The sequence below is a fragment of the Rhodococcus sp. BL-253-APC-6A1W genome, assembly GCF_012843405.1.
Classification (GTDB): Bacteria; Actinomycetota; Actinomycetes; order Mycobacteriales; family Mycobacteriaceae; genus Rhodococcus.
Genome location: NZ_JABAFB010000003.1, coordinates 57,158 through 113,041, shown reverse-complemented (window position 1 = coordinate 113,041; position 55,884 = coordinate 57,158). Strand labels below are relative to the sequence as shown.

The 55,884-nt window shown below is 67.6% G+C and carries 61 protein-coding genes and 1 pseudogene (2 of these 62 only partly in view); 43 read left to right on the top strand and 19 right to left on the bottom strand.

Translation table 11 applies throughout. The features are described from left to right. Positions 1 to 558 carry the 3' portion of a biotin synthase BioB gene (gene bioB, locus HF877_RS05175; RefSeq protein ID WP_169620108.1) on the top strand. It extends 456 nt beyond the left edge of the window, so 558 of the gene's 1,014 nt are visible here — the last part of the coding sequence; the start codon falls outside the window, past its left edge; its stop codon occupies positions 556 to 558. A 1-nt stretch (position 559) separates the two neighbouring features. Beyond that, the gene (locus HF877_RS05170; protein WP_206036753.1) at positions 560 to 760 is read left to right on the top strand and encodes a hypothetical protein; all 201 of its coding nucleotides are present in this window, start codon (positions 560 to 562) and stop codon (positions 758 to 760) included. An 11-nt stretch (positions 761 to 771) separates the two neighbouring features. On the opposite strand, the gene HF877_RS05165 is transcribed toward HF877_RS05170, so the two are convergent. Then, complete coding sequence (locus HF877_RS05165; RefSeq protein WP_296550256.1) at positions 772 to 1,353, bottom strand: sugar O-acetyltransferase; 582 nt, start codon at positions 1,351 to 1,353, stop codon at positions 772 to 774. A 166-nt stretch (positions 1,354 to 1,519) separates the two neighbouring features. Here HF877_RS05165 and HF877_RS05160 point away from each other — a divergent pair, with 166 nt between their 5' ends. From HF877_RS05160 to HF877_RS05150, 3 genes and pseudogenes are all read left to right on the top strand, one after another. Further along, entirely contained in the window at positions 1,520 to 2,137 is a 618-nt protein-coding gene (locus HF877_RS05160; RefSeq protein ID WP_169620106.1) for a hypothetical protein, read from the top strand. Between the two features lie 116 nt (positions 2,138 to 2,253). Beyond that, on the top strand, positions 2,254 to 3,027 hold the full coding sequence (locus tag HF877_RS05155) for a hypothetical protein (protein ID WP_169620105.1): 774 nt from the start codon (positions 2,254 to 2,256) through the stop codon (positions 3,025 to 3,027). Between the two features lie 186 nt (positions 3,028 to 3,213). After that, positions 3,214 to 3,492: pseudogene (locus HF877_RS05150) on the top strand (SOS response-associated peptidase family protein); the annotation flags it as partial. Between the two features lie 272 nt (positions 3,493 to 3,764). On the opposite strand, the gene HF877_RS05145 reads toward HF877_RS05150, so the two are convergent. Then, positions 3,765 to 4,619 carry a hypothetical protein gene (locus tag HF877_RS05145; RefSeq protein WP_206036638.1) on the bottom strand — a complete coding sequence of 285 codons (855 nt, stop codon included), beginning with the start codon at positions 4,617 to 4,619 and terminating at the stop codon, positions 3,765 to 3,767. A 32-nt stretch (positions 4,620 to 4,651) separates the two neighbouring features. Continuing rightward, positions 4,652 to 5,467, bottom strand: coding sequence for a MerR family transcriptional regulator (locus HF877_RS05140; protein ID WP_206036637.1), 816 nt, complete (start codon positions 5,465 to 5,467; stop codon positions 4,652 to 4,654). Positions 5,468 to 5,705: 238 nt separating this feature from the next. Here HF877_RS05140 and HF877_RS05135 point away from each other — a divergent pair, with 238 nt between their 5' ends. After that, positions 5,706 to 7,073: an acetamidase/formamidase family protein gene (locus HF877_RS05135; RefSeq protein ID WP_169620104.1), complete on the top strand. Its 1,368-nt coding sequence runs from the start codon at positions 5,706 to 5,708 to the stop codon at positions 7,071 to 7,073. Between the two features lie 59 nt (positions 7,074 to 7,132). Here HF877_RS05135 and HF877_RS05130 read toward each other — a convergent pair whose 3' ends face one another. Next, positions 7,133 to 7,900 carry an SDR family oxidoreductase gene (locus HF877_RS05130; RefSeq protein ID WP_169620103.1) on the bottom strand — a complete coding sequence of 256 codons (768 nt, stop codon included), beginning with the start codon at positions 7,898 to 7,900 and terminating at the stop codon, positions 7,133 to 7,135. Between the two features lie 111 nt (positions 7,901 to 8,011). On the opposite strand from HF877_RS05130, the gene HF877_RS05125 reads away from it, so the two are divergent. Continuing rightward, positions 8,012 to 8,176, top strand: a complete 165-nt coding sequence (locus HF877_RS05125; RefSeq protein WP_169620102.1) for a hypothetical protein — start codon at positions 8,012 to 8,014, stop codon at positions 8,174 to 8,176. Positions 8,177 to 8,460: 284 nt separating this feature from the next. Here HF877_RS05125 and HF877_RS05120 read toward each other — a convergent pair whose 3' ends face one another. After that, positions 8,461 to 9,294 (bottom strand): helix-turn-helix transcriptional regulator, encoded by an 834-nt coding sequence (locus HF877_RS05120; RefSeq protein WP_169620101.1) that lies wholly within the window; start codon positions 9,292 to 9,294, stop codon positions 8,461 to 8,463. A gap of 100 nt (positions 9,295 to 9,394) precedes the next feature. Here HF877_RS05120 and HF877_RS05115 point away from each other — a divergent pair, with 100 nt between their 5' ends. After that, positions 9,395 to 10,156 (top strand): SDR family oxidoreductase, encoded by a 762-nt coding sequence (locus HF877_RS05115; protein WP_169620100.1) that lies wholly within the window; start codon positions 9,395 to 9,397, stop codon positions 10,154 to 10,156. A gap of 188 nt (positions 10,157 to 10,344) precedes the next feature. Here HF877_RS05115 and HF877_RS05110 read toward each other — a convergent pair whose 3' ends face one another. Continuing rightward, positions 10,345 to 10,908 carry an XRE family transcriptional regulator gene (locus tag HF877_RS05110; RefSeq protein WP_169620099.1) on the bottom strand — a complete coding sequence of 188 codons (564 nt, stop codon included), beginning with the start codon at positions 10,906 to 10,908 and terminating at the stop codon, positions 10,345 to 10,347. Between the two features lie 80 nt (positions 10,909 to 10,988). On the opposite strand from HF877_RS05110, the gene HF877_RS05105 reads away from it, so the two are divergent. After that, a complete protein-coding gene (locus HF877_RS05105) occupies positions 10,989 to 12,560 on the top strand; it encodes a bifunctional NAD(P)/FAD-dependent oxidoreductase/class I SAM-dependent methyltransferase (protein WP_169620098.1) in 1,572 nt (523 codons plus the stop codon). Positions 12,561 to 12,679: 119 nt separating this feature from the next. Further along, entirely contained in the window at positions 12,680 to 13,438 is a 759-nt protein-coding gene (locus HF877_RS05100) for a MerR family transcriptional regulator (protein ID WP_169620097.1), read from the top strand. A 109-nt stretch (positions 13,439 to 13,547) separates the two neighbouring features. Here the strand turns inward: HF877_RS05100 and HF877_RS05095 are convergent, their stop codons facing one another. Then, the gene (locus HF877_RS05095; RefSeq protein WP_169620096.1) at positions 13,548 to 13,931 is read right to left on the bottom strand and encodes a MerR family transcriptional regulator; all 384 of its coding nucleotides are present in this window, start codon (positions 13,929 to 13,931) and stop codon (positions 13,548 to 13,550) included. Positions 13,932 to 13,989: 58 nt separating this feature from the next. Between HF877_RS05095 and HF877_RS05090 the strand changes: the two genes are divergently transcribed. Beyond that, positions 13,990 to 15,396, top strand: a complete 1,407-nt coding sequence (locus HF877_RS05090; RefSeq protein WP_169620095.1) for an MFS transporter — start codon at positions 13,990 to 13,992, stop codon at positions 15,394 to 15,396. Here HF877_RS05090 and HF877_RS05085 read toward each other — a convergent pair. Both HF877_RS05085 and HF877_RS05080 read right to left on the bottom strand, forming a co-directional pair. Further along, positions 15,307 to 16,254: an aldo/keto reductase gene (locus HF877_RS05085; protein WP_169620094.1), complete on the bottom strand. Its 948-nt coding sequence runs from the start codon at positions 16,252 to 16,254 to the stop codon at positions 15,307 to 15,309. The genes HF877_RS05090 and HF877_RS05085 overlap by 90 nt on opposite strands. A gap of 76 nt (positions 16,255 to 16,330) precedes the next feature. Next, on the bottom strand, positions 16,331 to 17,041 hold the full coding sequence (locus HF877_RS05080) for an NUDIX hydrolase (RefSeq protein ID WP_169620093.1): 711 nt from the start codon (positions 17,039 to 17,041) through the stop codon (positions 16,331 to 16,333). Positions 17,042 to 17,125: 84 nt separating this feature from the next. Here HF877_RS05080 and nadA point away from each other — a divergent pair, with 84 nt between their 5' ends. From nadA to nadC, 3 genes are read left to right on the top strand one after another with little or no spacing between them, the layout of a single operon-like run. Beyond that, on the top strand, positions 17,126 to 18,157 hold the full coding sequence (nadA, locus tag HF877_RS05075) for a quinolinate synthase NadA (RefSeq protein ID WP_169620092.1): 1,032 nt from the start codon (positions 17,126 to 17,128) through the stop codon (positions 18,155 to 18,157). Continuing rightward, a complete protein-coding gene (locus HF877_RS05070) occupies positions 18,154 to 19,725 on the top strand; it encodes an L-aspartate oxidase (RefSeq protein ID WP_169620091.1) in 1,572 nt (523 codons plus the stop codon). The genes nadA and HF877_RS05070 overlap by 4 nt, the downstream gene beginning before the upstream one ends. Before the next feature lies 1 nt (position 19,726). Continuing rightward, on the top strand, positions 19,727 to 20,593 hold the full coding sequence (gene nadC / locus HF877_RS05065; protein WP_169620090.1) for a carboxylating nicotinate-nucleotide diphosphorylase: 867 nt from the start codon (positions 19,727 to 19,729) through the stop codon (positions 20,591 to 20,593). 3 nt (positions 20,594 to 20,596) lie between these two features. Here nadC and HF877_RS05060 read toward each other — a convergent pair whose 3' ends face one another. Further along, entirely contained in the window at positions 20,597 to 21,757 is a 1,161-nt protein-coding gene (locus HF877_RS05060) for a lycopene cyclase family protein (protein WP_169620089.1), read from the bottom strand. 247 nt (positions 21,758 to 22,004) lie between these two features. On the opposite strand from HF877_RS05060, the gene HF877_RS05055 reads away from it, so the two are divergent. Together HF877_RS05055 and HF877_RS05050 are read left to right on the top strand one after the other, a co-directional pair. Further along, entirely contained in the window at positions 22,005 to 23,423 is a 1,419-nt protein-coding gene (locus HF877_RS05055) for a wax ester/triacylglycerol synthase family O-acyltransferase (RefSeq protein ID WP_206036636.1), read from the top strand. 52 nt (positions 23,424 to 23,475) lie between these two features. Then, on the top strand, positions 23,476 to 23,772 hold the full coding sequence (locus tag HF877_RS05050) for a DUF2470 domain-containing protein (protein ID WP_296549755.1): 297 nt from the start codon (positions 23,476 to 23,478) through the stop codon (positions 23,770 to 23,772). Positions 23,773 to 23,776: 4 nt separating this feature from the next. Here HF877_RS05050 and HF877_RS05045 read toward each other — a convergent pair whose 3' ends face one another. Then, positions 23,777 to 25,012 (bottom strand): family 1 glycosylhydrolase, encoded by a 1,236-nt coding sequence (locus HF877_RS05045; protein ID WP_240952028.1) that lies wholly within the window; start codon positions 25,010 to 25,012, stop codon positions 23,777 to 23,779. A 181-nt stretch (positions 25,013 to 25,193) separates the two neighbouring features. On the opposite strand from HF877_RS05045, the gene hisD reads away from it, so the two are divergent. The 7 genes from hisD to HF877_RS05010 are packed head-to-tail and all read left to right on the top strand — an operon-like array spanning position 25,194 to position 30,564. Further along, positions 25,194 to 26,516: a histidinol dehydrogenase gene (hisD, locus tag HF877_RS05040; protein ID WP_169620087.1), complete on the top strand. Its 1,323-nt coding sequence runs from the start codon at positions 25,194 to 25,196 to the stop codon at positions 26,514 to 26,516. Next, on the top strand, positions 26,513 to 27,646 hold the full coding sequence (locus tag HF877_RS05035; RefSeq protein ID WP_169620086.1) for a histidinol-phosphate transaminase: 1,134 nt from the start codon (positions 26,513 to 26,515) through the stop codon (positions 27,644 to 27,646). The genes hisD and HF877_RS05035 overlap by 4 nt, the downstream gene beginning before the upstream one ends. After that, complete coding sequence (hisB, locus tag HF877_RS05030) at positions 27,643 to 28,275, top strand: imidazoleglycerol-phosphate dehydratase HisB (RefSeq protein WP_169620085.1); 633 nt, start codon at positions 27,643 to 27,645, stop codon at positions 28,273 to 28,275. Before HF877_RS05035 ends, hisB begins: the two co-directional genes overlap by 4 nt. A 4-nt stretch (positions 28,276 to 28,279) precedes the next feature. Then, positions 28,280 to 28,435 (top strand): hypothetical protein, encoded by a 156-nt coding sequence (locus HF877_RS05025; protein WP_169620084.1) that lies wholly within the window; start codon positions 28,280 to 28,282, stop codon positions 28,433 to 28,435. 1 nt (position 28,436) lies between these two features. Continuing rightward, a complete protein-coding gene (locus HF877_RS05020; protein WP_346765064.1) occupies positions 28,437 to 29,633 on the top strand; it encodes an MFS transporter in 1,197 nt (398 codons plus the stop codon). 53 nt (positions 29,634 to 29,686) lie between these two features. After that, entirely contained in the window at positions 29,687 to 30,322 is a 636-nt protein-coding gene (hisH, locus tag HF877_RS05015) for an imidazole glycerol phosphate synthase subunit HisH (RefSeq protein ID WP_169620083.1), read from the top strand. Further along, positions 30,319 to 30,564, top strand: a complete 246-nt coding sequence (locus HF877_RS05010) for a hypothetical protein (protein ID WP_169620082.1) — start codon at positions 30,319 to 30,321, stop codon at positions 30,562 to 30,564. The genes hisH and HF877_RS05010 overlap by 4 nt, the downstream gene beginning before the upstream one ends. Positions 30,565 to 30,569: 5 nt before the next feature. Here HF877_RS05010 and HF877_RS05005 read toward each other — a convergent pair whose 3' ends face one another. Further along, positions 30,570 to 32,147, bottom strand: coding sequence for an ABC transporter substrate-binding protein (locus tag HF877_RS05005; protein WP_169620081.1), 1,578 nt, complete (start codon positions 32,145 to 32,147; stop codon positions 30,570 to 30,572). A 444-nt stretch (positions 32,148 to 32,591) separates the two neighbouring features. Here HF877_RS05005 and HF877_RS05000 point away from each other — a divergent pair, with 444 nt between their 5' ends. The 7 genes from HF877_RS05000 (at position 32,592) to hisI (ending at position 37,779) form a co-directional block, all read left to right on the top strand. Continuing rightward, positions 32,592 to 33,203, top strand: a complete 612-nt coding sequence (locus HF877_RS05000; RefSeq protein WP_296549746.1) for a TetR/AcrR family transcriptional regulator — start codon at positions 32,592 to 32,594, stop codon at positions 33,201 to 33,203. Further along, a complete protein-coding gene (locus HF877_RS04995) occupies positions 33,200 to 34,090 on the top strand; it encodes an alpha/beta hydrolase (protein ID WP_169620079.1) in 891 nt (296 codons plus the stop codon). Before HF877_RS05000 ends, HF877_RS04995 begins: the two co-directional genes overlap by 4 nt. Positions 34,091 to 34,277: 187 nt before the next feature. Continuing rightward, a complete protein-coding gene (locus HF877_RS04990) occupies positions 34,278 to 35,021 on the top strand; it encodes an SDR family oxidoreductase (protein WP_169620078.1) in 744 nt (247 codons plus the stop codon). A 68-nt stretch (positions 35,022 to 35,089) separates the two neighbouring features. Then, positions 35,090 to 35,824: a bifunctional 1-(5-phosphoribosyl)-5-((5-phosphoribosylamino)methylideneamino)imidazole-4-carboxamide isomerase/phosphoribosylanthranilate isomerase PriA gene (gene priA, locus HF877_RS04985; RefSeq protein WP_169620077.1), complete on the top strand. Its 735-nt coding sequence runs from the start codon at positions 35,090 to 35,092 to the stop codon at positions 35,822 to 35,824. 4 nt (positions 35,825 to 35,828) lie between these two features. Then, positions 35,829 to 36,653, top strand: coding sequence for an inositol monophosphatase (locus tag HF877_RS04980; protein WP_169620076.1), 825 nt, complete (start codon positions 35,829 to 35,831; stop codon positions 36,651 to 36,653). Then, the gene (gene hisF, locus HF877_RS04975) at positions 36,650 to 37,423 is read left to right on the top strand and encodes an imidazole glycerol phosphate synthase subunit HisF (protein WP_169620075.1); all 774 of its coding nucleotides are present in this window, start codon (positions 36,650 to 36,652) and stop codon (positions 37,421 to 37,423) included. The genes HF877_RS04980 and hisF overlap by 4 nt, the downstream gene beginning before the upstream one ends. After that, positions 37,420 to 37,779 carry a phosphoribosyl-AMP cyclohydrolase gene (gene hisI / locus HF877_RS04970; protein ID WP_169620074.1) on the top strand — a complete coding sequence of 120 codons (360 nt, stop codon included), beginning with the start codon at positions 37,420 to 37,422 and terminating at the stop codon, positions 37,777 to 37,779. Before hisF ends, hisI begins: the two co-directional genes overlap by 4 nt. A 52-nt stretch (positions 37,780 to 37,831) precedes the next feature. Here the strand turns inward: hisI and HF877_RS04965 are convergent, their stop codons facing one another. The 6 genes from HF877_RS04965 to HF877_RS21490 form a co-directional block, all read right to left on the bottom strand. Next, entirely contained in the window at positions 37,832 to 39,010 is a 1,179-nt protein-coding gene (locus HF877_RS04965; protein WP_169620073.1) for a putative sulfate exporter family transporter, read from the bottom strand. Next, complete coding sequence (locus HF877_RS21495; RefSeq protein WP_277350445.1) at positions 39,007 to 39,141, bottom strand: hypothetical protein; 135 nt, start codon at positions 39,139 to 39,141, stop codon at positions 39,007 to 39,009. The genes HF877_RS04965 and HF877_RS21495 overlap by 4 nt, the downstream gene beginning before the upstream one ends. A 134-nt stretch (positions 39,142 to 39,275) precedes the next feature. Further along, positions 39,276 to 39,713 (bottom strand): PaaI family thioesterase, encoded by a 438-nt coding sequence (locus HF877_RS04960; RefSeq protein ID WP_169620072.1) that lies wholly within the window; start codon positions 39,711 to 39,713, stop codon positions 39,276 to 39,278. Positions 39,714 to 39,804: 91 nt separating this feature from the next. After that, positions 39,805 to 41,355 (bottom strand): UDP-N-acetylmuramoyl-L-alanyl-D-glutamate--2,6-diaminopimelate ligase, encoded by a 1,551-nt coding sequence (locus tag HF877_RS04955; protein WP_169620071.1) that lies wholly within the window; start codon positions 41,353 to 41,355, stop codon positions 39,805 to 39,807. Between the two features lie 154 nt (positions 41,356 to 41,509). Continuing rightward, complete coding sequence (locus HF877_RS04950) at positions 41,510 to 41,833, bottom strand: WhiB family transcriptional regulator (protein ID WP_169620070.1); 324 nt, start codon at positions 41,831 to 41,833, stop codon at positions 41,510 to 41,512. 393 nt (positions 41,834 to 42,226) lie between these two features. Next, positions 42,227 to 42,538, bottom strand: a complete 312-nt coding sequence (locus HF877_RS21490) for a 4-oxalocrotonate tautomerase family protein (protein ID WP_169620069.1) — start codon at positions 42,536 to 42,538, stop codon at positions 42,227 to 42,229. A gap of 33 nt (positions 42,539 to 42,571) precedes the next feature. Here HF877_RS21490 and HF877_RS04940 point away from each other — a divergent pair, with 33 nt between their 5' ends. Both HF877_RS04940 and HF877_RS04935 read left to right on the top strand, forming a co-directional pair. Continuing rightward, positions 42,572 to 43,708, top strand: a complete 1,137-nt coding sequence (locus HF877_RS04940) for an acyl-CoA dehydrogenase family protein (protein ID WP_169620068.1) — start codon at positions 42,572 to 42,574, stop codon at positions 43,706 to 43,708. Continuing rightward, on the top strand, positions 43,705 to 44,988 hold the full coding sequence (locus HF877_RS04935; RefSeq protein ID WP_169620067.1) for an acyl-CoA dehydrogenase family protein: 1,284 nt from the start codon (positions 43,705 to 43,707) through the stop codon (positions 44,986 to 44,988). The genes HF877_RS04940 and HF877_RS04935 overlap by 4 nt, the downstream gene beginning before the upstream one ends. Before the next feature lie 6 nt (positions 44,989 to 44,994). Here the strand turns inward: HF877_RS04935 and HF877_RS04930 are convergent, their stop codons facing one another. Then, the gene (locus HF877_RS04930; protein ID WP_169620066.1) at positions 44,995 to 45,477 is read right to left on the bottom strand and encodes a MarR family transcriptional regulator; all 483 of its coding nucleotides are present in this window, start codon (positions 45,475 to 45,477) and stop codon (positions 44,995 to 44,997) included. Between the two features lie 142 nt (positions 45,478 to 45,619). On the opposite strand from HF877_RS04930, the gene HF877_RS04925 reads away from it, so the two are divergent. From HF877_RS04925 to pyk, 11 genes are all read left to right on the top strand, one after another. Further along, positions 45,620 to 46,387, top strand: coding sequence for a class III extradiol ring-cleavage dioxygenase (locus HF877_RS04925; protein ID WP_169620371.1), 768 nt, complete (start codon positions 45,620 to 45,622; stop codon positions 46,385 to 46,387). Between the two features lie 88 nt (positions 46,388 to 46,475). Continuing rightward, on the top strand, positions 46,476 to 48,059 hold the full coding sequence (locus tag HF877_RS04920; protein WP_169620065.1) for an anthranilate synthase component I: 1,584 nt from the start codon (positions 46,476 to 46,478) through the stop codon (positions 48,057 to 48,059). A 47-nt stretch (positions 48,060 to 48,106) separates the two neighbouring features. Beyond that, positions 48,107 to 48,757, top strand: a complete 651-nt coding sequence (locus tag HF877_RS04915) for a TIGR02234 family membrane protein (RefSeq protein ID WP_346765078.1) — start codon at positions 48,107 to 48,109, stop codon at positions 48,755 to 48,757. Between the two features lie 90 nt (positions 48,758 to 48,847). Beyond that, positions 48,848 to 49,657 (top strand): indole-3-glycerol phosphate synthase TrpC, encoded by an 810-nt coding sequence (gene trpC, locus HF877_RS04910; RefSeq protein ID WP_169620063.1) that lies wholly within the window; start codon positions 48,848 to 48,850, stop codon positions 49,655 to 49,657. A gap of 111 nt (positions 49,658 to 49,768) precedes the next feature. After that, positions 49,769 to 51,022: a tryptophan synthase subunit beta gene (gene trpB, locus HF877_RS04905; RefSeq protein ID WP_169620370.1), complete on the top strand. Its 1,254-nt coding sequence runs from the start codon at positions 49,769 to 49,771 to the stop codon at positions 51,020 to 51,022. Continuing rightward, positions 51,019 to 51,822, top strand: coding sequence for a tryptophan synthase subunit alpha (gene trpA / locus HF877_RS04900; RefSeq protein ID WP_169620062.1), 804 nt, complete (start codon positions 51,019 to 51,021; stop codon positions 51,820 to 51,822). The genes trpB and trpA overlap by 4 nt, the downstream gene beginning before the upstream one ends. Next, the gene (gene lgt, locus HF877_RS04895; protein ID WP_169620061.1) at positions 51,819 to 52,856 is read left to right on the top strand and encodes a prolipoprotein diacylglyceryl transferase; all 1,038 of its coding nucleotides are present in this window, start codon (positions 51,819 to 51,821) and stop codon (positions 52,854 to 52,856) included. The genes trpA and lgt overlap by 4 nt, the downstream gene beginning before the upstream one ends. Beyond that, positions 52,853 to 53,659: a TM2 domain-containing protein gene (locus HF877_RS04890; RefSeq protein WP_346765063.1), complete on the top strand. Its 807-nt coding sequence runs from the start codon at positions 52,853 to 52,855 to the stop codon at positions 53,657 to 53,659. The genes lgt and HF877_RS04890 overlap by 4 nt, the downstream gene beginning before the upstream one ends. Before the next feature lie 100 nt (positions 53,660 to 53,759). Then, positions 53,760 to 54,464, top strand: coding sequence for a phosphodiesterase (locus HF877_RS04885; protein ID WP_346765062.1), 705 nt, complete (start codon positions 53,760 to 53,762; stop codon positions 54,462 to 54,464). Between the two features lie 59 nt (positions 54,465 to 54,523). Continuing rightward, complete coding sequence (locus HF877_RS04880) at positions 54,524 to 54,694, top strand: hypothetical protein (protein ID WP_169620014.1); 171 nt, start codon at positions 54,524 to 54,526, stop codon at positions 54,692 to 54,694. A gap of 84 nt (positions 54,695 to 54,778) precedes the next feature. After that, positions 54,779 to 55,884 carry the 5' portion of a pyruvate kinase gene (gene pyk, locus HF877_RS04875; protein ID WP_169620060.1) on the top strand. Its footprint extends 316 nt past the window's final position, so only the first 1,106 of its 1,422 coding nucleotides appear in the window; the start codon lies at positions 54,779 to 54,781; its stop codon lies beyond the right edge, outside the window.

Here is a 55,884-nt window from a genome sequence, read left to right as displayed (position 1 = left end):
ATGCTCACCCAGGACCAGGTCGACCAACTCGCGGCCATGGGCGTCCACCGCTACAACCACAACCTCGAAACCGCGCGCTCGTACTTCAACCACGTCGTCACCACCCACACCTGGGAGGAACGATTCGAGACACTCCGCATGGTGAAAGAGGCCGGCATGGAGGTGTGCTGCGGCGGCATTCTCGGGATGGGCGAAACCTTGGAGCAGCGAGCAGAATTCGCGGCTGACCTCGCGTCGGTCGAACCCGACGAGGTGCCGCTGAACTTCCTCGATCCGCGGCCCGGCACGCCGTTTGCGGATCGGGAGGTGCTCCCGGCCACCGAGGCACTCAAGGCGATTGCGGCATTCCGGCTCGCCCTGCCGCGCACCATCCTCCGGTTCGCCGGCGGCCGCGAAATCACCCTCGGTGATTTCGGTGCGAAGCAGGGCATGCTCGGCGGCGTCAACGCCGTCATCGTCGGCAACTACCTCACCACCCTCGGGCGTCGTGCCGAAACCGACCTCGACCTGCTCGTCGATCTGCGGATGCCGATCAAGGCACTCGGCGAAAGTATCTGACGTGTTCGACGCGTACACCGGTGCCGAACTCGTCGACGGTCTCGAGGTCGAGAGCCGCCGGGGAGTTCGGCTGGGTCTCGAACCACCCCGGTACTGCACGCTGTGTGGTCGGCGGATGGTCGTGCAGGTCATCCCCGACGGATGGTGGGCGCGGTGTTCACGCCACGGCATCATCGATTCGTCCCGCAACGAGCAACGCTGACCGGAAGGCGATCAGAGGTCCGAATCCGGCGAGGAAGGTGGTACCTGCCGGACGACGCGGGCGGGCACGCCCGCAGCCACCACGTTCGGCGGCAGATCGCGCGTCACCACCGCTCCGGCCCCGACAACAGTGTTCTCGCCGATCGTCACTCCGGGACAGACGATCACGCCGCCCCCCAGCCACACGTTGTCGCCGATGGTGATCGGTTCGGCAGCTTCCCATTTCGCGCGCCGCAGTTCGGCATCGAGAGGGTGGGTGGGTGTGAGCAACTGGACGTTGGGTCCGATCTGCACATCGGCGCCGATCGAGATCCGCGCGACGTCCAGCATGACCGCTCCGAAGTTGACGAAGGTTCGCGGCCCGATCGTGATGTTGTATCCGTAGTCCACATACAGCGGGGCGCGCACTTCGGCACCCTCGCCCAATGATCCGACCAGGGCCGCCAAGATCGCTCGCCGGGCTGCGGGATCCGTGACGCTCGACGAATTGAACTTCTCGCTCAGTTCCGCTGCGCGCGACGCGTCGGCAACGAGTTCGGGGTCGTCCGCGATATACAGTTCGCCCGCCAGCATGCGTTGCTTCTGACCTGTCACATCGCTCCTTCCTCGACCGTGAGATTCACACGGACATCGGTAGGTCCACACGTGAAAGCTACGCTGCCGACCGCGCCGAGCGTGCTCTACGGGAATATCGCGCCCGCCATCCCGTCCGTCCGGTGGGCATTCTGCTTTTGGCCCGGCCGGATCCAATAGTGCTGGGGTGATATTTCTGAATACCTCGACGATCATCAATTCCCCGAACCTGAGGGCAGAATCGAAGATCTACTCATCATTCGGCCAGACCGTCCCCAGTGGCGAGATCGGTGTACGGGCGCGGTTGTTCAGTAGCGGAGCGTTGTGTGAAGCGACCACCTACAGGTACAACACCGGGCCGGTCGCTCAGTTCACATACGGCACGACGAACACCTGTGGAGCTGGTTGGTACAACAGCCATGGATTCACCGCAGTGTGGGACGGCACCAGCACCTACAAGGAAGCACTGACGTTCCCGACCGATCCGCTGTGGTGGGAACCCGCGGCAGCCCGCAGCTCGACCACTGAACCCGAAGTCACCCCGGCGTCGATCCCCAGCGGCACGAACGCGGATGGCCTCACCTATGGATCTGGTGCGTCAGCCACGACGGAGGCGGACCTTCCGGACCTGGTAGCGGCGATCGGAGATGACGGGACGACACTGGGTTTCGTTCGCAAGTCTGATTTGGTCGAGGCTCCTGCTGCGAATCCAGAGGAAGCCAGCGCCGGTGCGAACGCTGGACGAACTGTTCCGCTTTTCGACGAGGACGGGCAAACGCAGGTGGGATCGTTCACACTGAGCTGATATTCACTGCGGCTTGATGCAGATGCCGTTCGTGGTGACCGAGGATTAATAATTGTCGCCACGAACGGCATCGTGTTTTGTGGTCCGTGTGATGCCCTTGCAGAATGGAGAGTGCTGTGTCCTTCCCCGACGTTGAGTTTCCCTTGTTCCGGCTCGAGTACAGCAACGACGAAGTGTGGACCGAGATCGTGCAGGGGGCACTGGGTGTCGGGTCTGAGCGCACCGATCCGCTGACTGTCGTCGAAGGCCCGGAGTTCGATGGTGTGGATGTGGACGAGCTGTTGGCCCGCCTCAACGAGGACGATCCGGGCTATCTGTTCGTTGCCGTGGCGGACGAGCGGACCATCGAGGACCTGGAGCATCCGTTTCTGATCATCGCCGCCGCTAAACCATCGAGCAGACTGCGGGTCTCCGCGGACGCGGTGGCCTCTGTCGCCTCCAACCTGTTGCTAGGCAATCTGAGTCTCAAGGACTTCACGGCGGCCTCGGACTCGACCGGGACCTATCGGGCACCGGAGCGCGCCGAGGAGCCCCAGGAGCGGACCGTTCAGGTGGACGAGATCGTCGAGGTGATGGGACAGGGGCCGTGGCCGGGCCCGCTCGAAGCGTTTCGCATAGATCTGCTCGACTACCGTGCGCGGGCCGGATTCCGGGTGTTCACAACGCTCATCGACGCACAGAGCGCGCGGGAACGAAAGTCCAAACGCCCGGTGTCGTACTACGCGAAGTACTGGGATGTGTACGGACATAACGAATATCTCGACGCTTGTGTGAGTCCGGTCGGGTGCTGGCCTTCTCGATCCACCTTCCGACCGGATTCAGCGGGAGCCGGTGGGACGCGATACTCGACCCGTCCACCCTTCGGGTGCTTGGTGCCGAGCGGTGGTTGAAGCACAGCATGTAAAGCTGATCGATGAGAGAACCAGCTGGCGAACCGACTGCGGCGACACGCAGGGACGTGTCATCAATGCAGTTCAACGCCCTGTTCTCTTCCCAGCTCTCGGGAGCCGTCGGTGGTCACGACTAGCGTTTGTGGTGTACCTGCGAGGGCGGAGGTCTGATCGTGTGTGGACGATATGCAAGTCCCACCCCGATATCTGCCTTCCCCCAGCACTGGAGGTGATCTGCTCGCGGTGTATGACGCGGCCGCGGCGGTGGGGGAGGAGCTGCCGCCGTCGTACAACGTCGCCCCGACACAGCAGGTGAACGTGGTGCTCGAACGCGCGCCCCGCGACGAACCCGGTGCCTAACCTGTCCGAATGGTCAACTCCCAGGTCACATGGGGTTTGCCGTCGTGGGCGAAGGATCCGAAGATCGGGTCGCGGATGATCAACGCCCGGTCGGAGACGATCACGAGCATTATCTGCCCGTGACTCGTCGATTGGCGATGTGGGTAGGCTTCTGAGCTGCCAAGCGTGCCCACAAGCGGTTCGGAGCCGATTCGAGGTACCTTCGGCACGAGTTTGCAGGTGCATCCACTGCCGGCCGGATGCTTGAAGTGCTCGAGCATCATGTCGGCGTCGTCGCTGATCTTCCGACCGCCTTCGGATACTTGGCCGCCAACCTGGCTGCAGCGCAACCGCTCGACCGGGTGTGAGGTGACGGCGAAAGTCGCGTCGGCCGGCGTTCAGTCCCGAGTCGCTGACCGGCGATTCGACGTATCGGACGTTGCGGCGGATTCGTCATCACGACGGGTCAGCATTGTGCGCATCCGGGTCGGTTCGTCGACGTACACGCTGATGCGACTGATCTTTTCGGTTTTTCGCCGGGAGGGTAGGAGAGCGGGGAGTCGAGCGGGGACCGGGCGGGCAAGAGTCAGATCGACGTTCGTCCCGTCGGGGTTGGGGAGGTACAGGCGATCGTCCTTGATTGCCGGCGCGGTCTCGGTGAAGCGGCGGCCGACGGTGACCGATTCGATGTCGACCCGATCGACAACAGCCACCACCGAGCCGGATTGACGGAGAACAAGCGACGTGTCGGTCAGGTAGTGCGGGTTGGTGCGATGAATCGCCAAGTAGCCGAACAGCACGACCATCGACCAGACCGAGACGACCGCGAGGCTCACTCGAAGCCACATCCACGGCAGAAGCAGATGCAGCACCACGATCTCGACGACGGTTGCGACCGCGAAGGCCACCGGCAGCACGAGCGTTCCTTTGTGCGCACCGAGAACGGTCGCGCCCGGTTCGACTTCCGAATGACGTCCACGGATCCACAGCCACAGCGCTCGGTACGCCCTGATCTCGGCGCGGATGAACAACCGGATCGGAGAATGGCCGAGCGCGGTCGCGACCGCGTCCCGAAGCCCGGCACCGTTGCGGCACTGAATCACGATCGCGAGGAGAAACGCGATGATCACCGCGCACCCGAGAGGAACCTCCACTGCCACGAACAACAGCACCGCCTGACGCGTACTGATCACACCGGCCACCAACAAGGTGGCGTCGACAACGAGAACGACCGCCGTCACCACTTGCGTCACTCGTTCGAATCGTCGTATCCGGTCGATCACCATCAGATGTCCTCCGGATTGGAGGACCGGGTGAACAGTTCTCGCTGCACCCGGAGAATGACCTCACGTTGTGCGGGGTCGGGAATCAGTTCGTCGAGCGCCAAAGTCCCGGCAACCCCGCCACCCTCCTCGTCGGCACCGTCGGAGGGCTCGATGATCCCCATCTGCTGTTGATCGAAGAACTCGAGAAGTCGGGTTGCGAGTGCATCGATCTCCGACTCGACCGAGTCCGGGCTGCACCCTTCGAGTTGTGACCAGTGCGCAAGTAGCTTCAGGTACCGCTCGCGCCGGAGGTCGTCGATCATCGTTGCCTCGTAGCCCGTGAGCAGGAACTCGGGCGCGCTCCCCGACATCGAGAGGACTTCGACGAGGTCCCGGTCCAGCCGAAGAGCCGAACCGACCTCGACGGACGGAGCGCCGTCGATGGCGTCGGACAAGGCCGTGGCCAGTCCCGCGGGCAGCGCTGAGATCGGATTGCCGCGATCAACCTCGGCGAGCATCGCGGTGAGCTGCATCTTCTTGCGTGCGAGGATGTTCTGTTCCTTCTCGATGCCGGCGATCAAAGCCCGAAGGTCCGCGGCGACGTCGCGTTCGTCTTCACTCGATCTTTCGTCGGAGAGGATGGCGGCGACCGACCCGAGAGGAACTCCACTGGTCGCCAGCCAGCGGATTCGCATCAAGCGGACAGCGTCGGTGAGGGTGTATTCACGGTAGCCGTTGGATCGACGCCGCGGCTCGTTCAGCAGGCCGAGTCGGTGGTAGTGCCGCACGGTCCGCGTCGTTGTGCCGGCAAATTCGGCGAGCTGGCCTATTCGCATGAATCAAGTCTCAACTATGACGCAAGGTCAAGGTCAAGGGTTCCCCTGCCCACACCGGCGCTTTCGAGGAGTCGCCGGGCACGACGACCACGCATCCAGCTGCGGGTCTGTAGCTGTTCTCTTTGTTTCAAACCTGTTGGCCCGTGAACAACCCCGCGTGTTCTGTGAACCGGGCTGCAATGGGGACGAAACATGGTCTCGGTAGCCTGGTCGCTCCGACACCGACCGGAGGCTCATTGTGCCTGAACAGTTCTCACGGAATGCGGCAGAACTTCTCACGAGGGGTCTCGGCCGTCGCCGTTTCATTCAGAGCGTGGTAGCGGTCGGTGCCGGCGTGGGTGTGGCAGGGGCAGCCGCGGCGTGCTCGGACGCATCAGCGGGACCGACAGTTTCCTCACCTGCTCTGCCGTATGCGGGCGGGATTCCGATCCTGCAGCCGGGCCAAGGTGACCGGTCCGGCGACATATACCTGGGATCGCTCCCCGACGAAGTGCTCTGGGGCTACGTGCCGAATGTGCACACCAGTCCGGTGGTCCAGATGAGGTCGGGACAGACAATCACCATCGACACCGTCTCCCACGAGGGAATACTCGAAGACCAGGGCCGCAACCCCATCGACTACTTCGGTACGAAAGGTGTCGCCGCCGGCGACGTGCTCCAGGACGCTGCGGCGATCGCCGCCGAATACAACCGCACACCACGTGATTTCGGCAAGGATGGACCCCACGTAGTCACCGGACCGGTCTTCGTCGAAGGTGCCGAACCCGGCGATGTCCTCAAGATCGAGACCTTGGAGATCATCCCCCGAGTTCCGTACGGTGTCGTCTCCAGTCGGCACGGCAAGGGTGCGCTTGCGAGGACCGGTGACGGTGGCGCACCCGCGGGTATCGAGATCGCCGAGGTGATGCCACCGGTCTCCACAGACGGGCGAACCGGTGCCGATCCCACCTCGCACGGCAACGTATCGGTCTTCACGACCATCGAAAACGGGCTGGGGGTCATGCCCTTCGGGCAGAACTCTCGCGTCCAGTTTCCGCTCCGCCCGTTCATGGGCATGATGGGCGTCGCATTTTCCACCGACGCCGATCCGACCTCACCCAACTCGAACTCGATTCCGCCGACACTGGGTGGTGGCAACATCGATATCCGGTTGCTGGGCGAAGGTTCCTCCTTCTACCTACCCGTCTTCGCCCCCGGCGCACTCTTCTACGTCGGTGACCCGCACATGGCGATGGGGGACGGTGAAGTGGCGCTCACCGCAATGGAAGGTTCACTGCGCGGGACCTTCCGACTGACCGTCTGCAAACCAGGATCGGGAGATGCACCGAGTGTCGCCTACGGCTACCCGTTCGCGGAAACAACCGAGTCTTGGATCCCCATCGGGCTGTCCGACCCCGACGGCGCGATCGACGGTCAGGGCAGTGACCTCAATGTTGCGATGCGGAGGGCTGTCGTCAATGCTCTGGACTTCCTCGAAAAGGACCAGGGCATGGACCGCGCGACCGCGTACGCATATCTCTCGGCAGCGGCCGACTTCACGGTGTCGCAGGTGGTCGACCGGACCGTGGGCGTTCACGGGCAGATCTACAAGGATCATTTCAGCTGATCATTGCCAATCGCCGAGATCTACCGCGACGAGATGCCGATCCTGCTCTCGACCGGTTGTCAGCGGCGTGTCACCCACTTGTTGACCAACCGGTTGAGCCTTGCCGGTGAGCACTGCGCGACCGTCGCGAGCACTCGTGCCTGCCATCCCACCGCACGGTGCACCCGGCCCCAGGCACGCCCCGGGCGGGTCGCCTCGTAAAGTTCGGCGGCGACATCGTCTGCAGTCAGGTGGATGCCCAGCGTGCGGACGGCACCGACGTTCATGTCGTGCGTCATCGCGGTCTCGACGAACAGCGGCCACAACGCGAACACCCGAATATCGTGCGGGCCCCATTCGAGTTCGAGAGCCTCCGTCAGACCGCGCACCGCAAACTTGGAAGCGCTGTACGTGGCGAGGTCGCGTTGCCCGTAGATCGCCGACGCCGAACAGAGGTTGACGACCTGCGCGCCCGGGGTGCGGCGCAGATACTCGAAGGCACTGTGGCATCCGAGGACGGTGCCCGTGACGTTGACGTCGATGATCCGGCGGTGCCGTTCGGCCGGAGTGTCCTCGAACGGACCGGACGACAGAATGCCGGCGTTGTTGACGAGGATGTCGAGCCGACCGTCCGGGCAGAACTCCGACAGGGCACGGGCCCAGGCGTCGGCGTCGGTGACGTCGAGAATGCCCGTGACCATGTCGGGCTGCGCGTCGGCGAGGCTGTGCAATCCCGCCACGTCGACGTCGAAAGCGCCGACGCGGTAGCCGTGTCGCGCGAACTGCAGTGCGGTGGCCCGTCCGATTCCGGATGCGGCACCGGTGACGAACACGCTGGGTCTGCTCATGCGACGAGCCTAGACACCGGGCTCGGTATACACGCTCGCCGCGACCCCGCGTCGGCGAAGGGCTTGAACGAGGCCCGCGCATCCGTGTAGCTCAGCCCGGGGGACACCGGCTTGCTGATCCCACCTTTCGTCGCGGTGGTCGGGCAGGATCGGGCGATGGCACCGACCGGTCTGGGCACCATCGGACCGCCCGAGGTATGCCTGGCGTGGGTGAAAGCCGCTCGTCCGCGCGAGGTCATGCTCGACCATCCGATCAACGTCGATCCGACCTGGTGAACGATGCCCTGCAGGAGCGGTGCCTTCCCGGAGGACCCGTCGCCGGACAGGACGCTGCCGGTTATCGTTCGATACGCTTCGGCCCTCGTCGTCGCTGGTTGGACTTCGGTTCTGTGGCCTATCCGACCGGGGAGACTCGTTGAGTACGTGGTTGTCAGCGGTGAGCTGGCTACCAGCGGCGGTGACCTGCGCGATGGTGCGCCCCATTGGGAGACGAAGTCGGGGTTCTCGGCGGCAAGTCGATCGCTGACGCCCTGGGTTGCGCTGCGCCGTCGGCGACCGCGTCAGCGGGTGGACAGCTGCGTGCCGATGACGCGCAGCAGGTCGAGTTTGGCGGCGTCGTCGGTGCCGGGGGTCGCGGTGAAGACGAGGAGGCGATTGCCGGTCTCGGTGTCGAGCAACGTCTGGCAGTGCAGCGTCAGCTCGCCCACGTCGGGATGCGCGAAGCGCTTGGTCATCGGATGCTTTTCGGCGACCTCGTGGTCGGCCCACACGGCCGCGAACTCCGGGCTCACCCGCTTGAGTTCGGCGACGATCGCGCCCGCGCGCGAGCGGTCGCCGGTCCGCGCGTACACGGCCCGCAGCTCGGCGACGAACGTGCGCCCCCGCAGGTCGTGGTCGGCGCGCGCGTACACGTCGCGCGATTCCGGCTCGGTGAACCACCGGTACACGGTGGCGCGGCGCAGTCCGCTCAGCTCCCGCGCGTCGCCGAGGAGCGCACGGGCGGGCTCGGTCTGGGCGAGGGTTTCCCCCAGCTCGGTCACGACCTGCGCGGGGGTGTCGGTGAGACGCTCGAGGATCCGCTGTATCCCGGGTGAGACGTGCAGATCTGCCGTGACACGCTCGGGAGCGGCGTGCCCGCTCAGCCGGAACAGATGGTCGCGCTCGGCGCGGTCGAGGTGCAGGGCACGGGTCAGGGCAGCGAGGATCTGCACGGAGGGCTGCGGTCCCCGCGACTGCTCGAGCCGGTTGAGGTAGTCCGTAGACATGCCCGCCAGCATGGCGACCTCTTCCCGCCGCAGCCCGGGCGTGCGCCGTCGGGGACCGCGCGGCAGTCCGACGTCTTCGGGCTGCAGTGCTTCGCGGCGCTTGCGCAGGAACTCGGCCAGCTGATGCATGCTCTCATCCTCCTCGTGTGCGCGGCGCCGAGCCAGGTATCCGCGGTCCCTCGATCGCTGGGGCCTGGATGGGCGGACGGATGCGGCGGAGCCTGAGGACATGACCAACGAACGAATCATCCTCATCACCGGCGGCTCGCGTGGGCTGGGCCGCGCCGCCGCCCTCGCCCTCGCCGACGGCGGCGACGACATCGTGCTCACCTACCGTAGCGATGCGGAGGCAGCAGCCGCCGTGGTCGCCGAGGTCCGCGCGCGAGGACGGCGGGCGGTGGCCCTCGCGCTGGACACCACCGCCCCCGAGACCTTCGCGGAGTTCGCGGAGCGGTTGCGTGAGACTCTCGACACCCAGTGGGCCCGCGACACGTTCGACGTTCTGGTGAACAACGCCGGTTATGGCGGTGCCGCACCCGTGGGAGCCTTCGACCGCGACGGCATCGAGCGCCTCGTCTCCGTGCACTTCACGGGTGTCGTGCTGCTGACCCAGCAGCTGTTGCCCGCGCTCGCGGACGGCGGCCGCATCCTCAACGTGTCCACGGGGCTGACCCGCTTCGCCGCGCCCGGCATGGCGGTGTACGCGGCGGTCAAGAGCGCGGTGGAGACCTTCACGGTGTATCTCGCGCAAGAGCTGGGCGCCCGCGGCATCGCCGTGAACGTCATCGCGCCGGGAGCGACCGCCACCGACTTCGGCGGGGGCGCAGTGCGCGACGACGAGCGATATCGCGCCGTGGTGCTGCCGACGGTCGCGATGGGCCGCATCGGCGAGCCCGACGACATCGGGGCGGCCGTCGCCGCGATCCTCGATCCCCGGATGGCGTGGGTCACCGGTCAGCGGATCGAGGCCTCCGGCGGCCAGCGACTGTGACGGCGGATGTAGCGGGCTGAGCGGAGCGGCCGTTCTCTTCGCGGCACTGCTGGTCACGCCTTCATCGGCGAGGTGATCAACTCGAACCCGGCGCAGGTCGTCGCGGCCGGCGCCGGGTTCGCCGCGGTCGGTTTCGAGCCGAGTCCGTAGATTTTCCGACCACCCGCAGGCACCGGCGCCGCGTCTGTTCACGAACGCACGTGCATCCGTTCGCCTTGGGGACCGAAGATCGCCAACACCTCGCACGCGTCGGGGCCGGGATTGCCGATCCAGTGGGGAGTACGGGTATCGAATTCGACGACCTCTCCTGGTGAGAGCACCATGTCTCGGCTACCGAGGATCAGACGCAGCCGCCCGCTGAGGACGTAGAGCCACTCGTAACCCTCGTGCGTCTGCAACGTCGGCTGGGCAACGTCGTCGACGGTGGGAAGCACCATCTTGAAGGACTGAAGGCCGCCGGGACGCCGGGTCAGCGAAAGGAACGTCCGGCCGTGCCGGGTCACCGCCTTCGGCCGGATTCTGGGGTCGCCGGTTTCCGGGGCGTCGACGAGTTCGTCGAGTGCGACGCGGTAGGCGCGGGCCAGCGGCAGCAGAAGTTCGAGGGTGGGCCTGCGCTGTCCCGATTCGAGCCGGGACAGGGTGCTGACGGAGATGCCGGTCTCCGCGGCGAGGTCGCCGAGGGTGGCCTCCCGCTCGAGCCTGAGCTGTCGAAGTCTCGGGCCCACGCCCTTCAGCACGTCTTCGTCTTCCATGGCATGCAGTATGCCCGATTTGTTTGCCGCATCGGCAAGAATGTTTGCCAATTCCGGTTTCGGGTCTGCACCCTGGGAACATGACGGATAACGAGAACTTCGATGTGGTGATCGTCGGCGGCGGCGCTGCCGGCCTGAGCGGCGCGATGGCGCTGGGCCGGTCCCGTCGCCGGGTGTTGGTGATCGACGCCGGAGAACCCCGCAATGCCCCCGCCGAGCATGCGCACAACTACCTGGGACGGGAAGGCGTCGCTCCGTTTGGCCTGCTGGCCGACGGCAGAGCCGAGGTGGAAGCGTACGGCGTCGAAGTCACCGGCGATCGGGTGGAAGCCGTGACCCGAACAGAGCACGGTTTTGCCGTGGGCACCGGAAACGGACGCGAGGTGACAGCCCGGCGCGTGCTGATCGCGACCGGCGCGGTGGACGAGTTGCCCGACGTTCCCGGACTGGCAGCACGATGGGGCCGCGACGTGCTGCACTGCCCCTACTGCCATGGCTGGGAGGTGCGCGATCGAGCGATTGCGGTGCTGGCGACTACCCCTATGGCAGGACATCAGGGTCTGCTCTTCCGTCAACTGACCGACGACGTCGTGATCGTCGTCGCCGACGGGGTGGAACTGCCGCACGACGAGGTGGAACGGATGGCCGCCATCGGTGTGCGGATCGAGCACGGCACTCCGAAGGAGGTCGTCACCGATGGTGATCGACTGGTGGGGTTGCGGCTCGCCGACGGTTCGGTCCTCGAACGGGAGGCGATCGTGGTCGGGGCGCGGCCGCAGGTACATCTCGAGTTCCTCGCGTCTCTGGGGCTGGAGCCGCAAGAGGTCGAGTTCGGTGGGGTGCCCATGGGCACCGTGATTCCGGTCGACGCGATGGGAGCAACCACTGTTCCCGGCGTGTACGCAGCCGGCAACGCGACCGACATCAGCATGACCCTGATCGGCTCGGCAGCACACGGAAACCGGGTGGGAGCCTTCATCAATGCGGACCTGGCGGCCGAGGACGCCGACCGTGCGGTCGCCGAGCGCAGAGCCGAGATGTTCGAGCAACCTGCGTGGGAGGATCGCTACTCCGGGGATCGCGTCTGGAGCGGAAACGTCAACCCGCAACTCGAGGCCGAGGCATCCGCCCTCGCACCCGGGCGGGCACTCGACGTGGGCTGTGGCGAGGGAGCCGACGCGATCTGGCTGGCCGGCCGCGGCTGGTCGGTGACCGCACTCGACTTCGCCGTCGCGGCATTGGACAAGACCGCCGCGCACGCAGCCCAGGCCGGAGTCGGGGACCGCGTCACGACCCGCCAGGCAGACATCCGCAGTTGGGAGCCCGGTGAGGAGCGCTGGGACCTGGTCTCGTCGCAGTTCATGCACCTGCCCGACGGTGGGATGGTCGACGTCACCCGGCGCCTCGGCTCTGCGGTCGCCCCGGGCGGCACCCTGCTCGTGGTGGGCCACCATCCCGACGACATGGCCACCGGGCTCCGGCACGGCCACCACTCGTTCCTCTTCACCCCCGAATCGCTCGTGCCCGCGCTCGAGGACGGGAAGTGGGAGATCGAACTCTGTGAGGCCCGATCCCGCACGGCCACCCACCCGCACACCGGCGAGGAGATCACCGTCCGCGACTCGGTGCTGCGCGCGCGACGACTCGGCTGAGTTCGCAGCGGTGTGACGTGAAGAGTGCATGCTTTTTCGCTTGACCTTCTCGTTACGGCAACTTCTACGGTCGGAGCCGAGACCGGACCGACCGGTGTCGCGGAACGATGGGAACGGATATGAGCTGGTCGATCGCGGATGTGGCGAGGATGTCGGGAGTCACCGCCCGCACTCTTCGGCATTACGACGACATCGGACTGCTCGAGCCTGCCTATGTGGGCGCCAACGGCTACCGCTACTACGAGGAGGAGCAACTGCTGCGCCTGCAGCAGATTCTCGTACTGCGTGAACTCGGCCTGAGCCTCGCCGAGATCGCACACGCGGTGGACTCCGAGCCGGACACGCTCGCCGCCCTCAAACGGCAGCACGACCGCCTGCTGACGGAACGGAACCGACTGGGACGGATGGCCGACACGGTGGCCCGCACCATCGCCGAAATCGAAGGGACAACGGCAATGACCGGAAAGATCAACCGCCCGGAGAACCTGTTCGAGGGCTTCGATTACAAGCAGTACGACGACGAGGCCCGCGAGCGCTGGCCGGAGGAGTTCGAGCAGTCTCGGCGCAGGACCGCCACGCTGACCACCGACGACATCGAGAGTATGCAGCGTGAGGTCACCGCGGCGATGATCCGTATGGCGGAGTTCAAGGCCGCCGGAACCCGGGTCGGAGACGCGGCCGTGCAAGCGGAAATCCACACGCAGTACCAGGGCATCTGCCGCATGTGGACCCCGAACCGGGACGCGTACAAGTGCCTGGGGCAGATGTACGTGGACGACGAGCGGTTCAAGGCGAACTACGAGAAGATCGCCGAGGGCCTGGCCGAGTATCAGCGAGACGCGATGGTCGTCTACGCAGACGAGAGGCTCGGCGACTAGCAACCGTCGTCTGACCCGGTACCCCCGAGCCGACCGGCGCGGGGGTACCGGCAGTTGTGAAGTAGCGTTCGCTCTCCGCTCCCGAATCCGGTGCAGCGATCAGGACTGCTCAGGCATTTGCCTGCGCGGACCGAATCTCCGACCGGGTGATACGCAACAGTTCGTCGAGTGCATGCCGACTGGGGGTGAAGCAGGCGATCCGGCGGTCGAGGTCCTCGATCTCGGTGCTCAGTCGCTCGGCGAATACCCGATCGCAGTTGCTCGTCCATCTGCCTTCCCGGTCGTCGCGTTGGTCGATGACGATCGAGATCAGACGAGTCGGTACACCGGATGTGACCAGGTCGCGAATCCACCTCGCGCGATCGACGTCGTCCTCTGTGTGCTCGCGGTAGCCGTTCGCGCCCCTCGTCGGGTGGAGCAGACCCTCCTGCTCGTAGTAGCGCAACATCCGGGAGCTGAGTCCGGTGTGCCGGGACAGGTCGCCGATCCGCATAGGTTCCCTCGATTTCGGGCTTGACCTTGACACTGATGTCAAAGTTTAGCGTCGGGCCATGACCGACATCGACGGATCGAACACATCCGAAAGCACGACGAACGAATCCACCGCGGGGATCCCACCGAACGCTGCCGCACTGCCGTGGCCGAAGTTGATCGCATTGGCCTGCGCAGCATTTGCGACGGTGACGATGGAGATGCTTCCTTCGGGGCTTCTCTCGCAGATCGAGCGCGGTCTGGGGGTCGATCCGGCCGTGGTGGGAATGTTGGTCACGGCGTGGGCACTCACGATCGTGGTCACCGGTATCCCACTCGTCCGGATCACCAGAAAGGCCCGCCGGGCGCGGCTGATCCCCGCAGCCCTCGGTGTGGTCGCGGCGGCGGGGGCGGCCACGGCATTCGCGCCGACCTTCGAGACGGCTTTGCTCGGGCGAGTGATCGCTGCAGCCGGACACGGTGTGTTGGTGGCGGTGATCGTCGTGTATGTCGCCGACATCGTGGCACCCGAGCGCATCGGCCGTGCGATGGCCATCGTGCTCGCCGGGCCCACGATCGCCGGTTTCGTCGGGCTGCCCCTCGGAACCGCGCTCGCGGACGTGGTCGGGTGGCGTGCGATATTCGCGGGAGCGTCGGTGGTTCTCGCCGTCATCGCCGTCGCCCTCGTGCCGCTCCTCGCCGATACCGGCGAGTCGGTGGGAACAGCCGATCGTGCCTCGGCTGCGCGATGGGATCGCAGTGCGATCCCCTCTGTCGGGACCGCAGTGGCGGGGGCGCTCGTGCTGGTCGGACACTTCGTGGTCTTCACCTACGTCTCGCTCGTGGTCACCGATGTCGCGCAGTACGAACCCACTGCGCTCGCGTGGTTCCTGGCACTGTTCGGCACGGCCGGGGCGGTCGGTTTGGTGCTGTCGGCCTGGCTCTCGGATCGCTGGCCGAGAGCGACCCTGCCCGCGGTTGCCCTGGCGATGCTCGCCGCGTTCGCTCTGGTGACGATCGCACCCACGACGCCCGCGGTATTCGTGACCGCGATCGTGGTGTGGGGAACTGCCATCGGGTTGCTTCCACCCGTATTCCAAGTCCGCGTCGTCCGGCTCGCGTCCGCGCAGTTCCGTTCCCTCGCGGGAGCGGTGGTGATCACGCTCCTCAACCTCGGCGTCGCCGCGGGGGCTGCACTCGGAAGCCTGGTGGCCGGTTCGGGTACCGGTGCGTTGGCACCGGTCGCGATGGCCGTGACAGCCGTCGGCACGACGGGTCTGCTGCTTCTCGGGCGGGTCGGCGAGCCGACCGAGGGAGATACGTCCACCCCGAACTCCGCGGTAGCCGACGAGGTGGTGGTGGGCACCGCGTCCACCACCACCCCGGTGCCGGATTCCCTACGCTCCGACGGCGTTCGACAGCGCGGTGAGGCGGTCGCGTTCGAGGTCGGTGAGCGTGAGACGTGTGGCGTCGAGCAGTGCGGGTAACTGCTCGATCCCGCTGACACTGGCGAGCGGGGCGACGACACTGGGGCGGGTGAGCAGCCAGGCCAGCGCGACCGTGGAGATCTCGACCGCGTGGGCGGTCGCGATCTCACCGAGTGCGTCGACCACGGCGAGACCGGCATCGGTGAGGTGGCGCGAGGCCATCCGCTCGCGCACCCGGCCGGTGAAATCGTCCTGCGACCGGTATTTGCCGGTCAGGAACCCCGAAGCGAGGGAGTAGTACGGCAGCACACCCAAGTTGTGTTCGAGAGCGATCGGGGCGTAGCTGGTCTCGTACTCCGCCCGGTGGACGAGGTTGTAGTGCGGTTGCAGTGATACGGGAGCGTCGAACCCGTGCGTGTCCGCGATCTCGAGCCATTCGGAGACCCGGGCGGGGGAGAAGTTGGACAGGCCCACGTAGCGCACCTTGCCGTCGCGGACGAGGTCGTCGAACGCGGCCACGGTCTCGGCGAGCGGCGTGTCGGGGTCGTCGGAATGCGCGAAGTACAAGTCGATGTGGTCGGACTGCAACCGCTTCAGGGAGGCGTCGGCGGCGGCGCGGACGTTCGCGGGGGCGAGGCCGGGGTGTTCGGGATGGTGCCCGACCTTGGTTGCGATCATCACCTCGTCGCGATTGCCGCGCGCTGCCGCCCAGTTGCCGAGGATCGTCTCGGATTCGCCACCCGAGTTGCCGGGCGCGAAGGCGGAGTAGGAGTCCGCGGTATCGATGAGGTTGCCTCCCGCGGCGCGAAACGCGTCGAGGATCTCGAAGGATGCGGTTTCGTCGGCTGTCCAGCCGAAGGTGTTGCCGCCGAGGGCGAGAGGGAAGATGTCGAGCCGGGAATTGCCGATCGTGGTCACGATGCTCCTGGATAGCCGATGTCGAGTACGTGCGCACCCTAACCACACTTCGCCGTACCCGTGTTCGGTCGGGTCGTCAGCTGGGCGGGCGCAACGCGGCGAATTCGTCGGTGACGCGCAGCCGGGATTCAGTGAATCGGTACAGCGCGGGCGGACGGCCACCGGCCGGCCCGGGCGGTGCGGTGTTTCCGGTCGCCGTGAGCACGCGGCGCCGAGCCAGTACGCGCTGCAGGTTCGTCGCATCCACCTGGTATCCCAGTGCGGCACAGTAGATGTCGCGCAATGTCGACATCGAGAACTCTGCGGGCGCGAGTCCGTACGCAATGTTGGTGTAGGAGAGTTTCGCTGCGAGGCGGGTTCTGGCGTTGCCGACCATCCGTCCGTGGTCGAACGACATCGCGGGCAGTTGCGAGACGGGATGCCACGACGTGTCCGCCGGTAGCTGCGGGTCGGACGTGATCGGCACCAGGCCCAGGTACGTCGACGCGATGGTGCGTTCGCCGGGCACCCGCTGGGGATCGGAGTACACCGACAACTGCTCGAGGTGGGCGACCTCGCGCACGTCCACCTTCTCGGCCAGTTGGCGACGTGCGGACGAGGTGAGGTCCTCGTCGTCGCGGAGCGTGCCTCCCGGCAGCGACCACGTTCCGGCTTCGGGATCGAGGGCGCGTTGCCACAGCAGGACCCCGAGTTCGGGGTCGCCGCCCGGGTTCCGTGACGAGGGCGGGAAGGTGCGAACCTGGAACACCACGATGAGCACTTCGTGACGAGTGTTACTATGTGGCATGTTTTCGATTCTAAGTCGAAAACCCCTGAAAGCGGAAATCCGAGCGCAGCCCGCCCGGAATCCCCTTCCCGAAGGAGCAAGGCCATGACCACGACCGAGTGGGCGGGAGCCGCCGCCATCGTCGACGGCCCCGGTGGTTACACGGGCATCGAGGCAACACCGGAATGGGCCGACGAGGTCCGCCGGCTCGCCCGAGCGCGCAACGCGACGGTGCTGGCGCACAACTATCAGCTGCCTGCGATCCAGGACGTCGCAGACCACGTCGGCGACTCGCTCGCCCTCTCGCGCATCGCGGCGGAGGCCGAAGAAGGCACCATCGTCTTCTGCGGCGTCCACTTCATGGCGGAGACCGCGAAGATCCTCAGCCCGGACAAGACCGTCCTGATCCCCGACGAACGCGCGGGTTGCTCGCTGGCCGACTCCATCAACGCCGACCAGCTCCGCGAGTGGAAGGCCGAACACCCGGACGCGGTGGTCGTCTCCTACGTCAACACGACCGCCGAGGTCAAAGGCCTGACCGACATCTGCTGCACGTCGTCCAACGCGGTCGACGTGGTCGCGTCGATCGACCCGGACCGCGAAGTGCTGTTCCTGCCCGACCAGTTCCTCGGCGCGCACGTCAAGCGCGTCACCGGGCGCGAGAACATCCACATCTGGGCCGGTGAGTGCCACGTACACGCGGGGATCAACGGTGACGAACTCACCGCCAAGGCCAAGGCACATCCCGACGCCGACCTCTTCGTTCACCCCGAGTGCGGTTGCGCGACGTCGGCGCTCTACCTCGCGGGAGAGGGATTCGTCCCCGACGACAAGGTCAAGATCCTGTCGACCGGCGGCATGATCGACGCCGCCCGTGAAACCGGCGCGAAGCAGGTTCTCGTCGCCACCGAGGTCGGGATGCTGCACCAACTCCGTAAGGCCGCGCCGGGCATCGACTTCCAGGCCGTCAACGATCGCGCCTCCTGCCCGTACATGAAGATGATCACCCCTGCCGCTCTGCTGCGGTGCCTCCAGGAAGGCAAGGACGAGGTGCACGTCGCGCCCGACGTCGCCGAGCGTGCCCGCCTGTCGGTGCAGCGAATGATCGCCATCGGAAACCCGGGTGGCGGCGAGTGACGACCCGCACGAGCGCGGTGGTGTGGGAAGACCACACCGACCTCGTCGTGATCGGCGGTGGGGTCGCCGGCCTCACCGCCGCGCGGGCCGCGTCCCGGCGCGGGATGCGGGTGCTCACCGTGAGCAAGGGTGGGCCCACCGACACCTCCACCCAGTACGCGCAGGGCGGTATCGCCGTGGTCGCGCCGCAGGGTGACACCGTCGACGCGCACGTCGCCGACACCGTCGCCGCCGGTGGTGGGCTGTGCGACGACGACGCCGTGCGATCGATCGTGTCGGCGGGTCCCGACGCGGTCGCCGCACTGCGCGACCTCGGCGCGGTGTTCGACACCGGCCGGGACGGCGACGTCGCCCGCACCCGGGAAGGCGGGCACAGCATCCGCCGCATCATCCACGCCGGCGGCGACGCGACCGGCGCCGAAATCCAGCGTGCGCTCGGTGCCGCGGGCCTGCCCGTGCTGTTCGGTGCCGCCGCAGCACGGATCCTCACCGACGACGCCGGCGTGACCGGCGTACTGGTGTTCGACGAGCACGGCGCCGGTGTCGTCCACGCTCCCGCGGTGCTGCTCGCCACCGGCGGGCTGGGACAGCTCTATGCGTGCAGTACCAACCCGCCCGGGGCGACGGCCGACGGCATCGCGCTCGCCTTCGCGGCAGGTGCGGGGATCGCCGATCTCGAGTTCGTCCAGTTCCACCCCACGGTGCTGTTCGCCGCCGGTGGCATGGGACGGCGACCGCTCATCAGCGAGGCGGTCCGCGGCGAGGGCGCTCGCCTCGTCGATTCGCGGGGCGAATCGGTCACCGGCGGTGTCCATCCGCTCGGCGACCTGGCACCTCGTGACGTGGTCTCCCGCGCGATCGCGAGGCGCCTCGCCGATCTCGGTGAGGATCACGTCTTCCTCGATGCACGCCACCTCGACGGTTTTGCGACGCGGTTCCCGACCATCACGGCTCTGTGCGCCGACGCGGGGCTCGATCCTGCCCACGACCTGCTGCCGGTCGCCCCGGCCGCGCACTACTCGTGTGGCGGTGTCGTCACCGACATCCACGGGCGCACCCGGATTCCGGGGCTGTACGCGGCCGGGGAAGTCGCCCGCACCGGGCTGCACGGGGCGAACCGTCTCGCGTCCAACAGCCTGCTGGAAGGGCTGGTGCTCGGCGAACGCGCCGGCATCGCCGCCGCTGTGGAACGCACCGGTCTGCGGGTCGAAGCGACCGACGCGTTGCCGCCCGTCCTGCCCCGACTCGACCGGGACGTCCTGCAACGGTTGATGACACGGCACGCGTCGGTCGTCCGGGATGCGGACGGACTCGCGGCGGCGTCGGCCACGCTCGGCGCGGCCCCGAACAGCACGTGCATCGACCTGCCGCTGCTCGAAGACGCCGCGCTCACCGTCACGGCGCGGGCACTCGTCGCCGCGGCGGAGCGGCGCACCGAGTCACGCGGCTGTCATACCCGAAGCGACCACCCCGAGCCCCATCCCGGCCAGGCACACAGCCTCGAAATGCGTCTCGGCCTCGCTGGCGAAACCGTCGTCACCACCCCGCAACTGACAGGAGCGAACTGATATGGCCACCGCCCTGCCCGCCGGCCTCGATCTCGAGGAGACGCGCGCGCTGGTCGTGCGCGCCCTCGACGAGGACCTGCGCTACGGACCCGACATCACCTCGGACGCCACCGTGCCCGCAGACGCGACCACCACCGCGTCGGTCGTCGCCCGGCAGGCCGGGACCGTCGCCGGACTCGATGTCGGACTTCTCGTCCTCGACCAGGTGATCGGACCGGATCACTACCGGGTGGTCGACCGCGCCGATGACGGCCACCGCGTCGTGCCGGGGGAGGCCGTGCTCACCGTCGACGCCCCGACCCGCGGGTTGCTCACCGCCGAACGGACGATGCTCAACATTCTCTGCCACCTGTCGGGTATCGCGACCGCCACGTCGCATTGGGTCGACGCGGTGCAGGGCACCGAGGCGAAGATCCGCGACAGCCGCAAGACGCTGCCCGGCCTCCGCGCACTGCAGAAGTACGCGGTGCGCGTCGGCGGCGGTGTCAACCACCGCATGGGTCTCGGCGACGAGGCTCTCATCAAGGACAACCACGTCGCGGCCGCAGGGTCGGTGCTCGCCGCGCTGCGTGCGGTTCGTGCGCACGCACCCGGCGTCCCGTGCGAGGTCGAGGTCGACACCCTCGAGCAGTTCGACGAGGTGCTCGCCGAGAACGTCGAACTGATCCTCCTGGACAACTTTCCGCTGTGGCAGACACAGATCGCGGTGCAACGGCGCAACACCCACGCCCCGCAGACCCGGCTCGAGTCGTCGGGAGGCCTGTCGCTCGAGGTCGCCGCGGAGTACGCCCGCACCGGAGTGGACTTCCTCGCGGTCGGTGCCCTCACCCATTCGGTGACGGTGCTCGACCTCGGCCTCGACATGTAGGTGTCACCGTCCGGTCATCGCCCGGATCAGCGGCCCCGCCGGGAGGGATGCGAACAACCCGGCTTCGTCGCGCAACGACGAATCCTCGTCGAGGAACCGCAGGACGGGTTCGGCCGACGGGCGCGAGAACAACGCCGCGAACATCTCCTCGAGGAAACCGGGGTGTTCGGTAACGGCGGTGAGCAACGCGCGGTCGTAGCGGGCGAACCGTCCGGGGCGCTTGGGCAGGTCGTACGGATGTCCGTGCTGCTCGAACGACCGCGCGATCGCCTCGCAGTCCCGTTGGATGCGTTCGTAGGCGTAACCGCTGCTCGCCTTCATCATCCCGGCGGCGGCCCCGATCCGGAGGATACGTCCTTCGCTGCGTTCGGCGATCTGCGCGACGAGAGGCAGACGCGCGTGCTCGGAGCGTCCGAGCTCGTAGGCGTTCTCCGGTACGCCGAGGACCTGTGTCAGATAGACGCGCAGCGCCGCGAGATGCACCTCTGGGGCTACATCAGGGGTTCCCGGCGCGACGAAACAGGTGTGCTCGACGAGCGCGTGATGGGCATCGCTCGGAAGCACGTACACGAAGGACGCCCGTTCGGCCTGATCGGTGCGGAAATCGAACAGCACCGGAACGTGGGGGTCGAAGAGCGGCGCTTCGGCGCGCACGCGCACGCCGAGGAAATCCAGGGCGGCGTCTTCTCCGGCGGTCGTAGCGGCGGGACCGCGCGCGTCGAACACCCAGTCGGGGCGTAGTTCTCGCCCGTCGTCGAGTGTCACCAGTGGCCGGTCGGCATCGTCGACGTCGACGACGTGCCCGGTCACCGATCCCACGTCCGGCACCGGATCGGTGAGGCGGCGAACCGCCGCCACCAGCGCGGCACCGTGCACCACGCGGTAGCGATAGTGCCCGAGCGCCAGGGTCCGGTCGTGCCCGCCCGCATACACACGCATCCGGTCGAACATCTCGGTGGCCGCCGAGTCGAGCAGCGCGGTACGCCGCGTCCACGACGCCCACGAGGCGGCCGTGATGTCGCGGGCGCCGTCGTCGACCACCAGCACCGGGCCCGGCCGAGCACGTGTCGCTGCGAGATGCGCGGCGAGCGAGAGCCCGCTCAGACCACCGCCGAGAATGACGATGCCGCCGTGAAGCGGCCCGGTCCAGGTTCGAAGACTCACGAGATCTCCGTTCGTCGCGACTGGCGCCCATTCTGCGGCACCGGAACTTCCGGTGCAGTGCTATTTGCCTACGGGCAATTTGCCTACGGGGCGATCTTCGGCGAGTCCCGGAACTGCGTCGTTCCGAGGTCGGGGCCGATCGATCTGGGGTACAACTGTTCATCTGAGTACCAGTGATGTCGGATCGCGGGGTGGGGCGGCCCCGCGCGGAGAACAGTTCTCGTCAGCGGGGGCGGAGAGATTGACGATGCGGCTACCCATGGCACCGACCGATTCGATGTTCCTGCTCGGCGAATCGCCCGACCATCCGATGCACGTCGGCGGCCTGCTGCTCCTGCAACCGCCGGAGAATTCCGATGCCACCGAACTGCGCGAAAGGTTCGACGAGGCGCTGCGCCGCGACGCTCCGGCAGCACCACTGTGGCGCAAGCGGCCCGTTCGGTCGGTGACGACCCTGGGACAGTGGGCGTGGGAAGAAGATCCGAGATTCGACATCGAGTATCACGTGCGGTTCAACGCCCTGCCCGCGCCGGGAAACACCGAGGTCTTGTGGGACCTGGTCTCCCGGCTGCATGCCTCGTTGCTCGATCGCACGCGGCCGCTGTGGGAGATGCACCTCATCGAGGGCCTGTCCGACGGCCGGTACGCGCTCTACGTCAAGATCCACCACTCCTTGGCCGACGGGATCGGCGCCATGCGGTTGCTGCGACGCGCGCTCGGCACCGATCCGAGCGAGGTCGGGATGCCCGCGCCGTGGGCAGCGACCGACGGGGCACCGCCCGCACGCTCGACGGTGGCCGCGGCCATCGGCTTCCCCGGCCACGCCGTGCGCGCCGTCCGAGGTGCGGTGTCGGAGGCGCTGACGGTCGCCTCCGGTGCAGCCTCCCTGGTTCCGGCGCTGGTCGGTACGGTCGATCGTGCCCTCCACGACCGCGGGGGTCCGCTGTCGCTCGGTGCACCGCACACCATGTTCAACGAGCAGATCTCGGGTTCGCGACGGTTCGCCGCCCGGTCGTGGCCGCTCGAGCGTCTCCGGCTGGTGGCGAAGCTCACCGACAGCACGATCAACGACGTGGTGCTCGCGCTGTCCTCCGGAGCGCTGCGGACCTACCTCCTCGAACGCGACGCGCTTCCCGACCGGTCCCTCGTGGCGATGGTCCCGGTCTCGTTGCGCAGCAAAGAGTCCGGCAACGACATCGCCGTCCTGATGTGCGATCTCGGCACCCGGCACGCCGATCCGGCGCACCGGCTCGAGCGGGTACGGAACTCGATGACCGAGGGCAAACGTGCGATGCGCGGAATGAGCAAGGTGGGCCGTCTCGCGACAAGCGCAGTCGGTGTCGCCCCCGTCGCGGTCGGTGTACTGACCGGCAACCGGGCAGTGCCGTGGACGCCGTTCAACGTGATCGTCTCCAACGTTCCCGGGCCGGAGGAGCCGTTGTACTGGAACGGCGCGCGCGTCGACGCGTTGTATCCCCTGTCGGTTCCGGTGGACGGTCAGGCTCTCAACATCACGTGCACGAGCACCGACGACGAGATCGCCTTCGGGCTCACGGCATGTGGGCGCACCGTGCCGGATCTGCACTGTCTGCTCGACCATCTCGACGCGGAACTCCTCGCACTCGAAGCCGTCGTGACCGTGGGTGCGGTCGACGAGGCCCGGTGAGACCCAGCCGGTGAGGCCCACGGCGGCGGGTCGTTGGCTAGGCTCGACGCCCGTGACCGAATTCGAACCCGATGTGGTGGCGGCGGTAACCGCTCATATGAACGACGACCACGCCGACGACAGTCTGCTCATCGTGCGGGCGTTCGCCGAACCGCGCGCGGCGCACACCCGGATGACCGGCGTGAGCAGCGAGGCGGGCGTGTGGGTGATCGTGATCGACGGCCAGGAACAGACCGTCCGGATTCCGTGGCTCGAGCCGGTCACGGACCGTTCCGGTTTGCGTACCGCGGTGGTCGCGCTCTACCAGGCGGCGTGTGCGCGACTCGGCGTCGATCCCGCACGGCACTGATCCGCTACCCGGCACGGGTCTCCGCGATGATCGTCCGGTAGGTCTCCACCCCCTCGGTGGGCCGCCGGAGGAGTGCGGGATCGGTCCGGACGTCGACCGAATACAAGCCGAAACGCGGCTCGTACGAACCCCATTCGTAGTTGTCGGTGATCGACCAGTAGTTGTACCCGAACACCGGCGCGCCGTCGTCGACCGCACGCATCATCTGGTCCACGTGCTCGCGCAGGTGCCGCGATCTGGTCCAGCCGTCCGGGCGGGGAGCGCCGTCCGCGGTCGCCATTCCGTTTTCGACGACATACAGAGGCATCCCGGGAAAGCGCCGGGTGTAATCCATCAGTGCGTCGTACATCCCGGGCGGGTGCGGGGTCACCGAAGCCGGCTCCCCGGTGGCCGCACGAATCGCGGTGAGATTGCCGGGGGCCACCCCGTAGTAGTAGTCGACGCCGACGAAGTCGAGATGGTCGCGGACGCGATCGAGGAACCAGGTGTCGAGGTAGGGCGCCGCACCGGGAACATAGGCGGCGTTCGAGGTGACCTGCGCCCGGGGGTCGTACCGGTGGATCGTCTCGTAGGCCCGGCGGTGCGCGTCCACGAGACGGTCGAACATCATCGGTGCGTCACCGGGGGAGAGGGCACCGTTGGACACCTCGTGCCACACGTAGACGCTGGGCTCGTTGATTGTGACCCACAGCGCGCCGTGTCCGGCGTAGCGTGCCGCCACCGTGTCCGCGTGGGCGAGCCACGCGTCGACTGTCCCCGGGTGGGCCCAGCCGCCCCGGTCGGCGATCCAGCCCGGGTACACCCAGTGGTCGAGCGTGATCATCGGAGTCATGCCGTGCCCGCGGATCGTCGCGATCACGTCGTCGTAATAGGCGAGTTCGGTGTCGTCCCACCGTTCGGGTTCCGGCTGGATGCGGGCCCACTCCACCGAGAGGCGGTACACCCCGACGCCCAGGTCGGCGGCGCGCGCGATGTCCTCGCGGTAGCGATGCCGGAAGTCCACGGCAGTACCCACCGGCTCGTGGCGACCACTCGCCGCGTACCGCGACCAGTTGCTGTCCGGGCTCGACCCCTCGGACTGGAAACCGGAACTCGACACGCCCCACAGAAAGGCGCCGGTGTCGGCGTGGGCAGGGCCGCCCGACACGGCCGCCGTCAGCGCCACGATAGTGACGAGCACCACGCGCAGTGCCGCGCGAGCGGGTGCGACGGACATCCGAGCACGCCACGCGGCAGCCATGTATCGCACGGTAGAGGGCCTGCGACGCACCCGCGGCACTTCGAGACCGATTCGCCGGGCGTGCCGTCGGTCTATGGTCGACGAGGGCACACAACGCCCACTACGGGGAGTGGATGACAGACCACTCCGGTTCATCGCGGATAATGGGGGTCGATCCCTGTTCTGCGAGAGAGGACACCTCATGCTTGCCCGCACCGACCTGCGTGGTCGTACACCCACCACCGCGGAGCTGAGGGGCGCGCTGCCCCGCGGCGGAGTGGACGTGGACGCGGTGCTCCATCAGGTCCGTCCCGTCGTCGACGACATCCGCGAGCGCGGCGCCGACGCCGCCCTCGACTACTGCGAGAAGTTCGACGGCGTGCGCCCCGCCTCGGTGCGCGTTCCCCAGGCCGAACTCGACCGCGCGCTCGCCGAACTCGACCCCGCTGTGCGCGCCGCACTCGAGGTCGCTATCGAACGGACCCGCAAGGTCCACGCCGAGCAGCGTCGCACCGACACCGTCACCGAGGTCGTCCCCGGCGGCACCGTCACCGAACGCTGGGTGCCGGTCGACCGTGTCGGCCTGTACGTGCCCGGCGGCAACGCCGTGTACCCCTCGTCGGTGGTGATGAACGTCGTGCCCGCGCAGGCCGCGGAAGTCGAGTCCCTCGTCATCGCCTCGCCGCCGCAGAAGAACTTCGGCGGTCTCCCGCACCCGACCATCCTCGCTGCTGCCGCGCTGCTCGGCGTCGGCGAGGTGTGGGCGGTCGGCGGCGCGCAGGGCGTGGCCCTGCTGTCCTACGGCGGCACCGACACCGATGGCGGCGAACTCGCCCCGGTGGACATGATCACCGGCCCCGGCAACATCTACGTCACCGCCGCCAAACGGCTGTGCCGCTCGGTGGTCGGCATCGACGCCGAAGCCGGCCCCACCGAGATCGCGATCCTCGCCGACCACACAGCCGACGCCGTGCACGTCGCCGCCGATCTGGTCAGCCAGGCCGAGCACGACGTCATGGCCGCCTCCGTCCTGGTGACCACCAGCCCCGAGCTCGCCGACGCCGTCGACGCCGCGCTCGCCGCGCAACTCGAGCTGACCAAGCACCGCGAACGCGTCGCCACCGCGCTGTCCGGAAGCCAGTCGGGCATCGTGCTGGTCGACGACATCGATCAGGGCCTCGCAGTGGTCAACGCCTACGCGGCCGAGCACCTCGAGATCCAGACGGAGAACGCGTCCGCTGTCGCCGCCCGGGTCCGCGCGGCGGGAGCGATCTTCGTCGGCCCGTGGGCGCCGGTCTCCCTCGGCGACTACTGCGCCGGCTCGAATCACGTGCTGCCTACGGCGGGCTGCGCGCGGCACCAGTCCGGACTGAGTGTGCAGACCTTCCTGCGCGGCATCCACGTCGTCGAATACTCCGAAGCCGCACTGAAAGACGTGGCCGGTCACGTGATCACCCTCGCGAACGCCGAGGATCTGCCGGCACACGGCGAAGCAGTGCGACTGCGATTCGAGGCACTCCGGTGACCGGCGCGTCGATTCCCGGCTCGCGCATCACGCTCGAGGACCTGCCGCTGCGCGAGAACCTGCGCGGCAAGTCGCCGTACGGCGCACCGCAGCTGTCGGTGCCCGTGCAGCTCAACACCAACGAGAACCCGCACCCGCCCACACAAGCCCTCGTCGACGACGTCGCCGAGTCGGTCCGCGAGGCCGCGACACAGCTGCACCGGTACCCGGACCGGGACGCCGTCGCGCTGCGCGCCGACCTCGCCGCGTATCTCACTCGGCAGACCGGTGTCACGCTCGGCGTCGAAAACCTCTGGGCTGCAAACGGGTCCAACGAGGTCCTGCAGCAGCTCTCGCAGGCGTTCGGTGGACCGGGCCGCTCCGCGATGGGATTCGTGCCGTCGTACTCGATGCACCCGATCATCGCGGACGGCACCCAGACCGAGTGGGTGCCTGCGTACCGCCGCTCCGACTTCACTCTCGATATCGAGTCTTCGGTCGCTGCCATCCGCGACCGGCGTCCCGACGTGGTGTTCGTCACCAGCCCCAACAACCCGACCGGGCACAGCGTCCCGCTCGACGGGATCCGCGAGATCCTCGACGCCGCTCCCGGCATCGTGATCGTCGACGAGGCGTACGCGGAGTTCTCGAGCGCGCCCAGCGCAGTCGCCCTGATCGACGAGTATCCGGCCAAGGTCGTCGTCTCGCGCACCATGAGCAAGGCATTCGCTTTCGCCGGTGGCCGTCTCGGTTACCTGGCCGCCGCGCCCGCGATGATCGACGCGCTGCTGCTGGTCCGGTTGCCGTACCACCTGTCGGTGATCACCCAGGCCGCAGCGCGCGCCGCACTGCGTCACGCCGACGACACCCTCGGCTCCGTCGCGGAACTGTCCGCCGAGCGCGACCGCGTCGCAGCCGAACTCGCCGGATTCGGATACGACGTCATCCCGTCCGACGCCAACTTCATCCTCTTCGGCCGTTTCGCCGATTCGGCCACCACCTGGCAGCATTACCTCGACGAAGGTGTCCTGATCCGGGACGTCGGCATCCCCGGATATCTGCGCACCACGATCGGCCTGGCACACGAGAACGACGAGTTGCTGCGGGTCAGTGAGAAACTCGCCGCTACGGAAATCGAGGCAACCCGATGAGCGACCCCATCACCACGAACGATCGCACCGCCCGGGTCGAGCGCACTACGCGGGAATCGTCCATCACCGTCGAGTTGAACCTCGACGGCACCGGCCGCACCGACATCTCCACGGGCATCCCGTTCTACGACCACATGCTCACGGCGCTCGGCCAGCACGGCAGCTTCGACCTCACCGTGCATGCGAAGGGTGATGTCGAGATCGACGCGCACCACACCGTCGAAGACACCGCGATCGTTCTCGGGCAGGCGTTCCACCAGGCCATCGGCGACAAGCGCGGCATCCGGCGCTTCGGCGACTCGTTCATCCCGATGGACGAAACGCTCGCCCACGCGTCGGTCGACGTGTCGGGACGTCCGTACTTCGTCCACACCGGCGAACCGGATTACCTGGTGCACTCGGTGATCGGTGGCTACCCGGGCGTGCCCTACGCCACCGTGATCAACAAGCACGTCTTCGAATCGTTCGCGTTCCACGCGCGGATCGCACTGCATGTGCGCGTGCTGTACGGGCGCGACCCGCACCACATCACCGAGGCCGAGTTCAAGGCAGTCGCACGCGCGCTGCGTGAAGCGGTCGAACCCGATCCGCGCGTCACCGGCGTGCCGTCCACCAAGGGAACGCTCTGACGGTATGGATGTCGTACTGACCTACCTGTGCTTCATCGCCGCCGGAATCCTCGCGGGCGGCACGTGGTCGATGTGGAAGGCCCGCAACACCCTCTTCGCGGGTATCCTCTTCGCCCTCGGACTGCTGGCAGCGATCGCCGGTGTCCTCCGGTTGATCTGACGTGGCCGAATCCGATGTGACGGACAACCCGAAATTGTTCGGAGTCCGGGGACTCGTCGCGGCGTGGTCGACATCCGCGGCAGCGTTCGCGGGTTTCTCGCTGTTACTGCCCGTGGTGCCCTGGGCGATCGCGCAAGAGGGCGGCAGCGACACCGTCGCGGGCTCGGTCACCGCGGTGTTCATGTTCACCACGGTGCTCACCCAGATCGCGATGCCCGCGCTGCTCCGCAGATTCGGTCATCGCGCGACCCTCGTCGCGGGCTGCCTGTTCCTCGGTCCGCCGTCGCTGCTGTTCCTCGTGTCCATGGAGCCTGCCGCCGCGCTGGGAATTTCGGCGATACGGGGGATCGGCTTCGGAATGATCACCGTGGCCTCCGCTGCGCTGGTTGGTGAACTCGCACCCGCCCGTCTGCTCGGCCGCGCCACCGGCATGCTCGGTATCGCGATCGCCGCGTCGCAGATGATCGGACTGCCCACGGGGCTCGCACTGGCCGAACGATTCTCGACCACACCGGTGTTCGTGCTGGGCGCCGTCCTGTCGTCGGCGGGACTGATCGCCGCGGCGCGCCTGCCGCGCCTCGAAGCGCGCACGGGTCCGCGCCCGGCACGGATGCCGTTCGTGTTGCTACTGCTCCCGACCGTGGCGGTGGGCGCCGGCGCGATCGCGTACGGCGGTCTGACATCGCTGCTCGCCATCGCCGTGGCCGACCTCCCGGTGGCGGCGGCGCTGGCCGTGCTGAGCGGTTCGACGCTGGTGGGCCGGTTCGGTGCCGGCGCCGTCGCGGACCGGATCGGTGCGGGCCGGATGCTTCCCGTCGGGCTCGGCCTCGCCGCGCTCGCGATGGTGCCGTTCGCGCTCGTCGCGGACGGCCGGGCCGGCGCCGTGGCTCTCATCGGGGCGGCGGTGTGCTTCGGACTCGGGTTCGGCGTCGTGCAGAACGAGGCGCTGCTCATCGCGTTCCGTCGTGCGGGCTCCGAACACATCGGCTCGGCCAGCGCCGCGTGGAACATCGGATTCGACGCCGGCACCGGAGCGGGTTCGTTCGCACTCGGTGCGATCGCGGCTTCCGCCGGCTATCCCACGGCGTTCACCGTCGCTGCGGTGCTCGTCCCGGTCCTCCCGCTCCTGGCTCGGCTCGCCGGTCCCTCGGAGCGTCCCGGGGTGCAACAGGTCGCCGAACGTCCCGGCGCGGACTAGACAGCACCTGCCACCGCACAGTGCTGTTCGTGCCGCCGCATAGAATCGACTTCATGAGCACAACCAAGGTCGCCGTCCTCGACTACGGCTCCGGCAATCTGCACTCCGCGACGCGGGCGATCGCCCGTACCGGCGTGGACGTGGAGGTCACCTCCGACCACAAGGTTGCGCTCGCCGCCGACGGACTGGTCGTGCCCGGCGTCGGGGCATTCGACGCGTGTATGCGCGGCCTTCGCAGCGTCGGTGGCGAGAAGATCATCGGTACGCGCCTCGCGGGTGGCCGTCCGGTGCTCGGCATCTGCGTCGGTATGCAGATCCTCTTCGAAGACGGTATCGAGCACGGCATCGAGACCGAGGGGTGCGGCGAGTGGCCGGGAACCGTCGAGCGCCTCGACGCACCGGTGCTGCCGCACATGGGATGGAACACTGTCGAGGCCCCCGCAGATTCGGTGCTGTTCGCCGGCATGGACCCCGACACCCGCTTCTACTTCGTGCATTCGTACGCGGCACAGAAATGGGAACTGCCCGACCCGGAGCGGCTTGCCCCGCCGAAGCTGACCTGGGCCGAGCACGGAAGCCGCTTCCTCGCGGCCGTCGAGAACGGTCCGTTGTCGGCAACGCAGTTCCACCCCGAAAAGTCCGGGGATGCCGGGGCGCAGTTGCTGAGGAACTGGGTGAACTCGTTGTGACACGCGGCGGGGACGACGAGCCGGGTGCGAACTTCTCGCTGGCCCGGCTCGCCCTGTCCTCGCTCGGGTCCGCCGCAGCGGTGCTCGCGCTCGTCACCGTGGTCATCGTGGTACTGAAGCCGAGTCCGGGACTGAGCCTCACGATCGCGCTGCTCGGTGTCGTGGGCGCTATCGCAGCGATGGGATTCGTGTCCGTTCGTACCACCCGCCGCGCCTTCGGACGCGGCGGGCAGAATCGGTAGCTGCGCTACTCGCTGAGCCACACTGCATCGAGCAACGCGGATCCCATCCCGTACATCCGTACACCCTGCACCTCCGGGCCCGAGACGACCGAGGGCGCCGACTGGACGTAGAACACTCCCGGAGCCAGATCGACCAGACGTTGCTGTGCCACGTCGTAAGCGGCCTTGCGCTCCTCGACCGTCGTGCCGATCCGTCCGGCGTCGAGCGCGTCGTTGAGTTCAGGGTCGTCGATACCCGTCGGGTTTCCCTGGGATCGGGCATGAAACGACGTCCACAGTGACGAGTCCGGGTCCTGGACGACGGCGGCAGCGATCGTCATGTCGAAGTCGCGGGCGGCGACCCTGGCCTGCGCTGCGGTGAAATCCATGATCTCGACGGCGATCTCGACGTTGTCGAACGCTGCGAGCTGTGCCTGGACGACTTCCGCCACCGATTTGATCTCGACGAGGGAGTACGCGAGGAACGTGAACTTCACCGGAGTGCCGTCGGCTGCCAGTTCGTCGAACAGTCGTTGTGCTTCGGCATCGTCGGAATTCGACAGTGCGATGTCTTCGAAGAACGGCGAGGTCTCGGGGAAGAGGGTCCGAGGGACGGTGCCGGTGCCCTCGAACACCGCGGTGTTGATCGCATCCAGGTCGAGCGCGAGGGAGACCGCGCGTCGGGCACGGGCGTCGTCGAACGGGCTCCGACGGGTGTTCATCGCGAGGTACTGACCGCCACCGAGCGGCACCACCGAGGTGGACAGTCCCGCGCTTTCCGCCTTGCTCAGGTTCGACCAACTGCTTTCCGACGCCAGTTGGGCGCTGCCGGAGGTGAGCGCGTTGAGACGCTGGTTCGCGTCGGGCACCGGGCGCAGCGTGATGCCGTCCAGGTACGGTCGCGGCGCGTCCCAGTAGCCCGGGTTGCGGGTCAGTTCGAGCACGTCCTGCCGAGCCCACTTGGTGAGGGTGAACGGCCCGGCGCCGACGGGATTCTCGTCGAACGCCTGCCGGCCCTTCGCCAGTGCGGTGGGGGAGGCGATCCAGTTGAGTCCGGACAGCACCAGCGACGAGGCGAACACCGGGCTGGGGGCGACCATCGTGACCTTCAGTGTTTCGGCGTCGACGACTTCGGTGCCCGCGATCTGCGCGGCCTGCCGAATCGACTCCGATCCGTTGGCCGGGTCGCGGAGGCGATCCCAGTTGTACGCGACGGCGGCCGCGTCCAGGGCGGTGCCGTCCGTAAAGGTCAGCCCGGGCCGGAGTTTCAGGACGAACGTGCGGCCCCCGTCGTCGGTAGAGAAGTCCGTGGCCATCGAGTACTCGATCTCCAGGGTGTCGACGTCGTTGGTCATCAAGGTGCCGTACAACGCGTTGCCGAGCAGTCCGGAGTTGGTCCACACATTCGGAAGCGCGACGGGATCGAGGCTGACCGGCTCGCGGATCTGGATCGCCTGCAACGTGCCACCGGAGACCGGGTCGCCGACGGGCGTCCCGGGCGCGGATGCAGCCAAGGTGTCGCCGCTGCTGCATGCGGTGAGCGCGAGGGCCGCGACACACAGGGCAGCGAGTGTCGAAGTGACGGAGCGTCGTCGTCGGAGCATCGGTGCCTCGTATCGGATCGTGGGCCGGAAGTTGCAGCGTTCCGCTCAGAGCTCCCACCGAAAAGAACCTTCCTATCGGCAAAGTAAAACAACGTTCTCATGTGAGCGGAACGTAGTTCTGTCTACCTCACGCGGGGGTCGGTGGGAAGAGGTCGGCGGGAGCTTGCTCGATGGGAATCGCTCAACTCGTTGGCTCTGTGCCGAAATTGGCTCGATGCCGCTCCGCAGTCGAGGACCCGGGCACTTTGGGCTATCCGTTCGCTTGCCCCTCACTCCTGGGCTCGACGCTCGCTCGGCGAGAGGGCACGAGAACCGCCGGCTGGAGTAGCTGTTACGATACGAAACGTGTCGTATACAAATCAGGATCAGTTCGACGAGACTCGGCCGAGCGCTCGTCGTGGGCGCCCTCGTGATGATCAACGAGAGACCGAGATCCTCACGGCCGTGAACTCGCTGCTTTCTGAGGTCGGGTACGAGGGTGTCACCTTCGAAGAGGTCGCCCGCCGGGCGGGCGCATCCAAGGCCACTCTCTACCGACGGTGGAAGTCCAAGAGGGACATGGTGGTTGCCGCCCTGAAAGCGGGTCCCGCACGCCGCGACGGGCCCGACGAGGTGGACACCGGAAGCCTGCGCGGTGACCTTCTCGCCTTGGGTCGCCGCCTCGTGCAGTCCATGCGCTCTGCAGACGGGCAGACCGCAATGCTGCTGCTCCAAGCAGGTCTCGAGGACCCGGAACTGTGCGAGCAAATCGAACGATCGGTGGGCCCGACCGGGTCGCGGCTACCGCAGACCGTCATCCAGGCCGCGGTCGATCGTGGGGAACTGCCTCCGGGCATCGATCCGTTCCCGTTCGAGGAAGTCGCCGGCGCTGTCATCCTGCTTCGCCGACTCAACGGACTCGAGATCGACGACCGCTATCTCGAGTCCCTCGTCGACACCGTTCTGATCCCCGCACTCCGTGCCACACCGTCCGCGAGGCATTCACTACCCGCAGGAATCTTCTCGGGCCATCCTGCCGCCCAACCGACCGACATCATTGAGAAGGAAACATCATGACCCGCTTGACTATCGACGGATTCCGATACAAGACGCTACACGGCGCCGAAGGAGTCGACCTCAACGTCGCCGTCGCCGGCGACGGTCCCGCGATCGTCCTCCTCCACGGGTTTCCTCAGACGCATTACATGTGGCGTCACGTCGCACGCGAACTCACTGCGCAGTACACCGTCATCGTCCCCGACCTGCGTGGGTACGGCGAGAGCGGTAAGCCGGCAGAGCGGGGCCCGGAAACCTACTCGAAGAGGACCATGGCCCGAGACATTCGGTTGATCGCCGAGGCGCTCGGCCACGACCGCTTCGGGCTGGTCGGTCATGGCCGAGGCGCCCTCGTCGGTGTTCGCGCAGGCCTCGACCACCCGGACGCGGTGCAGTTTCTCGGGATCCTCGACGTACTGCCCACCTTGGACACCTGGGACGTCCTGCGGGGCGTAGACGCCAAAGTCGCTTGGCACCTCTATCTCATGGCGCAGCCCGTGGGTCTCCCCGAGAAGATGATCCGCGCCGTCGGACCCGAGTTCTTCGGCTCGTTCCTGGACGCCTGGGAGACCGATGCTTCGACATTCCCGCTCGAGGTCCGCCGGCACTACGTCGACAGCTCGGTGAATGCCGTGGATTCCATCGTCGCCGACTACCGCGCCACGGCGAGTATCGACCTGGACATGGACCGAGACGACCGCGAGGTGGGCAAGCAGCTCACCATGCCCGTCGGAGTCATCTCTCAGGATTGGGGCTCCCAGTTGGGGTTCGATGCCGCGTCGCTCTGGCGGGCGTGGGCACCTGATCTGACCTATGAGCCCATCCAGGCCGGGCACTTCATGGCCGAAGAGAAGCCTGCCGAGATCGCACGCTTCATCCGCGACCTGTCTGCCCGCGCCCGCCCCTGACATCAAGCCGCCCCGTGTCGTCGGCGTCGAATGGGCTCGCCGGGCAGGACCTGGCATCAGTCTCGGAGAGCAGAAGACCGCCGCCGTCGATGGGTATGGATGCGTACGGTCGGAAGTGTTGGAGCCTGCCGCGGCAGCACGCGATCCACGACGGGCCTGTGATCGACTCGATGCAGAGGAGTACCGCATGAGGCTGACGGACAAGGTTGCCGTGGTGACCGGTGGTGCAGGCGGAATCGGGCGGGGAATCGTCCGGGCGTTCACCAAGGAAGGTGCCCGAGTGCTGTTCGTCGACATCCACGACGACGCCGGGCGGGCGCTCGAGGAGGAACTCGGCGGCGCGGGCAAGTTCATGAAGGCAGACATTTCCGTCGAGGAGAACGCCGCCGCGATCGTGGCGGCCGCGGTGGACGCGTTCGGACAACTCGACATTCTCGTCAACAACGCACACGCCTCCCGGCAGGCACCGCTGCTCGAGACCACCCAGGAGATGCTCGACCTGTCCTTCGGAACGGGCTTCTATCCGACGTTCTGGTTGATGAAAGCGGCACATCCGCAACTCGCCGCGCAGCGCGGATCGGTGATCAACTTCGCCTCCGGGGCCGGTATCGACGGTCTGGTGACGCAGGGGTCGTACGCGGCGGCCAAGGAAGCGATCCGCGCGATCAGCCGTGTCGCCGCCAACGAGTGGGCCGGTGACGACATCAATGTCAACATCATCTCGCCGCTCGCGCTGACGGAAGGCGTCGAGGCGTACATCCAGGCGAATCCCGGCATCGAGAAGGCCTTGCTGGCGAAGACACCGCTGGGCCGCTTCGGCGACCCGGAGGCGGACATCGGCGGGGTCGCCGTTTTCCTTGCGAGCAGGGACGCCGCCTATATGACAGGCCAGACCCTGATGGTCGACGGCGGCACCATCAAACTGCGGTGACCGCAGCGGGCGGCCTCCCGTCGAAGGCGCGTGGTGGCGTCCGTCGCGCAGGCACTAATGTAGGGACAGTGAGCCTGGTCCTTTTGCCTGCAGTCGACGTTGCCAACGGTGAAGCAGTTCGCCTCGTACAAGGAGAGGCAGGCAGCGAAACCGGTTACGGATCTCCCCGCGACGCCGCCCTCGAATGGCAGAACGCCGGAGCCGAATGGGTGCATCTCGTCGACCTCGACGCCGCCTTCGGCCGTGGTGACAACCGTGAACTACTCGCCGGTGTGGTCGGCGAACTCGACGTGAAGGTCGAGCTCTCCGGTGGCATCCGCGACGACGCCACGTTGGCCGCGGCGCTCGCCACCGGGTGCGCACGCGTCAATCTCGGTACCGCCGCCATCGAGAACCCCGAGTGGTGTGCCCGCGCGATCGGTGAGTACGGCGACCGGATCGCCGTCGGCCTCGACGTCAAGCTGATCGACGGCGAGTGGCGGCTGCGCGGACGCGGCTGGGTGTCCGACGGCGGAGACATGTGGGAGGTGCTCGAGCGCCTCAACCGCGACGGCTGCTCGCGCTACGTCGTCACCGACGTGACGAAGGACGGCACCCTGACCGGACCCAATCTCGACCTGCTTCGTGAGGTGTGCGCCGCGACCGATGCACCGGTCGTCGCGTCGGGCGGTGTCTCGACGGTCGACGATCTGCGTGCCATCGCCACGCTCGTCGATGAGGGCGTCGAAGGCGCGATCATCGGCAAGGCGCTCTACGCAGGACGGTTCACGCTGACCGAGGCGCTCGACGCCGTGTCCCGTTGATCCCATGACCGCATCCGTCGATCTCGACCGTCTGCGCTCGATAGCGGGTGATGTGCTCGACGAGGTGTCGGAGCGCTTCGTCGCCGGGCACGGCGCGCCGCGTTCGGTGGACAAAGGACCCAACGACTTCGCCACCGACCTCGATCTCGAACTCGAACGGCGGATTTCGGCCGAGCTCGTCGACCGCACCGGAATCGCGGTGCACGGCGAGGAATTCGGTGGTCCGGCGGCCGGCGAGGGCACCGTCTGGTTGCTCGACCCGATCGACGGCACCGTCAACTATTCGGCGGGCCTGCCGATGGCGGGCATCCTGCTCGCTCTGGTCCAGGACGGGGTTCCCGTCATCGGACTGACCTGGCTACCCCTGACCGATCAGCGGTTCTCTGCGGTAGCCGAAGGCCCGCTGTGGTTCAACGGGAAGATCGCCGAGAAATTGAAGCCGCGCCGTCTCGAGGACGTGATGGTCGGGGTCGGCAGTTTCGACATCGACAGTCGTGGCCGCGTCCCGGGCACGCAACGACTCGCGGTGATCACCGAGTTGAGCCGGCGCGTCTCGCGCCTGCGGATGCACGGATCGACCGGCGTCGACCTCGCCTACACCGCGGCGGGCTCGCTGGGCGGTGCCGTGGTCTTCGGCCACCATCCCTGGGACAACGCCGCCGGTGTCGCGCTCGTGCGCGCGGCAGGTGGGATCGCCACCGATTTCCACGGGAAGCCGTGGCGCATCGGCTCGGGGTCGGTGCTCGCCGCCGCACCCGGAATCCACGGTGAAATACTGGACATAGTGCAATCCGCGACGAATCCGCGTTTCGAAGGAGATCGATCATGACACTGGCCGTGCGGGTCATCCCGTGCCTCGACGTCGACGCCGGACGCGTCGTCAAGGGTGTCAATTTCGAGAACCTGCGCGACGCGGGCGACCCTGTCGAACTCGCCGCGCTCTACGACGCTCAAGGCGCCGACGAGCTCACGTTCCTCGACGTCACCGCCTCGAGCGGAGACCGCGGCACGATGCTCGACGTGGTCACACGCACCGCGGAGCAGGTATTCATTCCCCTCACGGTGGGTGGCGGCGTGCGCACCGTCGAGGACGTCGACCGCCTACTGCGCGCCGGTGCCGACAAGGTCTCGGTGAACACTGCGGCGATCGCGCGTCCCGAGGTGCTGAGGGAGATGTCCGAGCGCTTCGGGTCGCAGTGCATCGTGCTGTCGGTCGACGCCCGCACCGTCCCCGCCGATCAGCAGCCCACACCGTCGGGTTGGGAAGTCACGACCCACGGAGGTCGCCGGGGCACCGGGATCGACGCGGTGGAGTGGGCGCGCCGCGGCGCCGAACTGGGTGTCGGGGAGATCCTCCTCAACTCGATGGACGCCGACGGCACGAAGGCCGGATTCGATCTGAAGATGATTGCGTCGGTCCGCGAGACCGTCGACGTTCCGGTGATCGCCTCGGGCGGTGCCGGAGCCGTCGAACACTTCGCGCCTGCCGTCCACGCCGGCGCCGACGCGGTGCTCGCCGCCAGCGTCTTCCACTTCCGTGAGCTCACCATCGGCCAGGTCAAGGACGCGATGCGCGCGGAAGGGATCATCGTCCGATGAGCGACATCCTGAACCCGGAGATCGCCGCACGACTCAAGCGCAACGACGACGGACTCTTCGCCGCGGTCGTCCAGGAGAAGTCGACCGGCGACGTGCTCATGATGGCCTGGATGGACGACGAGGCACTGGCCCGAACACTCGCGACCCGCAAGGCCACGTACTACTCGCGGTCACGGCAGCAGTACTGGGTAAAGGGAGAGACCTCCGGGCACACGCAGTACGTGCACGAGGTGCGGCTGGACTGCGACGGCGACACCGTGCTGCTCGTCGTGGACCAGGTCGGGGCGGCGTGCCACACCGGCACCCACACCTGCTTCGACACCGACGTACTGCTGGGGGCGGAACAGCCCGGCTGATCACGACACGGTGAACACGAGATCGCCCCGCACCGAGGTGCGGGGCGATCGCTCACTGCGGCAGTTCGAAGTTGCCGAACAACACCGTTGCGAGACCGAGCGCTACGACGATGTTGACCACCGTCGCCGATCCGAACACCACTACCGGGCGCCATCCCGCGTCGCGCAGTCCCTTCGCGGAGAACTCCAGGCCGATAGAGACGAACGCGAAGATCAGGAACCACGTCCGCAGGTCGTTGATGGTGGAGATATCGGCCTTGCCGTCGTCGACGAATTTCACCCACAGCGTGCCGATGATCGACGCGGCGATGAAGCCGAGCACGAATTTCGGGAAGCGCTCCCAGAAGTCACCGATGCTCGGCCGTGCCGAGCCGGGACGACGCTCCACCTTCAGCGCGAAATAGGCCGTCAAGCCCACCGCCACGAAACCGATGAGGGCGTTCTGGGTCGTCTTGACGATCGTGGCGATCTGCAGGGCGTCGTCGCCGAGGATCGCGCCGGACGCCGCGACGGCGGCGGTGGTGTCGATGTTGCCGCCGATCCAGGCTCCGGCCACGACATCGGACAGTCCGAAGACACCGGCGAGCCAGGGCAACAGGAAGATCGAGGGCAACGCGAACACGATCACCAGCGACGCGGCGTACGCGAGCTGTTCCTTCTTGGCCTGCACGGCCCCGGCCGCGGCGATGGCGGCGCTCACCCCACAGATCGATACTGCGGCGGACAGCAGCGCCCGCAGCTTCTCGTCCAGTCCGAGTTTCCCGCCGAACCACCAGCTGAACGAGAACACGGCGGTGATCAGCAGCAGACCTTGCAGGATCGCCGGCCCGGCTGCCGTCGCGAGCACGGTCAGGTTGATGGATGCGCCGAGCAGAACCAGCCCGGTCTTGATGAAGAACTCGGTGCGGAAACCACCGGAAAGCTTGTCGCGCACACCCGTGCGGGTCAGGACGAGATTCCCGAGCAGGCCGATCGCGATCGCGTAGACGGGGAACTCGATCGCTCCCGCCACCCGCTCGAAGGGTCCTCCCTCGGCCCAGTCCGGGACGTTCTGCTCGAGGAATCTGGTGAGGCCGCCCAGCACGATGACGACTGCTACGCCCGCCGCGGCCCACGCAGGAGCGGAGGAACGCCGTGCGGGTGCCGCCTCGGCCTTCGTCGCACCGTCTGCCCGGGGCGCGCTCTCGGTCTCGACGGCGGCGTTCCGCCCGTCGGTATCTCGCGTCGTCACGGGACCAGCCCCGACGGAATCACGCCGAGCAACACGGCGGCGATGAGGATCAGGCCCGCGACGACTGCGGCCCAGTCCTCGTTGAGCAATGTGGCGCGCGCGGCATCCACACGCTGAGGTTCGTCTGTCATGAAGGCAGCCAACCAACGTGGTGGCGTCACGTCACGAATTACGGTCGGCCCGAATAGAACCAGTGACTAATCGGCCGTCGTGTGCTGCACAACGTCGTTCATCGTCCCGAACGACCCGATCCCGCCCACGGCGGCTACCGGGTCAGGTCGATGACGCGTGCCCCACCTTGGGCAGCGGCACAAAGCTTCTGGACCGAGTCGTCGTCGACGGAGTAGATCTCGCATCGGCACAGCGCCTGCGTACGGCCGCCGTTGAGGACGGTGGCGACCGCCCGCAGCAGCGGGCCCTTCGCCGGACGTAGGTAATCGAGGGTCATGCCTGTCGTCACGATCGACGGGCCGAGGACCGTACCGGCGGCGAAGGTGAGTGCGTTGTCGGCCGCATAGGCCAGAACCCCGCCGTGTGCGAAACCGAACTGTTGCAACAGGTCCGGTCTGAGCGGAATCTCCAGTTCGGCGCGGCCCCTCGTGTACACGACGAGTTGTGCTCCGATCAGAACACTGAACGGTTGAGACGCGAGCGTCTGCTGGGCTTCGGCGAGTGTGCTGATCCCGGTGACGTCGTCGGGCATAACCGGAACATACACGGGAAGCATCCGGCCGGAGGCCGTGTCGACGCGCACGAACCCAAAGTGGGGAGGGTCGGTCGCCCGTGTCTCCCGATCAGCGTCCGCGGGTCTCACGACCGGTTCGGGTCCTTCGAACACTGCGCTGCATCCGCTGCAGCGCGCGTTCCAGTTCTTCCCTGTCGTCGAACATCCGCACCGAGTCGCCCGAGACCAGGCGCTGCTCACTGCCCCGTCCCGCCACGACGAGAACATCCCCGGGCCTCGCGTGGGAGGCAGCGATCTCGAAAGCGCGGTGACGGTCGCCTTCGACGACCACGTGGGCGCTCTGCGCCGCATGCGCGCCTTCGGCGACCGCTTCCCTGAGGAGCCTGGGGTCGTCGTTGTACGGACTGTCGTCGGTGACGACCACGATGTCGGCGTAGGTCGCCGCGGTGTGGCCGATCGGAAAGCGCTTTCCGGGATCGCGCTCTCCGGTCGCGCTGATCACGAGAATCAGTCGGCGCTCGGCTGCCAGCGACCGCAGGAACGGCAGTAGTTCCTGCTGTCCGGAGGTGTTGTGCATGAAATCGACCAGGCCGAGGATGCCGTGGTCGGCCTCGACGCGCTCGAGTCGGCCGGGCACGCAGGCGAGAGTTTCCAAGCCCGCGGCGGCCTGCAGGACGTCGTGCCCTGCTGCGGCTATCGAGGTGAGCGCTGTCAGTGCATTGGCCACCTGGTGGGGGCCGAGAAGGGCCAGACGGACTCCGGCGTGACCGGTCGGAGTGTGCACGGTGAAGGTACTGCCGTGAACGTCGCACCGGATCGAGTCTGCGTACACGTCGGCGCCCGGGTCGCGCGTCGAATGCGTCCACACCGGTACGTCCGTTGTGGCGGCCAACCGTCTGCCGTACTCGTCGTCGATGTTCACCGCGGCCGCTTGCGCGCGGTCGGAGGTGAACAGCGCTGCCTTGGCGGCGAAATACTCCTCCATCGTGTGGTGGAAGTCGAGATGGTCCGGTCCGAGATTGGTGAAGGCGACCGTACGGAACCGCACGCCGTCGACGCGGCCGTGGCTGACGGCGTGCGACGACACTTCCAGTGTCACCGCCCTCGCGGCCTGGTCCCGGAACTCCGCGAGGGTCCGCTGGATCACCGCGGCTTCCGGCGTGGTGTGTGTGGCGGGCCGGGTGCTCTCCGGTCCCCGGACGACGACACCACCGATCAAGCCTGTGACGACACCGGTGGCAGCGAGGGCGGCGTCGAGGAGATAGGTCGCGCTCGTCTTGCCGTTGGTGCCGGTGACGCCGTGGACCTGCAGTTCGTGCGAGGGATGGCCGTAGATCCAGGACGCCAGCCCGCCGACCCGGTCGCGTGGCCGGTCGACGATCAAGGTGGGCAGGAGTCGAGAAGGCCGGTCGCTGAGCACGGCGACGGCGCCGCGGGCCGCGGCATCGGCATCGAAGTCGAGGCCGTGGAATCGGTGTCCGGGAAGAGCCACGTACAGATCGCCGGGCTGCACCGTTCGGGAATCGTCGCTGATGCCGGTAACTGTGCGGTCGCGCCCATCGGCAGGTCCGGCAGACAGAACAACACGGAGGTGTTCAGCAACGTCGCGGATCTGGATCCCACGGTCGGGACGGCGGCGATCGTCCGGGTCGAGGCGCACAGGAGCGAATACCCGGTACGTGAAAAAACTATGTCCCGCAGTTAAGGGCGCACGAACGAGGCGGGACATCTGCCGAAGGATCAACCGACTCGGTCATGGGGTGCAGGACCCAGGAGTGCGTCCAGCGACGGCAGCGCCGAATACCACGGTACGATCAGGCGCACACCAAGTCTTTTCGCGGCTGGCTGATCGGACCTCGTGCGGGACGTCCACGGGGGCGTTTGCGAGCGACGATCGCACCCTGGTTGATGATTTCGCCACCCCACACTCCCCACGGCTCTCGGCGGGCGAGCGCTGTCTCGAGGCAGCGCGCACGCACGGAACATCCGGTGCACAGGGATTTGGCCAGTTCCACGTCTGACGGGTCCTCGGCAAACCACAGGTCGGGGTCCTCACCGTGGCACGGCAGGGCGTCGGCGCCTGCGCGGATGACATTGTCGCCTCGACCTGAGGCGGTCGAAAAGTTTTCGCTCGGCATGAGGGCTCCTGGAGGTTCGATCGAAGAGCGAATGCGATGCGAACTCGGCCGGAAACGACAAAGGGCCACGGTCCGCTGGGCGGTGTCCGTGGCCGAATCGGTGGGTTTGCGGGTTGGAAATCCCGAAGAACCGTCCGCCACGGGGAGGGAATGCTGCGCGCCGGCGCCCTATGCGGGCGCATGTGCGGCGCGCGCATCGACGGGTGCGGCGGCCGCGTGAACATCGATGCGGCGGCCCACGCGTACGCTCACACGACCCCATGTCCGCAATATTCGCACATACATTCGAATAAAAACAGACTCGGGGCTCATCGGTGGGCCGATCACAATTCCGAGGTCCGCTCGGTGTGGTGTATGCCCGGGTGCCCGCGGAGCGCTGGGACGCCGAAGGTGTCAGCTCAGCGGAACGCCGCCCACGCCCCAGTTCTCGCCGGGAACCTCGGTGATCGTCACCCACACCTTGTCCGGATTCTTTCCGGCTGCTTCGGCGTACGCCGAGGTCACCGCTGCGATTACTGCGCGCTTCTGCTCCGGCGTGAGACCTGGTGTCTGGCTGATCTGAATCAAGGGCACAGCGGCGACTCTGCCATACCCGGCACCCGGTCCGCCGGTGCTCGCCCGGCCCGGGCTGCTCGGCGTCCCGACGAATGTCACCCCGGACCTTTCGCATTGATAGAGAATAGTGTTCTCTGTATTGAGAGTCATATATACGTAAACTGAAAGTGGATAGGGGAGCGCATGTTGCTGGATCCGAGTCCGGATCAAGAGTTCTTCCGGGACACCACATCTCGGTTCCTCACCGACCGGGTGCCCGTGGCCGAGATCCGTCGCCTCCGCCACGACCCGGCGGGGTTCGGCGCGGAATACTGGCGAAGCGGTGCCGAGCTCGGCTGGACCAGCCTGCTCGCGGGGGACGCCACAGGTGGTGGGTCGATCGGCGACCACGGCCTCGTCGATCTGACCTTGGTCGCATACGAGTTCGGTACGCATGCGGCTCCGGGCCCGCTGGTCCCCACCAACGTCGTCGCCGACCTCCTGAGCCGGCACGCCGAGGCGCACGGAGATGTTCTGGCTTCACTCGTGGAAGGAACTGCCACCGCTGCATGGTGCTTCGAGGAGCCTCGTGCGGGCGGCAAGGTAGCCTCCGACGGCGTCGAGATCACTGTGGACGGCGACGAGGTCGTCGTGCGCGGAACGAAGCGTCCCGTCGAGGCGGCGGTCTCGGCCGACTTCCTGCTCGTGACCGGACGTACCGGTGACGGCCTCTCACACGTACTCGTGCCGCGTGAGGCCCCCGGTGTGCGGATCGTTCCCCTGAAGTCCATCGACATCACCCGCCGCTACGCCGCCGTCGAGTTCACCGAGGTGCGCCTACCCGCCACCGCGCTCGTCGGTGCCGCGGGCGGCGCCGCAGCCGACACCGAACGTGCGCTGCGAGTCGGCGCCGTGCTGGGCTGCGCAGAATCCGTCGGCGCGCTTCAGGCCGCCTTCGACCTCACGGTGGCATGGGCGTTCGACAGGTACTCGTTCGGTCGCCCCCTGGCCTCCTACCAAGAACTCAAGCACCGGTTCGCCGACATGAAGATGTGGCTCGAGGCCAGCCACGGCATCAGCGACAGCGCCGCGTACGCCGTGGCGACGCAGGCAGCGGACGCGCCGGAACTCGTCTCGGCCGCAAAGGCGTACATCGGTCACTACGGCGGAGAACTTTTCCAGGACTGCATGCAGATCCACGGCGGTATCGGCATCACGTTCGAGCACGATCTGCATCTGTTCGCGCGGCGCGGCGCCGCCAACCGGTCGAACTACGGGACGCCCGCCGAGCATCGCGCCCGCATCGCCGACATCGTCGAATACCAGGAGGCCAACCGATGACCGTCGAGAGTTCGGCGACCGACCGGGACGTGGAATCGCTCGACGATTTCCGTGCCCGCGCCCGCACATGGATCAGCGCCAATCTGCAACGGTCCGACTTCGCGTCCCACATCGGGGTGCTGCGCGAGGAAAGCTCCGACGAGGAAGAACTCGCCGCGGTCCAACGGGAACGCGACCTTCAGCGCGCACTCTTCGATGCCGGTCTCGCAGGAATCTGCGTGCCCCGCGAATACGGCGGGCAGGGGCTCACGCGGCCGTACCAGCAGGTACTCAACGAGGAACTCCGCGGTTACGAATACCCGTCGCGGCTACAGGTGCCCACCTTCGTGCCGTGCACAGCGGTCCTGCTCGAGTTCGGTACCGAAGAGCAGAAGCGGCGCCACATCCCCGCCATCCTCAAGGGCGAGGAACTGTGGATGCAGATGCTGTCCGAACCGAGCGGGGGATCCGATGTCGCGGGCGCGGTGACCACTGCGGTGCGCGACGGCGAAGACTGGATTCTCAACGGCTCGAAGATCTGGACCACCGGGGCATGGTGGTCGGACTGGGCGCTGTGCCTGGTGCGCACCAACTGGGATGTGCCCAAGAACCGCGGCCTGACCGTGTTCATGCTGCCGCTCAAGCAACCGTCCATCGAAGTGCACCGCATCGAAATGCTCAGTGGCTCCAGCGAATTCTGCCAGGAGTACCTCACGGATGTGCGTGTGCCCGACAGCGATCGCATCGGCGAGGTCGACGACGGCTGGACCGTGGGAACGCGGTGGATGTTCCACGAGCGGATGTATCAGAACTCGCCGTACACCACGATTCCGGCGGGTTCGGTGCGCGGCGGATCCCGTATCTCGGAATTGTTCGCGGTCGCCCGCGACGCGGGTCGGCTCGACGACCCGGTCGCACGCGATCTTCTCGGCGAGGCCCGCGCGCTCGAACTGGCCAAACAGGCACTGAACAAACGCGTCGGGCAAGGGATGGCGGCGAGGACGATCTCGGACCAGTCCGCGAGTATCTCCCGGTTGATGTCCGGCGTGGTCGAATCCCGCCTGGTCACCATCGGATACGAGTTCACGGGCGCGGACGGCGCCGCGTGGGACGAGGACGACGGCGCGGTTGCCGAGCGCGGAGTCGACTATTTGCTGCGCCAGGTGTGGTGCATCGCCGGCGGCACCACCGAGATGGCGCGCAACGCGATCAGTGAGCGGGTGCTCGGCATGCCGCGCGAGCGCAGCCACGATCCCAATCTCGCATTCCGCGACGTGCCGAAGGGCCGCGCTGCGGGATAGGCGAGATCAGGCCTTGCCGGTGCCGGAGGCGATCCCCTTGTCGATCTGCTCGACGAGCACCGTGCCGAGGCGGGTGAGTTCACGCACCTGAGAGTCGTCGAGTCCGTCGAACACCAAGCGCTGGACAGTGTCCACGTGCGCGGGGGCGGACTCGACGACTTTCGCGTGCCCGGCGTCGGTGAGCACCGCGTAGGACCCGCGGGCCCCGGTGACCGGTTCGCGCCGCAGCCACCCGCGTTTGCCGAGTCGGGTCACGACATGGGACAGGCGCGAGAGCGACGCGTTGGCCTCGGTGGCGAGCGTGCTCAGCTGCAACCGGCGCCCGGGAGCCTCCGACAGCACGGCGAGCACGAAGTACTCGAAGTGCGTCATGTCCGAGTCGCGCTGCATCTGGGTGTCGAGGGCCGCGGGTAGCCGGGTGATCACCGAGACCAGCACGCGCCACGCCGCCTGCTGGTCCGCATCGAGCCACCTCGGGTCGCTGTTCATTGCCGGTGTCCTCGTTTCCGTAGTCCTGTGTCCAGCCTGTCAAAGCCGTGGTGGGTGTATCCGGCGGGGGAGTCGGTTCGGCAAACCGGCCCGCACGCGCTACGATACTTGAAGCTTCAACTTAAGGAGTTTCATGAGCGAGATGCCTGCCCTCTACCTCAGCCACGGGGCACCGCCCCTGGTCGACAGCGACCTGTGGGTGAAGCAGCTCCGCACCTGGGCCGCGGGTCTGCCGCGCCCGACGGCGATCCTCGTGGTCTCGGCGCACTGGGAATCCGCACCCCTCACGATCGGGTCGACCACCACGGGGACACCACTCGTCTACGACTTCGGTGGCTTCCCACGCCGCTTCTACGAGGTCACCTACGCCTCGCCGGGAGCACCGGACCTCGCGCGCCGGGTCGCGATGCTGATGCCCGACGGGGAGCCCGTCGTACAACAGCCGCACCGGGGCCTCGACCACGGCGCCTACGTGCCGCTGACCGTGATGTATCCCGACGCGGACGTCCCGGTCCTGCAAATATCGCTGCCGAGCCTGGACCCGCAGCGCCTGCTGCTCCTCGGTGAGCGGTTGCGGCCGCTGCGTGACGAAGGAGTGCTCATCGTCGGCTCCGGTTTCACCACCCACGGACTCCCGTTCCTGCGCGACCCGCGGCCCGAAGCCCCGGCGCCGGGGTGGTCCGCGGAGTTCGACCAGTGGACGGGCGAACAACTGGCGCGCGGGGATGTCGACGCACTGCTGGATTTCCGCAACCGCGCACCCGGCATGCCGTACGCGCATCCGACCACCGAGCACTTCGCTCCGCTGTTCGTCACCCTCGGCGCATCCCGCGACCCGGCGCAGCCGCCCGAACAGGTCATCGACGGATTCTGGATGGGACTGGCGAAGCGGTCGATCCAGGTCGCCTGAGACACGTGGCCGTTCCGGAGGCGGCGCACGTCCGGTTGCGGACGACCGCGCCTGCGCCGCCCCGGATGATCCCTGGGATGATGTCCTCATGTCCGGCGAGCCCACCACCATTCCCGCAGCCACCACCGATTCCCCCGCAGGTGGCTGGTCCGATTCGACCACGACGCGAGAGCAGTTCCGGCAACTGGCGCGCGAGCATCGCGTGGTCCCCGTGACCCGCAAGGTGCTCGCCGACGCGGAGACACCGCTCTCGGCGTACCGCAAGCTCGCCGACGACCGTCCCGGCACGTTCCTGCTCGAGTCCGCCGAGAACGGCCGGTCGTGGTCCCGGTGGTCGTTCATCGGCGCGGGCAGCCCCGCGGCGCTGACCGTGGTCGACGGCGAAGCCGCGTGGTACGGGCACGTCCCCGCCGGAACACCCACCGGGGGCAACCCGCTCGACGTGCTCAGGGACACCCTCGAACTGCTCCACACCGACCGTATCCACGGTTTGCCGCCCCTGACGAGCGGCATGGTCGGGTATCTCGGCTACGACACCGTGCGGTATCTCGAAAAGCTGCCGAATCTCTCCGAGAACGACCTCGAGATTCCCGAACTCGTGATGATGCTCGCGACCGATCTCGCCGCCGTGGACCACCACGAAGGCACCATTTGGCTCATCGCCAACGCGGTGAACTGGGACGGGACCGATCAGCGCGCGGACGAGGCCTACGACGACGCGGTCGCGCGCCTCGACCGGATGACGGCCGCGCTCGCCGCACCGGCACCGGCCACCGTCGCGACGTTCTCGCGCCCCGAACCGGCATACCGTCGTCAGCGCACCACCGAGTCGTTCGGCACCGACGTCCGCAAGCTCATCGGCGACATCGAAGCCGGCGAAGCGTTCCAGGTCGTGCTCTCGCAACGTTTCGAAATCGACTGCGACGCTGCGCCCATCGACGTCTACCGCATGCTCCGCGCGTCGAACCCGAGCCCGTACATGTTCCTGCTGCACATTCCGGGACCGGACGGCGACACGGCGTTCTCCATCGTCGGCTCGAGTCCGGAGGCGCTGGTGACCGTCGCGGACGGCACGGCCACCACACATCCGATCGCCGGGACGCGGTGGCGAGGCGCCGACGAGGAAGAGGACACCCTGCTCGAGAAGGATCTCCTGCACGACGAGAAGGAGAACGCCGAGCACCTCATGCTCGTCGACCTCGGGCGCAACGATCTCGGCCGGGTGTGCGCGCCGGGCACCGTGAAGGTGCACGACTACCGGCACATCGAGCGGTACAGCCACGTGATGCATCTCGTGTCCACCGTCACCGGGCGGCTGGCCGAGGGCAAGCGCGCGCTCGACGCCGTCACCGCGTGCTTCCCGGCGGGAACCCTCTCGGGCGCTCCCAAGGTGCGGGCGATGGAATTGATCGAAGAACTCGAACCCACCCGCCGCGGCATCTACGGCGGCATCGTGGGCTATCTCGACTTCACCGGTGACGCAGATACCGCCATCGCGATCAGATCGGCGCTCATCAAGGACAAGGTCGCGTACGTGCAGGCCGGCGCGGGCATCGTCGCCGACTCGGTACCCGACGCGGAGGACACCGAAGCCCGCAACAAGGCGATGTCCGCGCTCGCAGCGGTCGCTGCGGCCGCGACCGTCACCAACTACAGCGGGGACGCGCGGTGACCGCCCCGGACCCGCAGACCGGCGACCATGCCCGCCCGCGCACAGGCGTGAGCAGGCGCCCCACGGTCGTGGCGGCGGGGCTTCTCGCCCTCGGCGCGGCCGCACTGTGGGGTTCGAGCCGGATGACCTGGGTGCGGGCCGAATCGTCGGACGGGCTCGGTGCCGATCGTGTCACCGACCTCGAAGGTGCGAGATGGGCCGCAGCCACCACACCCCTCGCGCTGGCCTTGCTCGCCGCCATCGCCGCGGCGTTCGCGGTCCGGGGACGGGCCCTGCGTGTCGTCGCGGTCGCGGTCGCGGCAGTTGCGGTGGCGGCTGCTGTTCCCGCGGTGCAGCTGCTTGCCGGCGGCGGAGATCCGGAGACGGCGGCCAGGATCGCCGAACTTCCGGGCCGTGCCACGGTCACCGCGGTGACCGTGTCGCCGTTGCCGGCGGTCCTGGCACTGCTGGGCGCGGTCCTGGCGCTCGGCGCCGCGTTCGCACTGTGGCGGACCCCGCGCGAGCAAGCGGGGTTGTCGTCGAAGTACGACAGCCCCGCAGTACGCCGTGACGCGGCGGTGCGACGGGCCGACACCGACGAACCGATGACCGAACGGACGCTGTGGGACGCAATGGATGCGGGGGAGGATCCGACCGTCGACCACGGTGACGAGGGGCACGACGAGGAGGGCCCGTCGGATTCGGGTACCCGGCGATGAGCGCCGTGGGCACGCGCACTAGGCTCTGAGGAAATCCGATGAGCTTAATCACATCGGGATTGACAAGGGTGGGAAAGGACTCGAGCCACGATGACAGTTCTCGACTCGATTCTCGAAGGTGTGCGAGCCGACGTCGCCGCCCGTGAGGCAGTTGTCGACTTCGCTTCCGTCAAGGCCGCCGGTGCTGCCGCGCCCGCGCCGATCGACGCGAAGGCCGCTCTCCGCGAGCCGGGCATCGCAGTGATCGCCGAAGTCAAGCGCGCCAGCCCGTCCAAGGGTGCGCTCGCCGACATCGCCGATCCCGCCGAGCTGGCCAAGGCCTACGAAGCAGGCGGTGCACGCGCGATCAGTGTGCTCACCGAGGAGCGGCGCTTCCACGGCAGCCTCGCCGACCTCGATGCCGTGCGGCGCGCGGTGCGTATCCCGGTGCTCCGCAAGGACTTCGTCGTGGGTCCGTACCAGATCCACGAGGCGCGTGCTCACGGTGCAGACATCGTGCTGCTCATCGTGGCGGCCCTCGAGCAGACCGTGCTGACGGCGTTGATCGACCGCACGGAATCGCTCGGGATGACCGCCCTGGTGGAAGCCCACACCGAGGAAGAAGCCTCCCGCGCGCTCGAGGCCGGCGCGACCGTGATCGGAATCAACGCCCGCAACCTCAAGACTCTCGAGGTCGACAAGAACACCTTCGGCCGCATCGCGCCCGGACTGCCCAGCCACGTCATCAAGATCGCCGAATCGGGTGTGCGGGGACCGGCCGACCTGCTCGCCTACGCCGGAGCAGGAGCCGATGCGGTGCTGGTCGGCGAGGGTCTGGTGACCAGTGGCGACCCGCGTCAGGCCGTCGCCGAACTGGTGACCGTGGGCACACATCCGTCGTGCCCCAAGCCTGCACGCTGAACCGTCGCCGGGGTCGGACCCGGGCACGATCCGCGTCGCCACGTGGGGCAGACTGAAGACGTGACTGCAGACGATTCCGCACTTTTCGCCAAGGGACACGGCCTTCCCTCGATGAGTGACGCCGTATCCACCCCCACCGCCCACGAGCCGGACGTTCGTGGCCACTACGGGGTGTTCGGTGGACGCTACGTCCCCGAGGCGCTCATGGCGGTCATCGAAGAGGTCACCGCCGCGTACGAGAAGGAACGGACCGACCCCGGATTTCTCGCCGAACTCGACCGGCTGCAGCGTGACTACACCGGCCGGCCGTCCCCGGTGTTCGAAGCGACCAGACTGAGCGAGCACGCGGGCGGGGCCCGCATCCTCCTCAAGCGGGAAGATCTGAACCACACCGGTTCCCACAAGATCAACAATGTGCTGGGGCAGGTCCTGCTCGCCAAGCGCATGGGAAAGACCCGCGTCATCGCCGAGACCGGTGCGGGGCAGCACGGCGTCGCCACGGCCACCGCCTGCGCGCTGCTCGGGCTCGAGTGCCGCGTCTACATGGGCGAGGTCGACACCGAGCGCCAAGCCCTCAACGTCGCGCGGATGCGCCTGCTGGGATCCGAGGTCGTCGCCGCCAAGACCGGGTCGCGCACCCTCAAGGACGCGATCAACGAAGCGATGCGCGATTGGGTGACCAACGCCGACAACACGTACTACTGCTTCGGCACCGCGGCCGGACCGCACCCGTTCCCCGCCATGGTGCGCGACTTCCAGCGCATCATCGGACTCGAATCGCGTGTGCAGGTGCGGGCGATGACCGGTCGCCTGCCCGACGCGGTCGTCGCGTGCGTCGGCGGCGGGTCGAATGCCATCGGCATCTTCCATCCGTTCATCGACGATCCGTCGGTCAAGCTGATCGGCTGCGAAGCCGGCGGCGACGGCGTCGACACCGGCCGGCACGCCGCGACCATCGGCGGTGGCACCCACGGCGCACTGCACGGCGCCTACTCGTACCTGCTGCAGGACGAAGACGGACAGACCATCGAATCGCATTCCATTTCGGCAGGTCTGGATTATCCGGGTGTCGGCCCCGAGCATTCGTGGCTCGCCGACATCGGTCGCGCGGAGTACCGGGCGATCACCGACAGCGAGGCGATGGACGCGTTCGGCCTGCTGTGCCGGACCGAAGGCATCATTCCCGCGATCGAATCTGCGCACGCCGTGGCCGGAGCCCTGAAACTCGGACCCGAGCTGGGGGAGGGCGCGATCATCCTCGTGAGCCTGTCCGGCCGGGGCGACAAGGACGTCGACACCGCAGCCAAGTGGTTCGGCTACCTCCCGGACAACGCCAGCGACAGCACCCAAGGAGCCGCGCAGTGAGCGCCCCGCACGAACGCCTCACCCAGATATTCGACACCTGCCGGGCGGAGAACCGCGCCGCGCTCATCGGATATCTCCCCGTCGGCTATCCGACCGTCGAACGCTCGCTCGAAGCCATGACCACCCTGGTCGAGGGCGGGTGCGATCTCATCGAGGTCGGCATCCCGTACAGCGACCCGGTGATGGACGGCACCACCATCCAGGAAGCGGCCTTCGAGGCGATCGCCAACGGCGTCAAGGTGCGCGACGTGTTCCGGGCGATCGAAGCGGTGAACGCCGCCGGCGGCGCAGCGGTCGTCATGACGTACTGGAACCTCGTGATGCGCTACGGCGTCGACAACTTCGCCCGTGACCTCGCCGCTGCCGGCGGACTCGGGATGATCACCCCCGACCTCATTCCCGACGAGGCCGGAGAGTGGATCGCCGCCGCGGAGAAGTACGGCCTCGGCCGGACGTTCCTCGTCGCCCCGTCGTCCACCAACGAGCGCCTCGCCAAGACGCTCGACCAGTGTGTGGGCTTCGTCTACGCGACGTCGACGATGGGTGTCACCGGCGCCCGCGACAAGGTCGACAACCGTGCACCCGAGATCGTCGCCCGGGTGCGCACCCACAGCGACATCCCGGTCGGCGTCGGACTCGGCGTCCGCAACGGCGCGCAGGCAGCCGAGATCGCCGGGTACGCGGACGGCGTGATCGTCGGCTCGGCGCTGGTGACGGCGGCGGCCCAGGGCCGCGACGCGCTGCTCGCCCTGACGCAGGATCTCGCGAGGGGCGTGCGCTCGGCTACCGTGGCCTCGTGACATCGACTGCGTCTGTTCTGGCTTATCTGCCGAGCCCCTCACAGGGCGTCTGGTACGTCGGGCCCCTGGCCCTGCGCGCCTACGCCCTCTGCATCATCGTCGGCATCGTCGTCGCCATCTGGTGGGGCGATCGTCGCTGGGTCGCCCGTGGCGGCAAGCCCGGCACGGTTCTCGACATCGCCGTGTGGGCCGTGCCGTTCGGTCTCATCGGCGGCCGTCTCTACCACGTCCTCACCGACTGGCAGAAATACTTCGGGGAGGGCGCGAACCCTGCGGATGCCCTCAAGATCTGGGAAGGCGGCCTCGGAATCTGGGGGGCCGTCGCGCTCGGCGCCGTCGGAGCCTGGATCGGCTGCCGCCGCCGCGGCATCCCGTTGCCCGCGTTCGGCGACGCGCTGGCACCCGCCATTCTGCTGGCCCAGGCCATCGGGCGACTCGGCAACTGGTTCAACCAGGAACTCTACGGGCGGGAAACGACCGTCGCGTGGGGCCTCGAGATCTACCAGCGCAGCGACGACGCCGGTCGCGTATCGCCGGCATTGATCGACGGCGTCTCCACCGGCGAAGTGGCCTTCGTCGTCCACCCGACCTTCCTGTACGAGTTGCTGTGGAACGTCGCCGTGGTGATTCTGCTGGTGCTGATCGACCGCCGATTCGCCATCGGGCACGGACGCCTGTTCGCGCTGTACGTCGCGGGCTATTGCTCCGGACGGTTCTGGATCGAGCTGATGCGTGCCGATGCGGCCACCGAGATCGCCGGAATCCGCATCAACACCTTCACCTCGGGCATCGTGTTCGTGCTGGCGGTCGCCTACGTGATCTTCGCGCGTAAGGGCCGCGAAGATCCGGCCACGCTCGGCGGCACGCCTGCCGACCCACAGGTCGCGCCCGGCGACAAGGACTCCGCGGCCGAGACGGCCGAGGGCGAATCGACTGCCCCCGAGACGCCCCGCGCAGCGGACGACGACGGGACCGAAGTCGCAGCTAAACTAGATGGTTCACGGCCAGGCAAGAGCAAGGGAGACAACTCGTGACCGCACCGGACCCGGGCGCGTCCGACTCGCGCGACGCCGAACCTGCCAAGCCGGACCTGCGCAAACACTCCGATACCGGGACACCGGGCGGAGACACCGCGCACCACGACGAGCCGACCCGGGATTTCGGCCGGACCTTCGACTACGACGCGACCGCGCAGGCCTCGCTCTCCGAGCAGCAGCCCCCGGCGGAGTCCTTCGGCGGTCACACCGGAACCCCCGGCCCCGGCTGGGATACCTACTCCGGGATCGGCAACGGTCCCGGCTGGGGCACCACGCCGAGTTACCCTCCGCCGGCGGCGCACCAGTCCGACTATCCGCCCCCGAGCGGCTATCCCTACCCCGGTCCGAACCAGGGGCAGGAATCGGCGTCGCCGGGTCCCGTTTACGGCACTCCCGACCCGGGCTATCCGACTTCCGCCCCCGGCTTTCCCGCGCAGGATGTCCCGCAGCCGGGATACGGCACTCCGCCTGCCTACGGACCTCCGCCGGCCTACGGCAGCCCCCAGGGCTACGGCGCGCCCCAGGGATACGGCACCGATCCTTCCGCCCCGTTCGGACGCGACCCCTATACCGGCGAGGCGTACTCGGACAAGTCGAAGGTCACGGCCGGCGTACTCGAAATCCTGCTCGGCGCCTTCGGTGCAGGACGCTTCTACCTCGGCCAGCCCGGCACGGCGGTGGCGCAGATCGCCGTCACATGGTTGACCTGCGGTATCGGGGGGATCTGGCCGCTCATCGACGGCATCTTGATGCTCACCGGCAAGGTGCGCGACGAGCACGGGCGGCCGCTCCGCCCGTAACGGCCGGCACCGACCGGTGACGGGTTCACCCGTGCGGCGAACCTCCGGCCCGGACCGGACGGCCAGGATTGAACCCGACCGCACCGGGTATACGCGGTCCGTGTCGCCCCTCGATCTTTCCAGCCGCACCCGATCCGCAGGACCCCTGCGTTCGGCCGTGTCCGGAGTGTTCCGGGCCGCCTCGGCGCTGCGGGGTGCGCGAGCGTTCCACCCCGAAGGCGCGTTGTTCCGCGGCCACCTGGACGTACGGGTGGACGGCGGGCCCGTGCCTCCGGGGCGCTATGCCGTCACCGGCCGGCTTTCCCGGGGCATCGGGCTGCCCGCCGGCGTTCCCGACATTCTCGGTCTCGCGCTGCGGGTCTCCCTGGAATCGGGTCCCTGGGATCTGCTGCTCGCGACCTCGTATCTCCCGGCGCGGGCGGTACTGCTCCCGGTGCGCGGCTGGGGGAGCGCGCGCTACAGCAGCCTCGCCGCGTACCGCAGATACGGGGACGACCGGGTGCGATGGGTCCTCGCGACGCCCGTGGGACGGCAGCCGAACACCACATCGGCGGACGATCTCCGGCCCGAGGTGGCACCGCTCGTCTTCTCGCTCGGCTGGGCGCCGGCGCGGGGCGCGGCACTCCCGTTCGGGAATGTCACCCTCACCTCGCGACTCGCGGTGGACGATTCCGAGATGACCTCGTTCGACCCGGTGGTGCACTGTCCCCCTACGTTGCGGATGTGGCCCGACTTCGTCGCAGAGATTCGCCGGGACGCGTATCGCGGCAGCCGCGCGGGACGGGCAGCCTCCCTCGATGCGTGAGGTTCTCGACGCGTGAGACCGACGGTGTCCATGTACCCGGTAGATGAGGAGACGACGTGATGGCAGAGAAGAAGAACCGTTCGGACGGCCCCGGCAAGACGACCGGCGAGAGCGCGTCGCACGCCCGCGCACCCAAGGGCGGCCGGCCCGGACCCGCCGACGAAGGCGGGACCGGCGGGATGGCGACCAGGGAGAATGCACCCGAAATAGCAGAGGACCAGAAGGACTGACACACCGGGCTGCCGCTCCGGGTGCGCGCGTGCGGGTTACGGACTCCGATGGTGGGCGCGCACCATGGGGGCTAGGCTCGAGGCGTGACCCGACGTACCAAGATCGTATGCACAATGGGCCCGGCTACCTCGGACCCCGACGTCCTCCGGGAACTCGTCGACGCCGGCATGGATGTGGCGCGGCTGAATTTCAGCCACGGAGATCACGCCGATCACGAGGTCCAGTACAACCACGTTCGTGCCGCCGCCGAGTCGTCCGGCAAGGCCGTCGGCGTGCTCGCCGACCTCCAGGGACCCAAGATTCGTCTGGGCCGATTCGCCGACGGCCCCACCGTCTGGAACAACGGTGAACTCGTCCGCATCACCGTCGACGACGTCGAAGGCACCCACGACCGCGTCTCGACCACGTACAAGGAACTCGCGCAGGACGCGGTCGCCGGTGACCGGTTGCTCGTCGACGACGGCAAGGTCGGCCTCGTGGTCGAATCCGTCGAAGGAAACGACGTGGTCTGCCGCGTGACCGAGGGCGGCCCGGTCAGCAACAACAAGGGCGTCTCGCTGCCCGGTATGAACGTCTCCGTTCCGGCGCTGTCCGAAAAGGACATCGCCGACCTCGAATTCGCGCTGCAGCTCGGTGTCGACTTCATCGCTCTGTCGTTCGTGCGTTCCCCGGCCGACATCGAACTCGTGCACGAGATCATGGATCGTGTCGGCCGGCGTGTCCCGGTCATCGCCAAGCTCGAGAAGCCCGAAGCGATCGAGAACCTCGAAGCGGTCGTGCTGGCATTCGACGCGGTGATGGTCGCTCGCGGCGACCTCGGTGTGGAACTGCCGCTCGAAGAGGTCCCGCTGGTGCAGAAGCGCGCGATCCAGATCGCCCGGGAGAACGCCAAGCCCGTGATCGTCGCGACGCAGATGCTCGAGTCGATGATCGAGAATTCCCGCCCGACCCGCGCGGAGGCATCCGACGTCGCGAACGCCGTACTCGACGGCGCCGACGCCGTCATGCTGTCCGGCGAGACCTCGGTGGGCAAGTTCCCGATCGAGACCGTCAAGACGATGGCGCGCATCATCGCGGCCGTCGAATCGGATTCGACCGACGTTCCCGCGCTGACCCACGTGCCCCGCACGAAACGCGGCGTGATCTCGTATGCGGCCCGCGACATCGGCGAGCGGCTCGATGCGAGCGC

What these genes read in the sequence shown, in the direction of transcription:
- HF877_RS05090 (WP_169620095.1), top strand. Translation starts at nt 13,990, where the DNA reads ATGACCGACATCGACGGATCGAACACATCCGAAAGCACGACGAACGAA.
- HF877_RS05055 (WP_206036636.1), top strand. Translation starts at nt 22,005, where the DNA reads ATGCGGCTACCCATGGCACCGACCGATTCGATGTTCCTGCTCGGCGAA.
- HF877_RS21490 (WP_169620069.1), bottom strand. Translation starts at nt 42,538, where the DNA reads ATGACTCTCAATACAGAGAACACTATTCTCTATCAATGCGAAAGGTCC.
- hisH (WP_169620083.1), top strand. Translation starts at nt 29,687, where the DNA reads ATGAGCACAACCAAGGTCGCCGTCCTCGACTACGGCTCCGGCAATCTG.
- trpC (WP_169620063.1), top strand. Translation starts at nt 48,848, where the DNA reads ATGACAGTTCTCGACTCGATTCTCGAAGGTGTGCGAGCCGACGTCGCC.
- HF877_RS05120 (WP_169620101.1), bottom strand. Translation starts at nt 9,294, where the DNA reads ATGCATCAGCTGGCCGAGTTCCTGCGCAAGCGCCGCGAAGCACTGCAG.
- HF877_RS21495 (WP_277350445.1), bottom strand. Translation starts at nt 39,141, where the DNA reads ATGACAGACGAACCTCAGCGTGTGGATGCCGCGCGCGCCACATTGCTC.
- HF877_RS04980 (WP_169620076.1), top strand. Translation starts at nt 35,829, where the DNA reads ATGACCGCATCCGTCGATCTCGACCGTCTGCGCTCGATAGCGGGTGAT.
- HF877_RS05110 (WP_169620099.1), bottom strand. Translation starts at nt 10,908, where the DNA reads ATGGAAGACGAAGACGTGCTGAAGGGCGTGGGCCCGAGACTTCGACAG.
- HF877_RS05140 (WP_206036637.1), bottom strand. Translation starts at nt 5,467, where the DNA reads ATGCGAATAGGCCAGCTCGCCGAATTTGCCGGCACAACGACGCGGACC.
- HF877_RS04880 (WP_169620014.1), top strand. Translation starts at nt 54,524, where the DNA reads ATGGCAGAGAAGAAGAACCGTTCGGACGGCCCCGGCAAGACGACCGGC.
- nadA (WP_169620092.1), top strand. Translation starts at nt 17,126, where the DNA reads ATGACCACGACCGAGTGGGCGGGAGCCGCCGCCATCGTCGACGGCCCC.
- HF877_RS05045 (WP_240952028.1), bottom strand. Translation starts at nt 25,012, where the DNA reads ATGGCTGCCGCGTGGCGTGCTCGGATGTCCGTCGCACCCGCTCGCGCG.
- HF877_RS05105 (WP_169620098.1), top strand. Translation starts at nt 10,989, where the DNA reads ATGACGGATAACGAGAACTTCGATGTGGTGATCGTCGGCGGCGGCGCT.
- HF877_RS05130 (WP_169620103.1), bottom strand. Translation starts at nt 7,900, where the DNA reads ATGAGCAGACCCAGCGTGTTCGTCACCGGTGCCGCATCCGGAATCGGA.
- trpB (WP_169620370.1), top strand. Translation starts at nt 49,769, where the DNA reads ATGAGTGACGCCGTATCCACCCCCACCGCCCACGAGCCGGACGTTCGT.
- HF877_RS05115 (WP_169620100.1), top strand. Translation starts at nt 9,395, where the DNA reads ATGACCAACGAACGAATCATCCTCATCACCGGCGGCTCGCGTGGGCTG.
- HF877_RS05095 (WP_169620096.1), bottom strand. Translation starts at nt 13,931, where the DNA reads ATGCGGATCGGCGACCTGTCCCGGCACACCGGACTCAGCTCCCGGATG.
- HF877_RS04930 (WP_169620066.1), bottom strand. Translation starts at nt 45,477, where the DNA reads ATGAACAGCGACCCGAGGTGGCTCGATGCGGACCAGCAGGCGGCGTGG.
- HF877_RS04990 (WP_169620078.1), top strand. Translation starts at nt 34,278, where the DNA reads ATGAGGCTGACGGACAAGGTTGCCGTGGTGACCGGTGGTGCAGGCGGA.
- HF877_RS04950 (WP_169620070.1), bottom strand. Translation starts at nt 41,833, where the DNA reads ATGCCGAGCGAAAACTTTTCGACCGCCTCAGGTCGAGGCGACAATGTC.
- HF877_RS04960 (WP_169620072.1), bottom strand. Translation starts at nt 39,713, where the DNA reads ATGCCCGACGACGTCACCGGGATCAGCACACTCGCCGAAGCCCAGCAG.
- hisF (WP_169620075.1), top strand. Translation starts at nt 36,650, where the DNA reads ATGACACTGGCCGTGCGGGTCATCCCGTGCCTCGACGTCGACGCCGGA.
- hisB (WP_169620085.1), top strand. Translation starts at nt 27,643, where the DNA reads ATGAGCGACCCCATCACCACGAACGATCGCACCGCCCGGGTCGAGCGC.
- HF877_RS05100 (WP_169620097.1), top strand. Translation starts at nt 12,680, where the DNA reads ATGAGCTGGTCGATCGCGGATGTGGCGAGGATGTCGGGAGTCACCGCC.
- HF877_RS04920 (WP_169620065.1), top strand. Translation starts at nt 46,476, where the DNA reads ATGTCCGGCGAGCCCACCACCATTCCCGCAGCCACCACCGATTCCCCC.
- HF877_RS05005 (WP_169620081.1), bottom strand. Translation starts at nt 32,147, where the DNA reads ATGCTCCGACGACGACGCTCCGTCACTTCGACACTCGCTGCCCTGTGT.
- HF877_RS04940 (WP_169620068.1), top strand. Translation starts at nt 42,572, where the DNA reads ATGTTGCTGGATCCGAGTCCGGATCAAGAGTTCTTCCGGGACACCACA.
- HF877_RS05025 (WP_169620084.1), top strand. Translation starts at nt 28,280, where the DNA reads ATGGATGTCGTACTGACCTACCTGTGCTTCATCGCCGCCGGAATCCTC.
- HF877_RS04935 (WP_169620067.1), top strand. Translation starts at nt 43,705, where the DNA reads ATGACCGTCGAGAGTTCGGCGACCGACCGGGACGTGGAATCGCTCGAC.
- HF877_RS05080 (WP_169620093.1), bottom strand. Translation starts at nt 17,041, where the DNA reads ATGCCACATAGTAACACTCGTCACGAAGTGCTCATCGTGGTGTTCCAG.
- HF877_RS04925 (WP_169620371.1), top strand. Translation starts at nt 45,620, where the DNA reads ATGCCTGCCCTCTACCTCAGCCACGGGGCACCGCCCCTGGTCGACAGC.
- HF877_RS04995 (WP_169620079.1), top strand. Translation starts at nt 33,200, where the DNA reads ATGACCCGCTTGACTATCGACGGATTCCGATACAAGACGCTACACGGC.
- hisI (WP_169620074.1), top strand. Translation starts at nt 37,420, where the DNA reads ATGAGCGACATCCTGAACCCGGAGATCGCCGCACGACTCAAGCGCAAC.
- hisD (WP_169620087.1), top strand. Translation starts at nt 25,194, where the DNA reads ATGCTTGCCCGCACCGACCTGCGTGGTCGTACACCCACCACCGCGGAG.
- nadC (WP_169620090.1), top strand. Translation starts at nt 19,727, where the DNA reads ATGGCCACCGCCCTGCCCGCCGGCCTCGATCTCGAGGAGACGCGCGCG.